Source organism: Cohnella thailandensis (assembly GCF_014212135.1).
Taxonomy (GTDB): domain Bacteria; phylum Bacillota; class Bacilli; order Paenibacillales; family Paenibacillaceae; genus Cohnella; species Cohnella thailandensis.
The window spans coordinates 1-57,415 of record NZ_JACJVQ010000027.1; the positions used below are offsets into that span (position 1 = coordinate 1).

The 57,415-nt window shown below is 58.8% G+C and carries 51 protein-coding genes; 38 read left to right on the top strand and 13 right to left on the bottom strand.

Translation table 11 applies throughout. From position 1 onward, the window contains the following. Positions 1 to 110: 110 nt before the first annotated feature. The 5 genes from H7B67_RS27810 to H7B67_RS27830 all read left to right on the top strand — a co-directional run bounded on the left by H7B67_RS27810 (position 111) and on the right by H7B67_RS27830 (position 6,831). Positions 111 to 1,133, top strand: a complete 1,023-nt coding sequence (locus tag H7B67_RS27810; RefSeq protein ID WP_185123161.1) for a LacI family DNA-binding transcriptional regulator — start codon at positions 111 to 113, stop codon at positions 1,131 to 1,133. Between the two features lie 139 nt (positions 1,134 to 1,272). Then, positions 1,273 to 3,399 (top strand): amylo-alpha-1,6-glucosidase, encoded by a 2,127-nt coding sequence (locus tag H7B67_RS27815; protein ID WP_185123162.1) that lies wholly within the window; start codon positions 1,273 to 1,275, stop codon positions 3,397 to 3,399. A gap of 129 nt (positions 3,400 to 3,528) precedes the next feature. After that, entirely contained in the window at positions 3,529 to 4,857 is a 1,329-nt protein-coding gene (locus H7B67_RS27820) for an ABC transporter substrate-binding protein (RefSeq protein WP_185123163.1), read from the top strand. A gap of 208 nt (positions 4,858 to 5,065) precedes the next feature. After that, positions 5,066 to 5,962 carry a carbohydrate ABC transporter permease gene (locus tag H7B67_RS27825; RefSeq protein WP_185123164.1) on the top strand — a complete coding sequence of 299 codons (897 nt, stop codon included), beginning with the start codon at positions 5,066 to 5,068 and terminating at the stop codon, positions 5,960 to 5,962. 41 nt (positions 5,963 to 6,003) lie between these two features. After that, positions 6,004 to 6,831, top strand: a complete 828-nt coding sequence (locus H7B67_RS27830) for a carbohydrate ABC transporter permease (protein WP_185123165.1) — start codon at positions 6,004 to 6,006, stop codon at positions 6,829 to 6,831. An 11-nt stretch (positions 6,832 to 6,842) separates the two neighbouring features. Here the strand turns inward: H7B67_RS27830 and H7B67_RS27835 are convergent, their stop codons facing one another. Then, entirely contained in the window at positions 6,843 to 8,108 is a 1,266-nt protein-coding gene (locus tag H7B67_RS27835; protein ID WP_185123166.1) for a BaiN/RdsA family NAD(P)/FAD-dependent oxidoreductase, read from the bottom strand. A 226-nt stretch (positions 8,109 to 8,334) separates the two neighbouring features. Here H7B67_RS27835 and H7B67_RS27840 point away from each other — a divergent pair, with 226 nt between their 5' ends. From H7B67_RS27840 to acpS, 6 genes are all read left to right on the top strand, one after another. Further along, positions 8,335 to 9,999: an ATP-binding protein gene (locus H7B67_RS27840; protein WP_185123167.1), complete on the top strand. Its 1,665-nt coding sequence runs from the start codon at positions 8,335 to 8,337 to the stop codon at positions 9,997 to 9,999. Between the two features lie 57 nt (positions 10,000 to 10,056). Further along, positions 10,057 to 10,182: a spore protein gene (locus tag H7B67_RS27845; RefSeq protein ID WP_185123168.1), complete on the top strand. Its 126-nt coding sequence runs from the start codon at positions 10,057 to 10,059 to the stop codon at positions 10,180 to 10,182. An 18-nt stretch (positions 10,183 to 10,200) separates the two neighbouring features. After that, positions 10,201 to 10,644: a DUF3905 domain-containing protein gene (locus H7B67_RS27850; RefSeq protein ID WP_185123169.1), complete on the top strand. Its 444-nt coding sequence runs from the start codon at positions 10,201 to 10,203 to the stop codon at positions 10,642 to 10,644. Between the two features lie 107 nt (positions 10,645 to 10,751). Next, complete coding sequence (locus H7B67_RS27855; protein ID WP_185123170.1) at positions 10,752 to 11,186, top strand: BrxA/BrxB family bacilliredoxin; 435 nt, start codon at positions 10,752 to 10,754, stop codon at positions 11,184 to 11,186. A 101-nt stretch (positions 11,187 to 11,287) separates the two neighbouring features. After that, a complete protein-coding gene (gene nadE / locus H7B67_RS27860; RefSeq protein ID WP_185123171.1) occupies positions 11,288 to 12,097 on the top strand; it encodes an ammonia-dependent NAD(+) synthetase in 810 nt (269 codons plus the stop codon). A gap of 6 nt (positions 12,098 to 12,103) precedes the next feature. Then, the gene (gene acpS, locus H7B67_RS27865; protein WP_185123172.1) at positions 12,104 to 12,496 is read left to right on the top strand and encodes a holo-ACP synthase; all 393 of its coding nucleotides are present in this window, start codon (positions 12,104 to 12,106) and stop codon (positions 12,494 to 12,496) included. Between the two features lie 114 nt (positions 12,497 to 12,610). Here acpS and H7B67_RS27870 read toward each other — a convergent pair whose 3' ends face one another. Continuing rightward, positions 12,611 to 12,997: a c-type cytochrome gene (locus tag H7B67_RS27870; protein WP_185123173.1), complete on the bottom strand. Its 387-nt coding sequence runs from the start codon at positions 12,995 to 12,997 to the stop codon at positions 12,611 to 12,613. Positions 12,998 to 13,083: 86 nt separating this feature from the next. Here H7B67_RS27870 and H7B67_RS27875 point away from each other — a divergent pair, with 86 nt between their 5' ends. The 3 genes from H7B67_RS27875 (at position 13,084) to H7B67_RS27885 (ending at position 15,500) form a co-directional block, all read left to right on the top strand. Then, a complete protein-coding gene (locus H7B67_RS27875; protein ID WP_185123174.1) occupies positions 13,084 to 13,959 on the top strand; it encodes an AraC family transcriptional regulator in 876 nt (291 codons plus the stop codon). Between the two features lie 79 nt (positions 13,960 to 14,038). Beyond that, complete coding sequence (gene mutY, locus H7B67_RS27880; RefSeq protein WP_185123175.1) at positions 14,039 to 15,259, top strand: A/G-specific adenine glycosylase; 1,221 nt, start codon at positions 14,039 to 14,041, stop codon at positions 15,257 to 15,259. After that, positions 15,243 to 15,500 (top strand): DUF2164 domain-containing protein, encoded by a 258-nt coding sequence (locus H7B67_RS27885; RefSeq protein ID WP_221468927.1) that lies wholly within the window; start codon positions 15,243 to 15,245, stop codon positions 15,498 to 15,500. Before mutY ends, H7B67_RS27885 begins: the two co-directional genes overlap by 17 nt. Before the next feature lie 219 nt (positions 15,501 to 15,719). On the opposite strand, the gene H7B67_RS27890 is transcribed toward H7B67_RS27885, so the two are convergent. Further along, positions 15,720 to 16,331 carry a superoxide dismutase gene (locus H7B67_RS27890; RefSeq protein WP_209649222.1) on the bottom strand — a complete coding sequence of 204 codons (612 nt, stop codon included), beginning with the start codon at positions 16,329 to 16,331 and terminating at the stop codon, positions 15,720 to 15,722. A 405-nt stretch (positions 16,332 to 16,736) separates the two neighbouring features. Between H7B67_RS27890 and H7B67_RS27895 the strand changes: the two genes are divergently transcribed. From H7B67_RS27895 to folE, 7 genes are all read left to right on the top strand, one after another. After that, on the top strand, positions 16,737 to 17,159 hold the full coding sequence (locus tag H7B67_RS27895) for a GNAT family N-acetyltransferase (RefSeq protein WP_185123176.1): 423 nt from the start codon (positions 16,737 to 16,739) through the stop codon (positions 17,157 to 17,159). Positions 17,160 to 17,352: 193 nt separating this feature from the next. Then, a complete protein-coding gene (locus H7B67_RS27900) occupies positions 17,353 to 17,943 on the top strand; it encodes a DUF402 domain-containing protein (RefSeq protein WP_185123177.1) in 591 nt (196 codons plus the stop codon). Then, complete coding sequence (gene lepB / locus H7B67_RS27905) at positions 17,940 to 18,527, top strand: signal peptidase I (protein ID WP_185123178.1); 588 nt, start codon at positions 17,940 to 17,942, stop codon at positions 18,525 to 18,527. The genes H7B67_RS27900 and lepB overlap by 4 nt, the downstream gene beginning before the upstream one ends. Positions 18,528 to 18,588: 61 nt before the next feature. Beyond that, positions 18,589 to 19,812: a tRNA epoxyqueuosine(34) reductase QueG gene (gene queG, locus H7B67_RS27910; RefSeq protein ID WP_342592623.1), complete on the top strand. Its 1,224-nt coding sequence runs from the start codon at positions 18,589 to 18,591 to the stop codon at positions 19,810 to 19,812. Between the two features lie 212 nt (positions 19,813 to 20,024). Next, complete coding sequence (locus tag H7B67_RS27915; RefSeq protein WP_185123180.1) at positions 20,025 to 21,047, top strand: HD-GYP domain-containing protein; 1,023 nt, start codon at positions 20,025 to 20,027, stop codon at positions 21,045 to 21,047. Positions 21,048 to 21,177: 130 nt separating this feature from the next. Continuing rightward, complete coding sequence (locus H7B67_RS27920) at positions 21,178 to 21,402, top strand: YneF family protein (RefSeq protein ID WP_185123181.1); 225 nt, start codon at positions 21,178 to 21,180, stop codon at positions 21,400 to 21,402. A gap of 42 nt (positions 21,403 to 21,444) precedes the next feature. Continuing rightward, positions 21,445 to 22,038, top strand: a complete 594-nt coding sequence (gene folE, locus H7B67_RS27925; RefSeq protein ID WP_185123182.1) for a GTP cyclohydrolase I FolE — start codon at positions 21,445 to 21,447, stop codon at positions 22,036 to 22,038. A 47-nt stretch (positions 22,039 to 22,085) separates the two neighbouring features. Here folE and H7B67_RS27930 read toward each other — a convergent pair whose 3' ends face one another. Next, positions 22,086 to 22,850, bottom strand: a complete 765-nt coding sequence (locus H7B67_RS27930) for a Crp/Fnr family transcriptional regulator (protein ID WP_185123183.1) — start codon at positions 22,848 to 22,850, stop codon at positions 22,086 to 22,088. A gap of 259 nt (positions 22,851 to 23,109) precedes the next feature. Here H7B67_RS27930 and mobA point away from each other — a divergent pair, with 259 nt between their 5' ends. The 5 genes from mobA to H7B67_RS27955 all read left to right on the top strand — a co-directional run bounded on the left by mobA (position 23,110) and on the right by H7B67_RS27955 (position 31,418). Continuing rightward, the gene (gene mobA / locus H7B67_RS27935) at positions 23,110 to 23,763 is read left to right on the top strand and encodes a molybdenum cofactor guanylyltransferase (protein ID WP_185123184.1); all 654 of its coding nucleotides are present in this window, start codon (positions 23,110 to 23,112) and stop codon (positions 23,761 to 23,763) included. A gap of 202 nt (positions 23,764 to 23,965) precedes the next feature. Beyond that, positions 23,966 to 26,572 (top strand): bifunctional acetaldehyde-CoA/alcohol dehydrogenase, encoded by a 2,607-nt coding sequence (adhE, locus tag H7B67_RS27940; protein ID WP_185123185.1) that lies wholly within the window; start codon positions 23,966 to 23,968, stop codon positions 26,570 to 26,572. A gap of 387 nt (positions 26,573 to 26,959) precedes the next feature. Further along, positions 26,960 to 29,230 (top strand): formate C-acetyltransferase, encoded by a 2,271-nt coding sequence (pflB, locus tag H7B67_RS27945; RefSeq protein ID WP_185123186.1) that lies wholly within the window; start codon positions 26,960 to 26,962, stop codon positions 29,228 to 29,230. A gap of 58 nt (positions 29,231 to 29,288) precedes the next feature. After that, entirely contained in the window at positions 29,289 to 30,047 is a 759-nt protein-coding gene (pflA, locus tag H7B67_RS27950) for a pyruvate formate-lyase-activating protein (protein ID WP_185123187.1), read from the top strand. Between the two features lie 288 nt (positions 30,048 to 30,335). Beyond that, the gene (locus H7B67_RS27955) at positions 30,336 to 31,418 is read left to right on the top strand and encodes a Gfo/Idh/MocA family protein (RefSeq protein WP_185123188.1); all 1,083 of its coding nucleotides are present in this window, start codon (positions 30,336 to 30,338) and stop codon (positions 31,416 to 31,418) included. Positions 31,419 to 31,508: 90 nt separating this feature from the next. Here H7B67_RS27955 and H7B67_RS27960 read toward each other — a convergent pair whose 3' ends face one another. From H7B67_RS27960 to H7B67_RS27975, 4 genes are all read right to left on the bottom strand, one after another. Next, a complete protein-coding gene (locus H7B67_RS27960) occupies positions 31,509 to 32,087 on the bottom strand; it encodes a hypothetical protein (protein ID WP_185123189.1) in 579 nt (192 codons plus the stop codon). 62 nt (positions 32,088 to 32,149) lie between these two features. Beyond that, positions 32,150 to 33,961, bottom strand: coding sequence for an ATP-binding cassette domain-containing protein (locus H7B67_RS27965; protein WP_185123190.1), 1,812 nt, complete (start codon positions 33,959 to 33,961; stop codon positions 32,150 to 32,152). Next, positions 33,958 to 35,703, bottom strand: coding sequence for an ABC transporter ATP-binding protein (locus H7B67_RS27970; RefSeq protein WP_185123191.1), 1,746 nt, complete (start codon positions 35,701 to 35,703; stop codon positions 33,958 to 33,960). The genes H7B67_RS27965 and H7B67_RS27970 overlap by 4 nt, the downstream gene beginning before the upstream one ends. A gap of 305 nt (positions 35,704 to 36,008) precedes the next feature. Next, entirely contained in the window at positions 36,009 to 36,785 is a 777-nt protein-coding gene (locus H7B67_RS27975) for a GNAT family N-acetyltransferase (protein ID WP_185123192.1), read from the bottom strand. A gap of 214 nt (positions 36,786 to 36,999) precedes the next feature. On the opposite strand from H7B67_RS27975, the gene H7B67_RS27980 reads away from it, so the two are divergent. Continuing rightward, complete coding sequence (locus tag H7B67_RS27980) at positions 37,000 to 38,604, top strand: sensor domain-containing diguanylate cyclase (RefSeq protein ID WP_185123193.1); 1,605 nt, start codon at positions 37,000 to 37,002, stop codon at positions 38,602 to 38,604. 56 nt (positions 38,605 to 38,660) lie between these two features. On the opposite strand, the gene H7B67_RS27985 is transcribed toward H7B67_RS27980, so the two are convergent. Further along, the gene (locus H7B67_RS27985) at positions 38,661 to 39,662 is read right to left on the bottom strand and encodes an alpha/beta hydrolase (protein ID WP_185123194.1); all 1,002 of its coding nucleotides are present in this window, start codon (positions 39,660 to 39,662) and stop codon (positions 38,661 to 38,663) included. A gap of 267 nt (positions 39,663 to 39,929) precedes the next feature. Here H7B67_RS27985 and H7B67_RS27990 point away from each other — a divergent pair, with 267 nt between their 5' ends. Continuing rightward, positions 39,930 to 40,673 (top strand): IclR family transcriptional regulator, encoded by a 744-nt coding sequence (locus tag H7B67_RS27990; RefSeq protein WP_185123195.1) that lies wholly within the window; start codon positions 39,930 to 39,932, stop codon positions 40,671 to 40,673. A 310-nt stretch (positions 40,674 to 40,983) separates the two neighbouring features. Here H7B67_RS27990 and H7B67_RS27995 read toward each other — a convergent pair whose 3' ends face one another. Both H7B67_RS27995 and acnA read right to left on the bottom strand, forming a co-directional pair. Next, positions 40,984 to 42,027 carry a YlbL family protein gene (locus tag H7B67_RS27995; protein ID WP_185123196.1) on the bottom strand — a complete coding sequence of 348 codons (1,044 nt, stop codon included), beginning with the start codon at positions 42,025 to 42,027 and terminating at the stop codon, positions 40,984 to 40,986. Between the two features lie 141 nt (positions 42,028 to 42,168). After that, on the bottom strand, positions 42,169 to 44,883 hold the full coding sequence (acnA, locus tag H7B67_RS28000) for an aconitate hydratase AcnA (protein WP_185123226.1): 2,715 nt from the start codon (positions 44,881 to 44,883) through the stop codon (positions 42,169 to 42,171). Positions 44,884 to 45,179: 296 nt separating this feature from the next. Between acnA and H7B67_RS28005 the strand changes: the two genes are divergently transcribed. From H7B67_RS28005 to H7B67_RS28035, 7 genes are all read left to right on the top strand, one after another. Then, positions 45,180 to 46,268: an amidase domain-containing protein gene (locus H7B67_RS28005; RefSeq protein WP_185123197.1), complete on the top strand. Its 1,089-nt coding sequence runs from the start codon at positions 45,180 to 45,182 to the stop codon at positions 46,266 to 46,268. A gap of 63 nt (positions 46,269 to 46,331) precedes the next feature. Further along, a complete protein-coding gene (locus H7B67_RS28010; RefSeq protein WP_185123198.1) occupies positions 46,332 to 47,486 on the top strand; it encodes a D-alanine--D-alanine ligase in 1,155 nt (384 codons plus the stop codon). Between the two features lie 68 nt (positions 47,487 to 47,554). Further along, the gene (locus H7B67_RS28015; protein WP_185123199.1) at positions 47,555 to 47,878 is read left to right on the top strand and encodes a hypothetical protein; all 324 of its coding nucleotides are present in this window, start codon (positions 47,555 to 47,557) and stop codon (positions 47,876 to 47,878) included. A 58-nt stretch (positions 47,879 to 47,936) separates the two neighbouring features. Then, on the top strand, positions 47,937 to 48,941 hold the full coding sequence (gene uvsE / locus H7B67_RS28020; protein ID WP_185123200.1) for a UV DNA damage repair endonuclease UvsE: 1,005 nt from the start codon (positions 47,937 to 47,939) through the stop codon (positions 48,939 to 48,941). Between the two features lie 128 nt (positions 48,942 to 49,069). Beyond that, positions 49,070 to 49,897, top strand: a complete 828-nt coding sequence (locus H7B67_RS28025; RefSeq protein WP_185123201.1) for a TSUP family transporter — start codon at positions 49,070 to 49,072, stop codon at positions 49,895 to 49,897. A gap of 88 nt (positions 49,898 to 49,985) precedes the next feature. Then, positions 49,986 to 50,822, top strand: coding sequence for an inositol monophosphatase family protein (locus H7B67_RS28030; RefSeq protein ID WP_185123202.1), 837 nt, complete (start codon positions 49,986 to 49,988; stop codon positions 50,820 to 50,822). 84 nt (positions 50,823 to 50,906) lie between these two features. Beyond that, on the top strand, positions 50,907 to 51,158 hold the full coding sequence (locus H7B67_RS28035; protein ID WP_185123233.1) for a hypothetical protein: 252 nt from the start codon (positions 50,907 to 50,909) through the stop codon (positions 51,156 to 51,158). 824 nt (positions 51,159 to 51,982) lie between these two features. On the opposite strand, the gene H7B67_RS28040 is transcribed toward H7B67_RS28035, so the two are convergent. Together H7B67_RS28040 and H7B67_RS28045 are read right to left on the bottom strand one after the other, a co-directional pair. Next, positions 51,983 to 53,656, bottom strand: a complete 1,674-nt coding sequence (locus tag H7B67_RS28040; protein ID WP_185123203.1) for a sensor histidine kinase — start codon at positions 53,654 to 53,656, stop codon at positions 51,983 to 51,985. Further along, entirely contained in the window at positions 53,653 to 54,345 is a 693-nt protein-coding gene (locus H7B67_RS28045) for a response regulator transcription factor (RefSeq protein ID WP_185123204.1), read from the bottom strand. Before H7B67_RS28045 ends, H7B67_RS28040 begins: the two co-directional genes overlap by 4 nt. Before the next feature lie 163 nt (positions 54,346 to 54,508). On the opposite strand from H7B67_RS28045, the gene H7B67_RS28050 reads away from it, so the two are divergent. From H7B67_RS28050 to H7B67_RS28060, 3 genes are all read left to right on the top strand, one after another. Beyond that, complete coding sequence (locus H7B67_RS28050) at positions 54,509 to 55,387, top strand: carbohydrate ABC transporter permease (RefSeq protein ID WP_245364048.1); 879 nt, start codon at positions 54,509 to 54,511, stop codon at positions 55,385 to 55,387. Next, on the top strand, positions 55,384 to 56,274 hold the full coding sequence (locus H7B67_RS28055; protein ID WP_185123205.1) for a carbohydrate ABC transporter permease: 891 nt from the start codon (positions 55,384 to 55,386) through the stop codon (positions 56,272 to 56,274). The genes H7B67_RS28050 and H7B67_RS28055 overlap by 4 nt, the downstream gene beginning before the upstream one ends. A gap of 79 nt (positions 56,275 to 56,353) precedes the next feature. Next, positions 56,354 to 57,403 (top strand): efflux RND transporter periplasmic adaptor subunit, encoded by a 1,050-nt coding sequence (locus tag H7B67_RS28060; RefSeq protein ID WP_185123206.1) that lies wholly within the window; start codon positions 56,354 to 56,356, stop codon positions 57,401 to 57,403. The last annotated feature ends 12 nt before the right edge of the window (positions 57,404 to 57,415 follow it).

The following is a 57,415-nucleotide window of genomic DNA, read 5'->3' on the forward strand; positions in this document are numbered from 1 at the left end:
TAAGCCGGTGGTTATGACTGCTTTAGCGAAAAAATATCATAAAGCGCTTGCAAAGTAAGAAGTTCTCGCTTTATAATGAATCCGAAACGTTTTGGAAAGGTGAAGCATCGATGGCGACCATTAAAGACATAGCTCGCAAGGCCGGCGTCTCCGTGACGACCGTCTCCCGAGCGCTAAACGGTTACGACGACGTGAGCGAGACGACGCGCAAGAAGATCAAACAAGTCGCCGAGGAACTGTCCTATAGCCCGAACGCGGTCGCCCGAAGCCTCGTATCCAAGAAGACTAGGACGATAGGTCTCATCATCTCCGATATCAACCGGGCGGGAGCGAAGGACGCGTTCGCCTATGAGGTTCTTTGCGGCATCAACGACCGGGCGGGAGATTTGAATTACGATTTGCTGCTCTTCAGCACCAACCCTTCCAAGCAGATGGAGAAGTCCTATACCGCGCTCTGCAAGGAGAGAAACGTGGAAGGCGCGATCATCTCCGGCTTGCGTCTGGACGATCCTTACTTGCAGGAGGTCATCGACCAGAATTCGTTCCCTTGCGTGTTGATCGATATTCCGCGAACCGGGGACAACGTGGCGTATATCGCCTCCGACAGCAGAGCCGGAGCCGCGATGGCGGTCCAGCATCTCCTCGACGGCGGCCACCGCGAGATCGCGATGATCAATGGCCACAACCAAGCGTTCGTCAGCAAGGAGAGATTGGACGGCTACAAGGACGCCCTTGCCAAGGCGGGAGTTCCGTTCCGGCAGGAGCTGGTTTACGACGGAGCCTTCACCGAAGACGGAGGCGCCGAGGCGATGTACCAGATTCTGCTCCGCCATCCGGAGACGACGGCCGTCTTCTGCGCGAGCGACCTGATGGCGCTCGGGGCGATGAGGACGCTGGAGCGCATGGGGCGGCGGGTTCCGGAGGATATGTCCGTCGTCGGGTTCGACGACATCAGCATCGCCGCGTATTGCTCGCCGAAGCTGACGACGATCCGGCAGGACAAATACGAGATGGGCTACCGCGGAGCCCAATTGCTGATCGACATGCTGGACGACCGCACCGACAGCCGCAAAGTCATCCTGGGCAATCAGCTGATCGTCCGGGAGAGCACGGCCCCAAAGGGAAATAGATGATCTTCCCTTTTTTTACGCGAAATCCGAAACGTTTCGGATTCTTTTTTCGGCAAGTACCCAAAACGTTTCGGAAAACCCAGGGAATGGTTAATGTAAGCCAAGTCTTAGAAAAATATAAGCAAAAACGGGGGAGAGCGCCATGGACTACAGAGTGATTAAAAACAACGATTTGTTCCTGATGACGGATCGACACGGGGACGTATCCGGCGAAGAAACGCCTAACGGTCTGTACAAGAGGGACACGCGATTCCTGAGCCGCTTCGAGCTCGCGATCAACGGCAAGCGCCCGGTGCTTCTGTCATCGGCGGCGAACGAGAATTACATCGCGACGTTCCGCCTGACCAATGAGCACATGACCGAGAACGGGGAGCTTCTCTTATGGAGAGAATCGGTCGAGGTCAACCGCGAAAGGTTCATCTATGGAGACGTGTTATATGAGAACGTTTCCTTGACGAATTACTCGACCAAGCCGGTTTCGTTCCGGTTGTCGCTGCGAATCGGAGCCGACTTCGCCGACATGTTCCTCGTCCGCGGCTTCCAGCCGGCGGATAAGCTGGGAAGCGTCTTGGGACGCGAGGCGAGCCTCTTCGGCTGGAGCTCCGAATACCGCGGCGCGGACGGCATCTCCAAGGCGGTCTCCGTCCGGTGGGACGTCCAAGCGGAATCGGCGAACGAGGAGGGCGAGATCGAATTCCGGGTCGAGCTGATGCCGGCCGAGTCCAAGCGGCTCCGGCTGACGGTGTCTCCTTCCATTGAAGGGGAGAAGCCGGTTGTCCTGGAGCCCGGGCAAGCTCTCGCGGAGCTGAGGCAGGCGGAGGAGCGTTGGCGGGCGAAGGTAACGGACGCGACGAGCGACAACGAGGTCTTTAACCGATTGTACGAACGAGGCGTGCAGGACTTGCAGGTGCTGCTGTCCGACTTCGGCTTCGGACCGTTCCCGGTGGCGGGCTTGCCTTGGTACGCCGTACCGTTCGGAAGAGACAGTCTGATCGCCGCGCTGCAGATGCTGCCTCTCGATCCTTCGATCGCGCTCGGCACGCTGAGAATGATGGCCGCGCATCAGGGAACGCAAACGGACGGCTGGAAGGACGAGCAGCCGGGCAAGATCATGCACGAGCTGCGCAGCGGGGAGCTCTCCAAATCCGGCCAGGTGCCGTTCTCCCCGTATTACGGAAGCATCGACTCCACTCCCCTGTTCCTGCTTCTGGCGGCGGAATACGTTCACTGGACGGGCGACTCTTCTTCCATTGAAGCGTTGATGCCTGCGATCGAGAGAGCTCTGGATTGGATCGGCGACCACGGCGACCGCGACGGAGACGGCTTCGTCGAGTACTTCCAGGAATCGTCGAAGGGTATCGCCAATCAGGGCTGGAAGGATTCCGAGGATTCCGTCGTGCATAAGGACGGTCGCTTCGCCAAGGCTCCTATCGCGCTAATCGAAGTGCAAGGCTACGTCTATCAAGCGAAGAGCAGACTGGCACCCGTGCTGGAGAAGCTTGGACGCAAGGAGAAGGCCGACAAGCTTCGCGCCGAAGCGGCCAAGCTGAAGCAGGCGCTGGATTCCGCCTTCTGGATGGAAGACGAAGCTTACTATGCGATCGCGCTGGACGGAGAGAATGAGCAAGTCCGCTCCGTCACATCGAACCCGGGCCATCTTCTGATGAGCGGCATTCTGTCGCCTGAAAAAGCTCGGCTTGTCGCCGAGAGGCTGATCGCCCCGGATATGTTCAGCGGCTACGGCATTCGCACGATGTCCGCCGAAGCGACGGGGTACAATCCGATGAGCTACCATGACGGAAGCGTCTGGCCTCACGACAACTCGCTCATCCTGCTGGGGCTGAGCCGAACGGGCCAGCTCGAGGCGGCTCGGACCGTTGTCGGCGGATTGTTGAAGTCGGCCGCGCAGTTCGAGTACGCCCGCCTGCCGGAGCTGTTCTGCGGCTACGGGGACGAAATCGGCTATCCGGTCTCTTACCCCGTCGCCTGCTCGCCGCAAGCATGGGCTGCCGGAACGTCGATCGTCATCCTGCAGGCGATGCTCGGCCTGGAGCCGAACGCGCTTGAAGGCACGTTCAAGCTCAGCCCGTTCCTGCCGGAAGGCATCGATCGCCTTGTCGTGCGCCACCTGCCGGTAGGGGAGGGGCTGCTGTCGGCGGAGATTCTCCGCGGCGGGAACGGCGGCCCGGTTACGGCGCGGGTTCTCGAGAATACGAGCGGGCTTCGTCTCGAAGCAGCCGAAGCCGCGCCGAGCCGCTCATGGAATTAGGCGGAAGAGGCCGGGCTGGGGAAGAAGGCCGAGGCCGGAAGGTACCTCCGGTGCCAAGGCCGCTTCTCCTCCGCGGAATCTGCAAACGCTTAATTTATAAATAGCATACAAAAGGGAGGAGTTAGGAATATGTCACGGAAATGGATTGCAGGTACGGCACTTCTATTATCTTCCGCTATGGCGCTCTCCGCTTGCGGCAGCAACTCGAACTCGAACGAGGGGGCTTCGTCCCCCGCGGCCTCGCCTTCGGCTTCCTCGTCGGCGGCCTCCTCGGCTTCGGCACCGGCCGAAACGACGGAGATTACCTTCGCCGGATGGTCTTCTTCCCCTGAGGAGCAAGCGCTGCTTCAGCAGGTGCTGGACGAATTCCAGGCGAAGAACCCGACGATCAAGGTGAAGTACGAGGTCATAGCCGATCAGTACATGGACGTCATCAAGACGCGCCTCATCGGCGGAGAAGCGCCGGACGTCTTCTATCTCGACGCGTTCGAAGCGCCGGGCCTGATGGAGAAGAACGTGCTGGAGCCGCTCGACGGCTATGTGACGGATGACTTCGACCTGGGAGACTTCGAGACTCCGATGCTGGACGCGTTCAAGTCGACCGACGGCAAGACGTACGGGTTCCCGAAGGACACGTCCACTCTGGCTCTCTTCTATAACAAAAAGATGTTCGCCGACGCCGGAATCGCGAACCCTCCGACGACCTGGGACGAGCTGCAGGCGGTTGCCGAGAAGCTCACGCAGAAGAGCGGCAGCAAGGTGTCCGTCTACGGTCTCGGCCAAGCGCCGGAGCTGGCTCGCCAGATGTTCATGATTCAAGCCTTCGGCGGCAAGCTGGCGGACGACCAAGGACAAGCGGCCTTCGCGACGCCGGAAGGCTTGAAGGGTCTGCAGCTGGTCATCGACCAGCATCTGGTCGCCAAGACGGCCGGCCAGCCGTCCGACGTCGGCGCCGGCTGGGGCGGGGAGATGTTCGGCCAGGGCAAAGCGGCCATGGTCATCGAAGGCAACTGGGCGATCCCGTATCTGCAAACCAACTTCAAGGATCTCGACTTCGCGACGGCGGAAGTGCCGACCGTCAACGGCAAGAAGGGCACGATGGCGTTCACCGTCGGCTACGTCATGAACAAGGAGAGCAAGCATAAAGAAGCGGCATGGAAGCTGATCTCCTACCTGACCGGCAAGGAAGGCATGAAGACCTGGACGAGCAAGGGCTTCGCCTTGCCGACGCGCAAGTCCGTCTCCGCCGAGCTCGGCTACGACAAGGATCCGCTGCGCGGCGCTCTCGTCGCCGGGGGCTCCTACGCGACCACATGGCAAGCGGGCTCCACGCTGCCGACGATCATGAACAACTTCAACAACCAATTCATCGCGGCTTACACGGGGCAATCGAAGCTCGAGGATGCGATGAAGAGCGCTCAAGACACGGCCAACAACGAGATCAAGGCTGCCCAGTAACAGGCCGGACGAGACGCGTCGCAAGACCGATCAAAGCCCGGGCGGATCCCGAAAGCCGCCCGAGCTTCGATCTTGCGGGCCGCTTGGGCCCCAGACGGGTGAAGCCGGGCTCCCGGCGCCATAAAGACGCCAGAGGCGTATTGGCTTGGCTTCAGCCGTTTCGCGTCCAGGCGAGAAATCATTTCATTAAAGAAGGGAACGTGCCGGTATGTCCAAACGTGCGGGCAATAATCGCTTAAGGGAAGCGGCGGCGGGCTACGGCTTCATGTCGCCGGCGATCCTGATTCTGGGCTGTTTTCTGCTGCTCCCGATTCTATATGCGATCTTCTTGTCGGTTCACAAAGTCAATCTATTGGGAGAGGTAAGCTACAAGTTCACCGGAACGGCGAATTTCGAGCGGATGATCGACGACCAGAGGCTGTGGATCGCCTTGCGGAACACGGCGCGATACGCGCTGATCGTCGTGCCGTCTCAGACGATTCTCGCGCTCGTGCTCGCTTCCATTCTCAATATGAAGATCCGCTTCCGCAATTTTTTCCGCGTGGCCTACTACTTGCCGACGGTGACCTCCTCCGCGGTTCTCGTGCTGATCTTCATGTGGATCTACAACACGAACGGGCTGCTGAACTTCCTGCTGGAGAAGGTCGGGTTGCCGACATATAACTGGCTGGGAGACCCCAGCGTGGCGCTCGCCGGAATCATGATCATGAACATCTGGTCGACGGCGCCTCTCTTCATGGTGATCTACCTAGCGGCGCTCCAGGACATTCCCCAATCCCAATACGAGGCGGCGGAGATCGACGGAGCGGGCGTCTGGCAGAAGTTCTGGCGCATCACGGTTCCTCAATTGAAGCCGGTGACCTTCTATGTCGTCGTCATGGGGATCATCGGGACGTTCCAGCTGTTCGACCAATCGTACATCTTCTCGGCCGGCTCCGGCGGTCCGAACAACGCGACGCTGACGATGGTGCTGCTGATCTATCAATACGCGTTCAAGAATCTCGACATGGGCTACGCTTCCGCGCTGGCGTTCATGCTGGCCGTCGTGATCATGCTCATTACGGTGATCCAGCGCTTCTTCTTCCGGGAAGAGAAGCTGAACTAAGGGGCTTGCGGGGAAAATGGCAATCTAGGAGGGGAATCATCATGAGTCGAGCGGCGAAACGATTGAAGCCGTTGGTGTACGTCATTCTCGGCATTTACGCGGTCATTACATTCGTTCCGTTCTTGTGGGCGCTGTCCGCTTCGTTCAAGTCCATGCCGGAGATCGTGTCCGGCGGGATGCATATTATTCCGAAGCACTTCACTTTCGATAATTACAGGACGATCTTTCGTCAGGAGCCGCTGTTCACGCGTTGGTTCCTGAACAGCGCGATCATCGCGCTGTCCGTCACCGCGTTTAACCTGCTGTTCAACTCCATGGCGGGCTACGCGCTCGCGCGCATCAAGTTCCCGGGAAGCACGCTCATGTTCTATAGCATCCTGGGCATGATCATGATTCCGGGACAGCTGACGATCATCCCGAGCTACCTGATCATCAAAGAGCTCGGGTGGCTCAACAGCTACCAGGCGATCATCGTGCCGATGGCCGCCCAGGCCACCTACATCTTCATGATGCGGCAGTTCTTCATCAACTTCCCGAGGGAGCTGGAGGAGGCTTCCCAGCTTGACGGGCTCGGCCGGTTCGGCACGTTCTTCCGCGTCGTGCTCCCGCTCGCCAAGCCGGCGCTGGCCGCGCAGACGATCTTTATCTTCATGGGCGCGTGGAACGAATTCCTGAAGCCGCTCATGCTGATGTCCGACAAGGCGATGTTCACCTTGTCCATCGGCCTCAACACGTTCAAGGGCCAATACATCAGCTTCTGGAACTACATCATGGCCGCCTCTATCATCATGACGCTGCCTGCCTTGCTCATCTATATCTTCTTCAACCGATTCTTCGTGCAGGGCGTTACGTTCACGGGCAGCAAGTAAACGCCCGAGCGTTACCTAGCCGCCGCGCTCGCTTCAGCCGCCGCCGTTCCGGCCGCCCGGCCGGACGAGAAGGCGGCTGTTATGTTATAACCGCCGGTATAGCCGTGAATGTCCAGAATTTCTCCGCAGAAGTACAGTCCCGAGCACTTCTTCGACTCCATCGTTCGAGGGTCGACTTCCTTGACGCTTACCCCGCCTCCGGTGATGAACGCTTCCTCGATGGAGAGCGTTCCCGAGGCGTTGACCGGCAAGCCCTTGCACAGCTTGGCGAGGGCTTCCCACTTGGCGCGAGAGACGTTCGCGACGCCTTCGTCCGGATCGAGTCCGGCGAGACGGAGAACGAGAGGGACGAGCCGTTCGGTCAGCTTCTGGCGGATAAGCGTCTTGACCGCCTTCTTCGGCTCGGAGCGGGAAGCGACTCCCCAATCGGCGGCCAGCCTCTCGGCCGACTCTCCGGGAAGCAGATCGATAGCTACGGTTACCGGCCCTTGCCCGTCCCGCAGCGCCTTCACGACGAACTGGCTGCAACGCAGGGCGGCAGGGCCCGACAGTCCGAAGTGGGTGAAGATCATATCTCCTTCATGGGAGATCAGCTTCTTGCCCTTCCCGTTCAGAACGGTCAGCACGCTGCCCCGCAGCGAGAGGCCTTGCAGCTCGCGGCTCTCGATCCACGGCTCGTCGGAGGTGATCGGAACCTCCGTCGGATAGAGATCCGTGATCGTGTGCCCCGCCTCTTCCGCCCAGGCATAACCGTCCCCGGTCGACCCCGTGTGCGGAACGGACTTGCCCCCCGTCGCGAGAATGACGCAAGGCGCGGCGATCTCCGCTCCCGAAGTGACGCGTACTCCCTTCACCCGGCCCTCCTCGTACAGAACCTTTTCCACCGTTTGATGAACCTTAATGGTCACGTCCAGCTCCTTCACCCGGTTCACGAGCGTATCCACGACCGTCTTGGCCTTATCCGACGCCGGGAACATCCGGCCATGATCCTCTTCCTTGACCGCGATCCCCAGCTCCTCGAAGAAGGAGATGATCTCCGGGCTTCCGAACGCGGACAGCGCGCTGTGAAGAAACCTCCCGTTGCCGGGAATGAAGCGGATCAGCTCCTGCGTGTCCTTGTTATTCGTGACATTGCAGCGCCCGCCCCCGGATATCCCGAGCTTGCGGCCCAGCTTGTCTCCTTTATCCAATAGAAGCGTCCGGGCTCCGCCTTCCGCCGCCGCGATCGACGCCATTAAGCCGGCCGGACCTCCTCCTATGACGATTACATCCCACATAAAACCATCCCGTCGCTTTCTGTATGACATCTTTGTTCCCATTTTAGCCGTCGCGGAGAACAAATGAAAGTTTAACGACTATCAAATGACTGCTTAACGCAAATAAAATCTGCTTCAATATTCGACAACCTATGGTTATTATTGTAAACATACGTCAGTTGTGTTTTAATCAGATTGCATACAGTCAATAAGGACTACTAATCGCGTTCATAGGAGCTGAGTGTACTTGGTCTGGCAATACATTCTGCTGCAAACTCTTATTGCATTGTTGCCGATCGGGGCCATGCTCCTATGGCTGACGAAGCCGGAGCGACTTCGACATATCCCCGTCGCGATCGTCGCGGCGAGCGGAGTTTCGCTGCTTCTGGGGATGCTCAGCAGATACCCCTTGCACTCGGAGAGCATCATTAACTTCAGGCTTATCCCCTACATAATCGGTTCGCTGTACGGAGGAATACCCGGGGCTTCGCTGCTTACCGTCCTCTACATGGTTTCGCGCTTGCTCCAAGTATCGACAACCTTCTCGATCGCGCTTCTCGGATTGTTTTTCTTGTTGATCGTTCCTTATCTATTCACGCGAATTCAGCGGTTTCAGGCCGCCGATCGGGCCGGAAGGCTGCGAATCGGGTTTTGCGGCTTCCTGGCGACCTCCATCCCGTTTGTAGTGGCTGCGATTCATGACGCCAATACGGGAGATTCGGGCTTCTGGTATTGGATGTACATCGTCATCTTCGGGCTGGGTTCGGCCGCCATCATCTTGTTCTCGATCCAAACTCTCGAACTGTCTATCGACCGGATCAAGCTCCAAGTCGAATTGCAAGAGGTGAGCTCGAATTACCGCAAGGAAGTGAAGCGGCTCCAGGAGTTTATCGATATCTCTCCGCTCGTGGCGATCTTTATCGACGGCCAGGGCAGAATCACGCAGCTGAACGAGATGGCGCTTAAGCTTCTATCCCCCTATGACAGGTCGGGCGTGCTTCACCGGCCTTATTGGTCGGTACTGAACATGTTCGGCAGCGAGACGCTGTTCGATTCCATTACCAAGGTAATGAAGGGAGCCGAACGGGAGTCGGAGGTGGTCCGGTTCCGCAATCGGCTTTTTTATACGGCGGTATGCGCCTGGAGGGACGAAGCCAAGCAAGAGACCGGAGCCGTGCTGATCGCCCACGACATGACGGAGCTTCAGCAGCTCAAGGACGAAGTGGACAAAATGGAGCGGTTAAGCCTCGTAGGCCAGATGGCGGCAAGCATCACCCACGAGATCCGCAATCCGATGGCCGTCATCCGGGGCTTTATCCAGCTTCTGAACGAGCGAAGCCCGAACGAGCACCATTCTTATTTTCACATTATTCTTCAAGAGCTGGATAGAGCCAACAACATCATCAACGACTTCTTGTCGCTGGCGCAGAACCGGATCGTGGAGAAGAACACGAGAAAGCTGAACGAAGTGCTCGAGGATTTGATGCCGCTGATCTCGGCCGACGCGAACATGCGCGGCCAGATGATCGAGCTGCGGATCGAAGAGGATATCCAGCCGCTGGAGTTGAACGTCAAGGAGATCAAGCAGCTTATCCTGAACCTCGCCCGCAACGGGATGGAGGCTATGACGGACAAGGGCATTCTCCGGATCGAACTGAAGAATATCGAGGACGGCGTCCAGCTCAAGGTACGGGATACCGGCATCGGGATTCCGCCGGAGAAGCTGGAGCGGCTGTTCGAGCCGTTCTTCACGACCAAGACCAACGGAACCGGGCTCGGTCTTGCCCTGTGCCTAAGCATCGTCGAACGCCACCACGGGAAAATCCAGGTGGAATCGAAGACCGGGGAAGGAACGACTTTTATCGTATCGTTCAATAAATACAAAGCCGGCCAATTGACGGCGGGCGCATAAACGAAGACGTTCCTGTTCACAATAGGAGGGAACCATCCAGACAAGGAGGATGCTCCCATGCCTAATCCACAAGGTCCGGCTCCGCTCGGTCGCAAGAGCGCGGGCGACGGCGGCAAGAACAAGCAACCCGAGGCCCCGGGATTCGACAAGAAGCTGGACGGTCCGAATCGGCCGTCGACTTGAGCGGAAGGCCAGATCGACATGACGAACAGGAAGCCCGGGACGGGGGCTTCGTCTCTCCCCGGCTCGGGTCGCGACGAAGCTGCGCCGGATCCGTTCGAGATTGAGTTCAGACCGGAATTCCGCGAAAACAGGGGCCCGCGGGAGCCGTTCATCAATTCGCACGGAGTCGTTATCGGAGATCACGATTACGAGTCCGATAACTCGCCGCTCGAGCAGTGGAGCGAAGAGACGGATCCCGCCGTCATGGCGGGGGACGAATGGGTGCATCCCTATAAGGATATCGGATTTCGTACGCGGGAGAATCGCGATATATTCGAGGAGGGCATTCCTCCGCGCACGGGGAATTTTATGCATCCGACCCACCAAACAGCCGACTTAAGCCGGATAGCCGACAACCCGCTCGACCTGGAAGACGAATACGAAAGTTACTATCCGGTGCCCGAGGTATTGGACGAACCCTGACGCTCTCGTCGGGGTTCGTTCTTTTGACGGTTTTCCAGTCAAAGCTTATAATAAAAAGTAAGCGGATAGGTCCGCCAAATCGGATGCAGGAAGAGAGGTTGACACTAATGTCAATGTCATTTGAGAGATACATGTTCGACATGATCCAACCGATGCGCGACGATCTGACCCGGGTTGGAATCAAGGAGCTTCGGACTCCCGAGGAAGTCGAAGAAGCGCTCCCTAACGCGAAGGGAACGACGCTCGTCGTCGTCAATTCCGTCTGCGGCTGCGCGGCCGGCCAAGCCCGTCCGGGCGTTGCGGAAGCGTTGCAGCACGACGTCGTGCCGGATCACCTATTCACGGTGTTCGCGGGCCAAGACAAGGAAGCGACGGCTAAGGCTCGCGAATATTTCGCGCCATACCCGCCTTCTTCTCCATCCATCGCCCTGATGAAGGACGGAGAGCTCGTGCACTTTATCGAGCGCCATCAGATCGAGAACCGCAGCGCGGACGACATCGCCGCCGATCTGACCGCCGCGTTCGATCGCTTCTGCCGTTGATAGAACGATAAGCCATCCCGCCGGTTCGCAAGTGAGCTTGCGGGAGTTTTTTTGATTATTTCCGATGGATAAAGTTAACAAGCGGGATAGGAGCGAGATGCATGAGCCTTCAACAGGAGATTATCGGCAAGCTCGGAGTGAAGCCGACGATTGACGTCGACGGGGAGATCAGAAGAAGGGTCGATTTCCTTAAGGAATACGTATTAAACTCGAAGACGACGGGGCTGCTGATCGCGATCAGCGGAGGCGTGGACAGCGCGGTCGCGACCGGCCTGTGCAAGCGCGCGACGGATGAGCTCTCCCAAGAGACCGGCAAGGAATACATTACTCTTGGAGTCTTCCAGCCTTACGGCGAGCAAGAGGACATCGACCACAGCTACGCGGTGGCCGAAGCGTTCAACCTGACTCATAAAGTAGAGACGAATATCGCCGAAGCGGTGGACGAAGTCGTGCTGGAGACGGAGTACGCCTTCAAGGCCCTCGGAACTCCGCGCCATATCAGCCGCGGAGGCAAGGGCAACGTCAAAGCCCGCACGCGGATGGTGATCCAGTATGCGCTCGCGTTCGACATGAACCTGCTCGTCGTCGGCACGGACCATGCTTCCGAGGCTCTCACCGGCTTCTATACGAAGTGGGGAGACGGAGCGGTCGACATTACGCCGCTCAGCTCGCTTAACAAGCGTCAGGTCCGCGAGATCGCCGCTCGCCTTGGAGTTCCGCAAGAGGTCATTACCAAAGCTCCGACGGCCGGGCTGTGGGAAGGGCAGACGGACGAAGCCGAGCTCGGCGTCTCGTATGAGGCGAACAGCGACTACCTGGAAGGCAAGGAGATCGACGCCGCCGCCCGGGAAGTGCTGGAGCGCCATTACCTGCGCACGGAACACAAGCGTTCGCCGATTCCGGGCATCTGACGGCCGATGATCGTCGGCGTCGGATTGGATATGGTGGAGCTGGAGAGAGTGGACAAGCTTCTCGCCGGCTCCGCGGGCTCCCGGTTCGCGGCAAGAGTGCTGACGGAAGGCGAGCGGGAACGCAGCCGCGTCATGTCCGGCCGCCGTCTGGCGGAGTTCGTCTCGGGACGATTCGCCGCCAAGGAAGCGGTCGTGAAGGCGCTAGGCTGCGGCATCGGCAGCGCCGTCGGGTTTCAGGATATCGAAGTGCTGCCGGACTCTTCCGGCAGGCCCTGCTGCCGATTGTCGCCCGAAGCGTGGGAGCGGCTCGGCCTCAAGGAAGAGCTCCATCGCCTTCACGTGGCGATTACGCACGAGAGAAGCATGGCCTCCGCGACGGCTATCGCGGAACGAATATAGCGAAGGAGAGCCCTAGCGCCGGAGAAGGCGTTCGGGCTCTCTTTGTTATTCGGGGGCCCCCCCCAAAAGTAATCGGAATCGACGACAGAGCTTTGCGTCACTTTTGGGGATTAACTATTTATGCTCCGACAGCCACTCCGCCATCGCATCGATCTGTTCCGCGCTTAATTTTCCCTTGAAGCCCTGCATGATTTTCCCGCCGTTCTCGATCTGGGCCTGGATCTGCTCCTTCGTAAGGCGCGCTCCGACCTGTTGAAGATTGCTCTCCTCTCCCATCATGCCTTGAAGCTCGGTGCCATGGCAGGAGATGCAGTTGCTGCGATAAAGCTTTACCGTCTCTTGGGGCCCGGACAATGGCTTGGCGCTCGCGGTGGACGGAGCCTTGGCTTCGCCGCCGTCCTTGCCGCATGCGGCCAAAAACAAGGAGGCGATCGCGAGAATGGCCAGCAGCTGCGAGACCGTTCGGAAGGAGTTGGCTTTCGGGGATGGAACTCTTACCATTTCAATCTTCACCTTCGCTCGCTTATAATAAGATGTTGTTACGATTACATACGCATAAGAGATTTAACGCAACTTGGGGAGCGCACATGACTACTAGCTATTTTACCATACTGATGAACAACCTCGAACATATGCAGGTCGAGACGGTGGCCGCGGCGGATTCCGGCAAGGAACAAGGGGTGCCAAGCGTCGGCAACTGGAAAGCGATGGATTGCAATCGCTTCCTGTTGGTGACGGAGGGGAGAGGCAGGCTGCTGACGGACCAGCATGAAGAGGAGCTTGCGCCGGGAACGCTGGGGCTTGTCCTGACAGGCACGCCGCACACCATTGAAGCCAAAGAGGGAGAAGTTCTTAAGCTGAAGTGGGTGCACTACAAAAGCAGCTTCGGGGAGAGGGATTGGTACAATAGCCTCGGCTTGCCGATCGTCATTCATTCGGTACATGACGAAGGCGCCAGCCTGATGGATAAGATCATCCATAACGTGACGCGCGACGGACTCACTTCGCGATTAAGAAGCAAGGCAGCCATTCTGGATTTGATCAGCCTTTATCTGGAATGCATACCGCCCATCCACACGATCGCCGAAGGTATTCCTTCGCAGGACATGGAGAAGATCAACGTCGTCATCAAGTACATAGACGAACATATTGCCGAGAACATCACGGTGGACGAGCTGTCGCGGCTTATCTATCTCCATCCGAACTACTTTATCGTGTTCTTCAAGAGCATGATGGGCTGCGCGCCGATCCAGTACGTGAACCTGAGACGAATGGAGATCGCCCGAAGCATGCTGCTCCAGCCGGATTGCAACGTGTCCGACGTCGCGAGCCGAATCGGCATGAAAATCTATTATTTCTCCAGGATGTTCAAGAAGCACACGGGGATGACGCCGAGCCATTACCGGAAGATGGGGGCCCGAATGCCGGGGTCGGGCGCGTCGGAAGCGGAAACGAACGAATAACGGATCTGATGAAAAAAAAGCTAATCGAGCATTAACGAAACTAGCGGCGGAACGGATGTCGCGGAAGGTTGGGGAACGGATGTACGAATCGGTGGCCGCCGAGGCTTTCAGCCGAGAGCTGCTGGCGTGGTATCGGAGAGGGAATCGCGATCTGCCATGGCGCAGAAGCAAGAACCCCTATTATATATGGATATCGGAGATCATGCTGCAGCAGACGAGGGTAGACACGGTCATTCCTTATTTTAATCGCTTCATCGAACGATTCCCTACGGTGCGGGATCTTGCGGAGGCTCCGGAGGAGGACGTTCTGAAGCTGTGGGAGGGGCTCGGCTATTATTCGCGCGCCAGGAATCTTCAGGCTGCCGCCAAGGAGATCGCGGAGAAGCACGGGGGAGAGATCCCGGCGGACAAAGCGGCGGTCAGCGGCTTGAAGGGGGTCGGACCGTATACGTCGGGGGCAATTCTCAGCATCGCGTTCAACCTTCCGGAGCCTGCCGTCGACGGCAACGTCATGAGGGTGCTGTCGCGGTATTTCTGCCTGGAGGAGGACATCGCCAAGCCGGCGGCTCGGGTCGGGATCGAAGGTCTGGCGCGCGAGCTTATTCCGGAGGGCGCGGCGGGCGACTTCAATCAGGCGCTGATGGAGCTGGGGGCGCTCGTCTGCACGCCGCGTTCGCCGCATTGCCTGACCTGTCCCGTGATGGAGCATTGCGCGGCGAGGCTGTCGGGCCGGCAGGAGGAGCTTCCGATCAAGACGAAGGCGAAGAAGCCGAAGCCGCAGCATCGTCTGGCGGTCTTGATCGAAGATGCGAACGGACGCGTGCTCGCCAGACAGCGGCCCGAGCAGGGGCTGCTCGCCAGGCTGTGGGAGCTGCCGCATATCGAAGCTCCGTTAGAGGCATGGTCTAACGATGACGTGGCTCCCGGCTGGCTCGCAACGACGTTCGCGCTCGAAGGGATGAACGTCCGGACGACCGGTTTCCTCGGCGATGCCGAGCATGTCTTCTCGCACCTGCATTGGTTCGTGAGAATCTGGGGAGCGGATCGGGTGTCGTTCGATCGTGCGATCCGGGACGACATGGCCGGCGCTGCGGCGGGGTTGCTTGGCGAAGAGGCGGTGAGAGAGTCCGCAGCCTCTTATGAAAGGGACGAGCAATCGGCATCGGAAGCGGGCGAGCTTCCGGCCGGCTATCGGTGGATCGACCGCGAGGACTTCGAGAGACTGGCATGGCCGAATCTGTTCCGCAAGATTCTAAGCGAACATTTCTCACGGGAGGGCGACTATGATCAAACCTTTTAAGCTGCCCAAGGAACAAAGGGAAGAGTTGGTGCGCGGCGTCCAGACATATTTCGAGAACGAGCTGGATCAAACGATCGGCAACCTGGGGGCGGAGCAGTTCCTCGACTTCATGATTCGCGAGCTAAGCCCTTATCTGTACAACCAAGCGCTCGCGGACGCCCGCCACGTGCTGGCGCAGAAGATGGCTTCTCTCGAGGAGGAGCTGTATTCTCTGGAGGTTCCGGTTCGTCGGGGACGGTAGCCACGCACCTGACCACCGAGCGCTGGAGACCCTTAAAAAGAGTAAAGTTTGCCCAAGTGATGGACCGTGCGCCGCATGAGGCTCTTCAGATGAGTATAATTTACCCAAGTGATGGATCAAGCGCCGCATAAACTCCCTAGGCAAGTCCCAGCACCCAACTGACGTACCGCTTAAACAAAAAAAGCTGCCCTCGGGCAGCTTTTTTCGCTGGAGATCGAATTACTTGGCAGCGTCGTAAAGAGCGCCGACCTTGTCCCAGTTGACAACGTTCCAGAAAGCGCTGATGTAGTCAGGGCGCTTGTTCTGATACTTCAGGTAGTAAGCATGCTCCCAAACGTCCAGGCCGAGGATCGGAGTTTCGCCTTCCATGATCGGGCTGTCTTGGTTAGGCAGGCTGTATACCTTGAGCTTGCCGTCCTTGCCGACGACGAGGAACGCCCAGCCGGAGCCGAAACGAGTCGTAGCCGCTTGAGCGAACGTTTCCTTGAACTTGTCGAAGCCGCCCAGCTCGCTGTCGATAGCGGCAGCAAGAGCGCCCTTCGGTGCGCCGCCGGCGTTCGGTCCGATGATCTCCCAGAACAGGGAGTGGTTCGCATGGCCGCCGCCGTTGTTGCGAACGGCCGTACGGATGCTCTCCGGAACGGCGTTCAGGTCGGAGATCAGGTCGTTCAGGCTCTTCTCGGCCAGTTCAGGCGCGTTAGCCAGAGCGTTGTTCAGGTTCGTAACATAGGTGTTGTGGTGACGGTCGTGGTGGATCTCCATCGTAAGCGCATCGATATGCGGCTCCAGAGCGTTGTTGGGATATGGGAGCGGTGGTAATACGTGTGCCATAATTTGAAATCCTCCTTCAAAATTTAAATATGTAGCCTATTTCTTATTATCCCTGATTTCGGATATTAAATCAACATGGATGTTTAAAAAGTCGGCCGATTCCCAACGACCAGGATAGAGTTCCCTATTCTCCTTTATTTATGCAAAAAGAGAAATACTCCGTTTTAGGCGAAATGAGCTGAATTTTACGGTTTTTTGACGTCAATCCACAGAAAGCGCTTTAATAGAAGCGCTTTCATTGATTTGCGCGAGAATACGCCAAAAAAATTTTATGTTTTCTTAACAAAAGGGAAGAATTTTTCTGAAACTTGTCGTAAAATTATCCTTGTGTCACTTTAGTACTATTTTGTTCTATCTTCTGTGTTCTGTCTTCGCAATCATCTTTTAAGCCGGGGAGATAATAGAATGAACATTCGTACGTTCCAACTGTCGGACTATCGGGTCGTTGCGGACCTGATGGCGGTCGCGTTGTCGGAAGAGTGCTGCGAAGAGACGATGGGGGCGTTGGCCCGCCAATTGTCGTGGGACAGCGAACTGGTGCTGGTCGCGGAGAAGGGCGATTCCATTATCGGCCTTATGATCGGAACGATCGACCACAACAAAGGGTATGTCTATCGTCTGGCGGTTCATCCGGATTATCGTCGTCAAGGAGTCGGCAAAACGTTGGTCTCGGCGATGAACGTAAGGTTCCGTCAGCGCAATGTGCTCAAGGTATTGATTGCGGGAGACAAGCACAACGAGCAGCTGCTGCCCTTCTACGAGTCGCTTAAAGAAGTGACGCTCGGATTCGCGAAGCTGGCTAAGCCGCTTTCCATTATGGCTATATAATCGTTTATAACGGACGGACAAGCCATTATCTCGATAAAGCGTTATGAGGAAGGCATATCTTACGTGCCCGGAGGCGCCGGAATGACGGTTGCTTTTGGCCATAAGATATGCTTTTCTTATAGTAATCATCTTGACCCTATACATTTGAATTCGATATTTCGCGTAACGGACGGCCGGGCAGGAGGCGTAACCCATGAACAGCGATTCTAATCGGTTCGCTTCTTTCGAACGCTGTGTGATCAAAAGCTTCAAAAACAACGGTTCCTTGCATCGGGTATGGATGGAGAATTGGCAGCTTCCCGATTCGCTGCTTCATCCGGCGCACGCCGAAGAATCGATGATGGTCTTCGTCAACGATCATACGATCATCCGGGAAGCGGACGGCAAGGAATGGATCAGCCGGGTTCCGGCGGTGTCCTTCTTCATTCCGGGAGAATGGTTCAACATAGTGGCTCTCCTGGAGGAGAAGGGGATTCGATACTACTGCAACATCGCTTCGCCTCCCTACCGCTATGCGGACGTGCTGACGTACATCGATTACGATCTGGATGTCGTTCTCCTTCCGGAAGGGACGTACTACGATCTCGACAGGGACGAGTACGAGAGGCACAAAGAAGAATATCGGTACAACCCGACGGTTCAAGAGCATGCCGAGACGGCGCTGGGTCGTCTACATGCCCGCATCGAAGCCAAGGGACAGCCGTTCGCCAACGATGAGGTTCAGCGTTATTATTCCGAGTGGAAAGCCTATATCAACGGCAAAGGAGACAGCGAACCTTCATGAGCGAAGCTCCCGGCACTCCTTCATCCGGCAGGTCGAGGTCCGTGCGGCCCGATCGGCCCGCGTGGCGCAAAGAGCTATGGGACTGGATTCGAGCCCTCGCTATCGCAATCGTCATCGTCGTTCTTTTGCGGGCATTCGTTTTCCAGCTGTCCACGGTCAAGAGCATCTCCATGCAACCGACGTTGTACGAGAAGCAATGGCTGTTCGTGAACAAGATTTCCTATAAGATAGGGCATCCTTCCAGGGGAGACGTCGTCATCCTGAAGGAACCCGGCGAGGGATCGGACAAGAAGACGCTGCTCGTCAAACGGATTATCGGGCTGCCGGGAGACCGTCTCGAGGTTCGCGATCATCAGCTATACATCAACGGAGCGCTTCAAGTGGAACGCTATACCGACGCCGTCATCGAGGATGGAGACATCGGGCCTATTACCGTGAGCGCGGGTCATTATTTCGTGATGGGAGACAATCGGCACTTGGAGTCCAGCAAGGACAGCCGTTCCTTCGGCGAGGTTCCGGAGAGCCTGATCAAAGGCAGAGCCGATTGGATCATATGGCCGATCTCCAGATGGCAGTCTCTTTAAACTAGAATAAGCGAGGCCGCGTTCCCCCGTTCGTGCCCTCGCGCGGAAGGAGGTGAACGGGGTGGAAGTCGTTAGAACGAAGCCAAGGGACGAGAAATTCTGGCGCGAATTGAAGGGCGAGCTGATCGCGGCGACTCCTTCGCTTGGCATCGACAAGATCGGAATCGCGTCGCCCGACCCGTTCGCCGAGCTGAAGGAGCGCTTGCTGAAGCACCGAGAGCAGGGCTACGAATCGGGCTTTGAAGAGCCGGATCTGAACAAGAGGACAGATCCGGCCCTCCTGTTCGACGAGCCTCGCTCGATTATCGCGATCGCGGTCGCGTACCCGTCGAAGATGAAGAATCCTCCGGTATCGGAGCCTGGAGCGCGGAGAGGAATTCTCTCGCGCTCCGCATGGGGCGAGGACTACCACCGCGTTCTCAACAACCGGCTGGAGCGGCTGTCGGCTTGGCTGGCGGAGAGAGTTCCGGAAGCGCGCGGCTTGTCCATGGTGGACACGGGCGCGTTATCCGACCGCGCCGTGGCGGAGAGGGCGGGCATCGGCTGGACGGGCAAGAACAGCTTCATTCTGTCCCGCGAGCTCGGTACTTGGACTTATCTCGGGGAGATGATCACCAACCTGCCTCTGCCTCCCGATCAGCCGGTCGAAGACGGCTGCGGAGAGTGCACCCGCTGCATCGACGCCTGCCCGACGGGTGCGCTGGTCGGTCCCGGGCAGCTGAACGCTCAGCGCTGCGTGTCTTTTCTGACGCAGACCAAAGGCATCCTGGAAGAAGACGTCATGGAGAAGATCGGCAACCGGCTCTACGGCTGCGATACGTGCCAGATCGTCTGCCCGGTCAACCGGGGAATCGACATCGGACGCCACGCCGAGCTCCAGCCCGACCCGGAGATCGCGAAGCCTCTCTTGGTGCCGCTTCTCTCGATGGGCAACCGGGAGTTCAAGGAGAAGTTCGGCTCGAGCGCCGCTGCCTGGAGAGGACGCAAGCCGATCCAACGCAACGCGCTGATCGGATTAGGCAACTTCCGGGACGAGGCGGCCGTCCCCGATATCGCGAAGGTGCTGCGGGAGGATCCGCGCTTCGAGCTTCGGGCAACCGCCGCTTGGGCGCTTGGCCGAATCGGAGGAAGCGATGCCGAGGCCGCGCTTGCCGAAGCGGCCGGAACGGAGACGGACGAGCAGGCGCTGGAAGCGATCGGGCGCGCCTTGGAGACGCTCCGTTCCGGAGGACCGAAGCGAAGGGCGGGCAGGAAAAAATCGGCGGAGCCCCGAACGGCCGAGTGAGTAAACGGAATGGCGTTAAGAATTTATCAGCAGAACCAAGGAGTTCGGCCGCAAAAAAGGCCGGACTCCTTTTTTACGGAGGAATCATTTCCTGGGAAATTCGAGGTAAAAAAGTCTTAATTCCCGAAGTTTCGCGCAATATGGCTTGTGCTTATGTCGAATTTGCCCGATACTTGAGGGTAGCAGAAGGACAAGACAGGAGTGAGAGACGTTTGAGGCTGGTTGATATTGAGAGCGTGGAACCGGGACAGGTTCTCGGACGAACGATCTTCTCCGCGAACGGAACCGTGCTGTTGACGACCGGAGTGCAGCTGACGGTTTTTATGATAAGCACGCTTAAGAGAGTCGGGGTCACCATGATCTACATCGACGATCCGATGTTCCGGGATATATCGATCGAGGAAGTGCTCTCCGAATCGACGAAGGGAGCGGTCATTCAGCAGATGTCCGAATCGTTCGATGCTCTGCGCTCCGGCAAGAGCTTCAATACGAAGGCGATCAGCATGACCGTGGACGCGCTGCTGGAAGACGTGCTGAAGAACCAGAACGTGCTTGTCCAGCTGTCGGATATCCGAACCGAGGACAATGCCATCTATATTCATTCCATGAACGTCTGCATGATGGCGACTCTCGTCGGCGTGAACATGGGACTCAACATGATCCAGCTGAAGGAGCTGGCCATGGGAGCCTTGCTCCACGATATCGGGAAAGTCGGGGCGCCCGAGCTGCAGGAGGGAAGAAGCCACCATTCCTGGCGCGGCTTCGAGATGCTGAAGATGAAGCGGGAATACAGCCTGCTCATCTCGCACGTGGCCTTCCAGCACCACGAGGCGGTGGACGGCAGCGGCAAGCCGAGGGGGATCAGGGGAGACGAGATCCATCTCTACGCGAAGATCACGGCGATCGCGAATATCTACGATAATATGCTGACCGATCTATCCGAAGGCAAGCGGATTCTGCCGCACGAAGCGGTCGAGAGGCTGAACGCGATGTCCGGAACCGTCGTGGACCGGGATGTTCTGATCGAATTCCTGCGGATCGTCTCCGTCTATCCGAACGGAATTTCCGTAAGGCTGTCCAACCGCCAAACGGGGGTCGTCGTCGGCCAGCACAAGGGACTTCCCGGCAGGCCGATCGTCCGCGTCATCGACAAGGCGGGGGACGAGGCCGTCGGAGCCTCGGAGGTCGACCTTGCCCAGCGCACGACGATTTTTATCGAATCGGTGCTCTCTTAAGGCGAGATCGGATTCCCGCGGCAACTTGTTTGCCCAACCTCCAAGGCCATGCTATCATAGGGAAGCGGCCTGACTCCGAGACCCTTCGGATCGGCTAGCTATTGTGGATAGTACGGAGGGAATCAGTACGATGTGGGATGTCATTATTCCGATTGTAACGCTGATCGTCGGGCTTATCATCGGCTTTGTCGTAGGCGTATTTTATCTGCGTTCTCAGCTCACCAAGATGCAGAACGATCCAGAGATGATCCAGAAGATGGCGAAGCAAATGGGCTATAATATGAACAAACAGCAGCTGAATAAGGCGCAACAGATGATGAAAAATCAGAATTTGAACAAGCCTCGCCGCAAATAAGCGGCCGATGGAGCGCCATTCACCGCATAGGGAGGGAATCCATTGTCGGGGTTGAAGGATTATACGAATTCCCAGGTGGCTAGCAACCGGGAGAAGGTCGAGTATCACGTTCGGGAGATTTTGAAGCTGATCGGCGAAGACGTGGAACGGGAAGGCTTGCTGGAGACGCCGGCTCGCGTTACCCGAATGTACGAGGAGATCTTCGCGGGCTATGAAGCGGACCCGCGCGACGTGCTCGGCGTCACGTTCGACGAGAAGCACGAAGAGCTCGTCATCGTGAAGGATATCGTCTATTACAGCCAATGCGAGCATCATATGGCGCCGTTCTTCGGCAAGATCCATATCGGCTACATTCCGAGCGGCAAGATCGCGGGCTTAAGCAAGTTCGCCCGGCTGGTGGAAGCCGTGACGCGCAGGCTGCAAGTGCAAGAACGGATTACTTCGCAGATTGCCGACATCCTCGAAGAGGTCCTCTCTCCCAACGGGGTGATGGTCGTCGTGGAAGGCGAGCATCTGTGCATGTGCTCCCGAGGAGTGAAGAAGCCCGGCAGCAAGACGGTCACTTCGGCCGTTCGGGGGCATTTCCGCAACAGCGCGGCCCTTCGATCGGAGTTCCTGTCGCTCATCAAGGAATAAGCAACGCTCTCTAGGTTAGCCGGAAGGCTAAGTAGAGAGCGTTTTTTTTATAATCTGCAGATCTCCATCGGGCACTGGTCGCAACGGCAGACTCCGCGCAGGTAAGGGACGTCCTTGATGAGCAGATGACCCTCGCGAACGGTAAGCACGCCTTCCTTGCGCAGGTCCGAAAGCATGCGGTTGACGCACTCCCTCGTCGCTCCGATCATGTCGGCCATCTCCGCATGGCTTATTTTCAGCGTAATGTAGATGCCTTCCTTCTCCTGAACCCCGTTCGAATTGCACAATCGGATGAGAAGCGAGCAGAGCGCCCCGGATTTGCCGTACAGCATCAGATCGCGGAACTTCGATTGCGTCATCCGGTGCACGAGCCCCATCCACTTCATGAACTCGATCGCGAGATCCCCATGCTGCCACAGCAGCACCTCCAGGTCGGCCATCTGCATGACGCCGATCTCCCCGTCCTCCAGCACCTCCGCGCTAAAGGCGTGCACCGGATTCGCGAACGGTTCCGGCTGGCCGTAGAGATCTCCCTTCTGAAGCATGTATAACGTCATATTTCGTCCGGTATCGGAGGTCTTCGTGATCCGGATTCTCCCGCTGCGCACGAAAATCAGCTTGTCGGCGGGATCCCCTTCCCAGAAAAGAACGCTCCCTTTCTCGATCGGCTTGCGGTACATGATGCTCTGCATCTTGGCGAAGCTGTCGGCGGAGAAGCACCGGGCGGTGCCGGCCAACCCTTCGTTGGAGATCGGAAGACGGGCTGCTTTGTTGGGTGTATGGGAGGTCGCGTTCTGGGCGATCGCGGTCATTCGGATCACGCTCCTTAACTCTTTATGATTCTATTTTAATGGAATTCGCGGGGATCGGTTATGAGGGGATTGACTGAATGTAACGGGGGGAATTCCCTGATTTTTGCTCCGTCCGCCACAAGAATGACAATAATCACAGTTTCTCGCCGGGATTCCGTCGTTAAATAAAGGTGTTTCGTCCGCCAGAACATCGAGGATTGGAGGAGGCAGATTACCGAAATCGGGCAGAAAGGAAGGCGGTAAGGATGAGGAGTTCCGGTTGTCTCGAGCTCCGGCGAAGGAAGAGGGGGGCGGCGCCATGGTGAGCGGAATCATTCTGGCAGGCGGCGCGGCCCGGGGAATGCGGATGAGGAACATGGTTTTGCTGCCCTACGAGGGGGAGGCGCTGCTGGACAGACAGATTCGCCTGATGGACGATCTATGCCAGGAGATCATCCTCGTGACGGGTTCGCCCAAGTCGTATCTGCCGTTGGTGCCCTCTTCCGTCCGAATCGTGTCCGACTACATGCCGGGCAGAGGAGCTCTCGGAGGCTTGGCGGCGGGCTTGTCGCTGTCCCAGCAGCGCTATGCGTGGGTCGTCGGCTGCGACATGCCGAAACTCAGCCCGGCGGCGGCCCGATTGCTGCTGAAGAGGCTGATCGGCAATTACGAGGCGGTATGGCCGTCCGATAAGGATGGGCCGCATCCGCTGCATGGGGTATACGATTGCGAGTGCGCGGGGCGAATCGCGAAGCTGGTTGAGGAAGGAGGGGCGACCCTGGCCGATCTGCCCGGGTATCTGGCCTGGGGAGAGGTGGCCGAGGGCGAATTCGCCCAGCAAGGCATCGCCTTCGATTTCCTGGAGACGATTCGCGGAACGGGATTCCACGCAAGGCCGGCGATCGAGGAAAGCCGGTTCCGGGCGGGAATCTGACGGGTTTGGCGAAAATGCGGCGGATAGAAGCGTAAGATTGGCGGATGTGAACCATGTCATAGTTGCGGAAGATGGCGAGGAGTACGTTGGAGGCAGCGGCCCGGCAGCGATTGACAGCTTGGGTTGCGTAAGGTTCGCTTCTGCGCCGCCGGGGCGCCGAAGCCGCGTTGTCCATTTTGTTTTCTCTGGAGGGAGAGAGACCATGGCTGTAAAAGAGAGTATGCCGCCCGTTACGAGTACCTCGGCGGAGGAAGTCGAAGCTTTGGCAGCAAGGGCAATGGCAGCAAGAGAGGCATATTTGTCGCTGGATCAGGCTCAGGTCGATACCGTCGTGCAGGCGATGGCATTGGCCGGCCTGGAAAGACACATGGAGCTCGCGAAGCTGGCGATCCAGGAGACGGGAAGAGGCGTATACGAGGACAAAATCACGAAGAACCTGTTCGCGACGGAGTACATCTACCACAGCATCAAATACGCCAAGACCGTCGGCATCATCGAGGACAATCCCTACGAGAGCTATCAGGAGGTCGCCGAGCCGGTCGGCGTCATCGCCGGCGTCACGCCGGTAACGAATCCGACCTCCACGACGATGTTCAAGTCGCTGATCGCGGCGAAGACCCGCAATCCGATCGTGTTCGCGTTCCACCCCTCGGCGCAGCGGTCCAGCGCCGAAGCGGCGAGAACGCTTCGGGACGCGGCCGTTCGGGCGGGCGCGCCGGAGCATTGCATTCAGTGGATCGAGAACCCCTCGGTCGAGGCGACCGGTCTCCTCATGAACCACCCGGGCATCGCGCTCGTCTTGGCCACCGGGGGATCCGCGATGGTGAAGGCGGCATACAGCACCGGCAAGCCGGCGCTCGGCGTCGGTCCGGGCAACGTGCCGTGCTTCATCGAGAAGACGGCCGATCTGGAGCAGGCGGTCACCGACCTGATCCTGTCCAAGACGTTCGACAACGGCATGATCTGCGCGTCCGAGCAGGCCGTCATCGTCGAGGAGCCGGCGGAGGGCCGGGTGCGCAAGCTGATGAAGGACAACGGCTGCTACTTTCTGAACAAGGAGGAGACGGAGGCGGTATCGAAGCTCGTCATCAACCCGGAGAAGTGCGCGGTCAACGCCGTCATCGTCGGCCAATCCGCCGTCAAGATCGCGGAGCTTGCGGGGCTGAGGGTCCCCGCGGATACGAAAATCCTCGTGGCCGAGCTGGCCGGAGTCGGAGCCGCTTATCCGCTGTCGGCGGAGAAGCTCAGTCCGGTTCTCGCCTACTACAAGGTGAAGAACGCGGCCCAAGGCATCGAGAGGGCCGCCGAGGTTGTCGCTTACGGCGGAATGGGCCACTCGTCGGTCGTTCATAGCCGCGACGAAGAAGTGATCCAGGCGTTCGCCGCAAGGCTGCAGACCGGGCGCGTCATCGTCAACGCTCCGTCGACGCACGGGGCCATCGGCGACATCTACAACACGAACCTGCCTTCTCTTACGCTCGGCTGCGGATCGTACGGACACAACTCGACGACCTCAAACGTGTCGGCGGTCAACCTGATCAACGTGAAAAGAGTAGCGAGGAGAACCGTCAACATGCAATGGTTCAAGGTTCCGCCGAAGGTTTATTTCGAGAAGGGCGCCACTCAGTACCTGGAGAAAATGCCGGACATCTCTCGCATCATGGTCGTCACCGACGCGATGATGGTCAAGCTGGGCTACGTCGAGAAGCTGGAGTACTACCTCCGCAAGCGGAAAACGCCCGTTTACCTGGAGGTATTCTCCGACGTCGAACCGGATCCTTCGACGGATACGGTCGAGAAAGGGACGGCGCTGATGGCATCGTTCAAGCCGGATTGCATCATCGCGCTCGGCGGAGGCTCGCCGATGGACGCGGCCAAGGCGATGTGGCTGTTCTACGAATACCCGGATACGAGCTTCGATTCGCTTAAGCAGAAGTTCCTCGACATCCGGAAGAGAGTTTACAAATATCCGAGACTCGGACGCAAAGCGAAGTTCGTGGCGATTCCGACGACGTCGGGCACGGGCTCGGAGGTGACCTCGTTCGCGGTCATTACCGACAAGAACAAGGGCAACACCAAGTATCCGCTCGCCGACTACGAGCTGACGCCGGACGTGGCGATAGTCGATCCCGAGTTCGTCTATTCTCTTCCGAAGACGGCGGTGGCCGATACGGGAATGGACGTGCTGACGCACGCGATCGAGGCCTACGTGTCGGTCATGGCGAACGACTACACGGACGGGCTGGCGCTGCAGGCGATCCGCCTCGTGTTCGATCACCTCGAGAAGTCGTTCCATTCCGCCGATCCGCTCGCCCGTGAGAAAATGCACAACGCGTCGACGATCGCCGGAATGGCGTTCGCGAACGCTTTTCTCGGCATCAATCACTCGCTCGCGCACAAATGGGGAGGTCAATACCACACCGCGCACGGCCGGACGAACGCGATCCTGATGCCGCACGTCATTCGCTATAACGCGCAGAAGCCGACGAAGTTCGCTTCGTTCCCGAAGTACGGGCACTACGTCGCCGACCTTCGCTACGCGGAGATCGCCCGGATGCTGGCTCTCCCGGCGAAGACGACGGAGGAAGGCGTGAACAGCCTGATCGCGGCGATCCGCAAGCTGAACGCTTCGCTCGGCATTCCCGAGTCGTTCGCCGAACTCGGGTTCGACCCGGCCGACTTCGAGGCCCGGGTGGAGGAGCTGGCCGACCGGGCGTTCGAGGACCAGTGCACGACGGCGAACCCGCGATTGCCTCTCGTGACCGAGCTGGCGGACGTTTATCGCAACGCTTTTTACGGAAGGTTCTGAGGCGGCGGGGCCGAAGGGGAGCATGACTAGGGGGGCTGTAACCCGACATCATCGGGTTAGAGCCGCCCGGGGCTCCGGTTACGGAGCTGTAACCCGACATTATCGGGTTAGAGCTGCTCGGGGCTCCGGTTACGGAGCTGTAACCCGACATTATCGGGTTAGAGCCGCTCGGGGCTCCAGTTACGGAGCTGTAACCCGACATTATCGGGTTAGAGCTGCTCGGGGCTCCGGTTACGGAGCTGTAACCCGACATCATCGGGTTAGAGCCGCTCGGGGCTCCGGTTACGGAGCTGTAACCCGACATCATCGGGTTAGAGCCGCTCGGGGGCTTCGGTTACGGAGCTGCAACACCTTGCTACGCAAGAAGACTGAAGGAGGAGAGGCACCATGTCCAAGCTGGAGGATGAAGTGAGACAGATTCTAACCGAGAGAAATCCCTGGCGCGGCTTCGCGGAAGGGCCTTGGCAAGAGAAGACGGACGTCGCCGGATTCATCTCCCTGAACTTGACGCCTTACGAAGGAGACGAGGGCTTTCTCGCTCCGCCGACGGAGGCGACGGAGAAGCTGTGGGCGCAGGTTCTGGAGCTGATGAGGCGGGAGCGGGAGAACGGCGGGGTGCTGGATGTGGATGTGAACACCGTGTCGACGATCACCTCCCACGGGCCGGGCTACATCGACCGCGGCTTGGAGACGGTCGTCGGGCTTCAGACCGACGAGCCGCTTAAACGCTCGATCCAGCCGTTTGGCGGCATCCGGATGGTCGCCGATGCTTGCGAGGCCTACGGCTACAAGCTGCCCGCGGAAATCGAACGGCTGTTCGCCGACATCCGGAAGACCCACAACCAAGGCGTGTTCGACGCCTACACGACGGAGATGAGAAACGCCCGCAAGGCGGCGATCATCACCGGTCTCCCGGATGCTTACGGGAGGGGACGCATTATCGGGGATTACCGCCGCGTCGCCCTGTACGGCGTCGACAAGCTGATCGCGGACAAAAAGCGCGATCTGGTCGAGCTGGAGGCGGGTCCGATGCAAGAGGACGTCATCCGCCTGAGGGAAGAGCTCTCCGAGCAAGTTCGTTCCCTTCAAGAATTGAAGAGCATGGCGGCCGCTTACGGCTTCGACATCTCCCGTCCGGCCGTTAATGCCCGCGAGGCGGTCCAATGGGTCTACTTCGCTTACCTGGCGGCGATCAAGGAACAGAACGGGGCCGCGATGAGCCTCGGGCGCGTTTCCAGCTTCCTCGATATTTATATCGAGCGGGATTTGCGCGAAGGAACTCTAACGGAGCAGGAGGCGCAGGAGCTGGTCGACCACTTCGTCATGAAGCTGCGCTTGGCGAAGTTCTTGCGCACGCCGGACTACAACGAGCTGTTCAGCGGCGACCCGACCTGGGTAACCGAGTCGATCGGCGGGATGGGGCTGGACGGACGGACTCGCGTTACCCGCAACTCCTTCCGTTTCCTTCATACGCTGTACAATCTCGGCCCCGCGCCGGAGCCGAACCTGACGGTGCTCTGGTCCGAACTGCTGCCGGACGCGTTCAAGCGGTACTGCGCGAAGGTATCGATCGAGACGAGCTCCATCCAGTACGAGAACGACGAGCTCATGCGGCCCGAATTCGGGGACGATTACGGCATCGCCTGCTGCGTCTCCGCGATGCGGATCGGCAAGCAGATGCAGTTCTTCGGCGCGCGGGCCAATCTGGCTAAAGCTCTGTTGTACGCCATCAACGGGGGAGTCGACGAGAAGCTCGGAATCCAGGTCGGACCGAAGACGGCTCCGCTGACGACGGAGGTCCTCGACTACGACGAGGTCATGAGCCGTTACGAGGATGTGCTGGAGTGGCTGGCGGGGCTGTACGTCAACACGCTTAACGTTATCCACTACATGCACGACAAGTATTGCTACGAGCGCATCGAGATGGCGCTGCACGACCGGGAGATCGTGCGGACGATGGCGACGGGAATCGCGGGCTTGTCGGTCGTCGCGGACAGCCTGAGCGCCATCAAGTTCGCGAAGGTGAGGCCGATCCGCAACGAGCAAGGGATCGCGACGGGCTTCGAGATCGAAGGGGAGTACCCGCAATACGGCAACAACGACGACCGGGTGGACGACATCGCCGTATGGCTGGCCGAGAACTTTATGGCGAAGCTGCGGAAGCATAAGACGTACCGCGGCTCGATCCCGACGCTGTCGGTTCTGACGATTACGTCCAACGTCGTGTACGGCAAGAAGACGGGCAGCACGCCGGACGGCCGCCATGCCGGAGAGCCGTTCGCTCCGGGCGCGAACCCGATGCACGGACGCGACCGCAAAGGGGCGCTGGCTTCGCTCGGCTCGGTCGCCAAGATTCCTTACGAGAGCTGCCGGGACGGCATCTCGAACACGTTCTCCATCATTCCGAAGGCTCTCGGACGGGAAAACGACGCCCGCAAGGACAACCTGGTGTCGCTTCTGGACGGTTATTCGGTCTGCGGAGGCCACCATTTGAACGTGAACGTGTTCAATCGCGAGCAGCTGCTCGACGCGATGGAGCATCCGGAGCAATACCCGCAGCTTACGATCCGCGTCTCGGGCTACGCCGTCAACTTCATCAAGCTGACGAGGGAGCAGCAGCTCGACGTCATCAACCGGACTTTCCACGGCAGCATTTGACCGGCTGAGCTGGAGCCAAGCCTTTACCGCGGGGGAATTAGAAAGGAGCGCGAGTCGCATGCACTCGAAGGGACGCATTCATTCGATGGACACATTCGGCACCGTAGACGGCCCCGGCATCCGCTTCGTTCTGTTCATGCAGGGCTGCGCTTTGCAATGCGGATACTGTCATAATCCCGATACGTGGAAAACGGACGGCGGCCAATTGCTGACGGTGGACGAGGTGCTCGCGGAGATCGAGCCTTATGTTCCTTATTACGTCCGCTCAGGCGGGGGCATCACCGTAACCGGGGGAGAGCCGACGCTTCAAGCCCCGTTCGTCGCCCGTCTGTTCCGGGAATGCAAGAGGCGCTGGGGGCTTCATACCGCACTCGACTCCTCCGGCTTCTGCGATCCGCACCATGCCGAAGACTTGATCGAGGCCACCGATCTCGTGCTGCTCGATCTGAAGCTGATCGATCGCGAGGGGCACATCGCGCTGACCGGCCAGCCGAACGACCGGATCCTGAATTTCGCGAGATGGCTGGCGGATCGGAAACGGAAAGTATGGATTCGCCACGTGCTCGTGCCCGGGATAACCGACGGGTACGAGGACTTGAACCGGTTGGGCGCATTCATCGGCGGACTTGGCAACGTGTCCAAGGTCGAGCTGCTCCCCTATCACCGGATGGGAGTGTACAAATGGGCGCAGCTCGGCAAGGATTATCCGCTGGATGGAGTGCCGACGCCCGGCGAAGAGGAGGTTCGCCGGGCGCGAGGCATCGTGGATGCCGCCAGGAGTCGCTCTCTTGCGGCGGCTCCGGCCCAGTCGCGGTGACTCAACCGACCTCGCCGCCCGAGCCAAAGCTGCTCGAGTTGAGTCCTGGCGACTCAACTGGGCAAGCCGCCTGGGCTAACTGCTCTCCCGAAAGCTGATTTCGATGAGTCGCGGTTATTCTCCGTTGGCGTCTGCAGCCCGAAACGGGCAAGCATGCCCATGCGGGATATAAATAAGGCTAAATCGAACATCGAAATCGCCTCCGTACTTGCAGTATGATAGCGGTGTAGCAGCGCGGTGCGGCACCGGCCGTCATCGCTATCCTAAAGGCATCGGAGGCTTTTTATCATGTCAAGCGCAAGCGCTAACAAAATCCGCATCGGGCTGATCGGCGCGGGCAATATCGGCAATGTGCATCTTCAGGAATTCAGCAAGCTGGCTTCGGAGTGCGAGATCGCCGCGATTACGGACGTATTCTTGCCGTTGGCGGAGCAACGCGCGGCGGAATACGGCATCGCGACCGTATCGCCTTCTCCCGAAGCGCTTATCGCGCGCGAAGATTTGGACGCGGTCATCGTCGCCGTCCCGAACAAGGCCCATGCACCGCTGGCGATTCTGGCGCTGGAGAGCGGCAAGCACGTCCTTCTCGAGAAGCCGATGGGGCTCAACTCGGAAGCGGCCAAAGAAATCGTCCGCGCCCAGAAGCGCTCCGGCAAGACCGTCATGGTCGCTCACCAGATGAGATGGGACTGGCTCCCTCTGCAGGTGAAGTCGCAGGTCGACCGCGGAGAGCTCGGCCGCATCTATACGGCGAAGACCGGCTGGTATCGCCGCAAAGGCATTCCCGGCTGGGGAACCTGGTTCACCAAGTACGAGGAGTCCGGCGGCGGCCCGCTGATCGACATCGGCGTTCACATGCTCGATCTTGCCTTCCACCTGATGGGCGATCCGAAGCCGGTGTCGGTCTACGGCTCGACCTACGCGGAATTCGGACCTCGCAAGCGGGGGATCGGCAACTGGGGCAAGCCGGACTGGAACGGCTTCTACGACGTCGAGGATCTGGCGACCGCCATCATCAAGATGGAGGACGGCTCCTCGCTGACGCTTGAAGTGAGCTGGGCGGTTCATATGGACACGGACAGCACCCCGTTCCTGCACCTGATGGGCACGGAAGGCGGCGCGTTCCTGCGCGGCAACGAAGGCAAATACTTGACGGAGCGCTTCGATCAACCGGTCGACATCCCGATGTCCGCTCCGGAGAACGACGAAGGCGCGCGGATTCGCCTGAGCCGTCACTTCCTTGAATGCATTCGCGAAGGCAAGACGCCATGGACCTCGGCGGAGACGGGCTTGCGCAGCAACCTGATCATCGACGCGATCTACGAATCCTCCCGCACGGGCGGGGAAGTAAAGCTGGATTGGAGCCTGTAATCTTACAAACGAACAAAACGGAAAGCAGCCCATTCGATCTCATCGATCGGAAGGGCTGCTTTCCGTTTACGGGCGAGCGACCCGGAAGGGCTAGGATTCGTAATTGATGGTGATCAGGTTGGTGGACGCTTCTCTTTTATAAGCAATATGAATCTTCGAACCCGACGATAGCTCTGCCGTATACTCCATATATTTGCTTCCGTATGCATTCGCGCGTTCGGCATTTTCATAAGCTCGAATTTTGCCTTCGTCTTTAAGACGCTCCAACTCCCGCCGATAAAGAGATTCAAACTTATTAACTTCGGCATAGGTCAAATAAAACGGAGAACAGACATCTTCGCTTCCCAGAAGGACGGTTCTTTCGGAAAGCGGGACGGATAGGCCGTGCCATTCTTCTTCGTATTTGCAAGTGAAAGTTCTGCTGGGGAACGCGTAGCTTTTGACATAGTGATGAAATTCCGCGTTCCAGAAGTAAAATTGAAATAGGATAAGGATGGGGATCGAAGGAAGCAAGGCAACGGCCGCGGCTCTTTTCCCTTTTTTGTACGCGAGAACGGCAACGAGAAGAATCAGTCCTATTGCCATTAGGAACGTAAAAGGGATGTAAAGGATATTTCCGGCCAAACCATCACCCTCTTCCAAATTGGTGTACGACGCTATCGCATGCAATCAATGGAACGCCGAAGCTCGGCAAATTCGTCAGCGACCGAGTGCAGATATGCTAAGACCGCCTAGCCGCGGACGGACTCCTTTTCCCTGGCCGCATCCTCCCCATGTGTCTCTGCCGAGGAAGTCTCCTCGCCCTGCCACAGAAGCCGCATCTCGGCGCTCGTCTCCAATAGCTCCGCGAGAGTTCCTTCGGCCTCTACCTTTCCGTCCTTCATCACCAGGATATGATCCGCCCGCGACAGGGCGGCCCGACGATGGGACACCGCGATGCAGGTCACGTCCGGTTCTTGGAACAGCCTCTCCCATAGCGTTTTCTCCGTCTCGACGTCCAGCGCGCTGGACAGGTCGTCGAAGATAAACAGATCGGAACCCGTCATCAGCATTCGGGCCGTGGCGGCGCGTTGGATCTGGCCGCCGGACAGCATGACGCCCCTCGGCCCGACGAGAGTGTCCAGGCCGTTCTCCAGCGTCTTGATGTCCCGTTCCATAACGGATAGGCGCAAGACCCGATCGAGCCGCTCCGGAGCGACGTCTTTGCCTTGGGTAATGTTCTCGCGCAGCGTGTCGCTGAAGAGGCGAGGCACCTGCGGCGTATAGGCCGATCTCGGCGGCTTCAGGAACTCCGCGGGATCTTCGATCGCTCGCCCGTTCCAATGGATGGTTCCCTCGTCCTTCGGAAGAAGGCCCAAGAGCGTGCGCACGAGCGTCGACTTGCCCGCCCCGACCCGGCCGGTCACGACGAGGAATTTGCCTCGCGTTAGCCGGAAGCCGACGTCTTGGATTCCGTTATCCGAATCCGGATACGAGTAGGAGAGACCCCTGACTTCGAGGCTCAGCAGGCGATCCTCTTCCCGTTCCTTCGGCTCCTCCGCTTCCGGAGCTTCTCCGTAGATATGGATCTCGCTATGCTCGGCGATCAAGTCCTTCTCGCCCGGCCGGAACAGGGTCCGCATCCGGTCGAGCCCGATCTTCAGCCGCTTGTGCTGGAACACCATATAGCCGAACAGCGAAACGCTGAACGAGAACGTCGTCAGATAGGAAGTGAACAGCGCGAAATCCCCGACCGTGAACCGCCCCGCCTTCATCTCCGCCGCGCACACCAGCAGAATGACGCCGGTGCAGATGCTAAGCACGTGCTGATTCAGCGACTGCATGAATTGCTTGAACAGGCTATCCCGAAGAGCGGCCTTACGGCGGTTCTCGTTCAGTTTCTCGAAGCGTCCCAGCACATGCTCTTCGGCTTGACCGAGCTTAACCGCCTGCGCGGCTCCGAACGTCTCCGCGATAAAGCCGGTAATGCGGCCTGTCGCTTCCCGGTTCGACGCGGAATATCGTCTCGCCCGGTCGCCGGACAGGTTGTTGAACAGGGAGACGGCAACGAGCGGAAGGATCGCGACGGCCGTGATTTTCCAATCGATCCGGGCCATGATCACGATGCACGCCGCGGCGTAAATCAGGCGTCCCCAGAAGTCGACCCACGATTCCACGTATTCGACGACCTCGTCCACGTCATCGCGGAAGCGGGTCATCGCTTCTCCGGGGGAGGCGGGCAGGTTGCGTCCCGGCCAACGCATGATGCCGGCCAGCATATTGCGGCGCAGCCAAGCTTGCACGTGGTAAATATATCTCACCCATTGGTAGAAAGCGATAAAGAACGTACCGGTACGGACGAATCGGACAAGGCCGACGACGATCAGGGGAAGCGCGAGCCAGAAGAAGTCGTTCGATCCGGCCGTGGCCCGATCGAAGAACCACTTCATTCCGAGCCCTATGCCGACGGGCAGAGAGTGGAAGAGTCCCCACAGCAATCCGTTGATGATGATCAAGGAGGGCGTATAGCTAAACAGTCGCCCCATAAACCGAGTTACCGTCACGCCAATTCCTCCTCTCGGTTCGTTATCAATAACCGTCCGTATTCGGACGTCGGATCGGAGGCCAGAGCTTCTCTCGACCCGAACTCCGCGATCCGGCCCTGCCGCAGCACCATGATCTTGTCGACGTTGTCCAGAGTGGACAGACGATGAGCGATGACGATGCCCGTGCATTGAGCCAGCAGCTGATCGACCGCGGTCTGCAGGGCGGCTTCCGTCGCGGCGTCGAGCCGGGAGGACGGTTCGTCCAGGATGATCAGGCTCGGCTTCGTCAGGAACACCCGGGTGAGCGCGAACAATTGGGCTTCTCCCGCGGAGAGCGAAGAGCCTCCGGAAGACAGCCGCGAATCCAATCCGGCCGGCATGGCGTCGATCCAGGAGCGCAGTCCGAGCTGCTCGGTCGTCCTTAGAATCTCTTCATCCGTCAGATTAGGATTGAACAGCGTCAGGTTGTCGCGCAGCGTGCCGTCGAATAGCTGCACGTCCTGCGTGACCATTCCGACCCGGCGATATAGCGCGGGGAGGCTCAGGTTGCGAATGTCCGTGCCGCCGATCCGAATGACGCCGCGGTCCGAATTGTAGAGCCGCAGCAACAGCCGGCTGATGCTGGACTTGCCGCTGCCGGTTCGCCCGACGAGCCCGAGCCTCTCGCCCGGCTTCAGCTCGAAGCTGACGTCATGCAGCACCCGATGGTCTTCGTTATAACCGAAGCTAACTCCCTCGAACGACACGGAGAGGGGGCCTTCGGGCAGCCATTCTTCCTGGCCTTCTTTAATCTCGCTGCGGAGAGAGAGGAGCTCTCTCGTTCGGCGCATGCCGGACTTCGCCTTCTGGAATTCCTGCATCTGGTCGCCGAGCTGTTCGATCGGTTCGTTCAGCATCTGCGTGTATTGGAAAAACAAGAAGAGCGTGCCGAGCGTAATATGACCGTTCAAATATTGGCGCACGCTCAGCAGGAGCACCGCGGTGACGGCGACGGTGAACAGGACGACGGTGACGTTCCACGGCATGACGCGGAGCATCCAAGCCCTTCGGCCGGTCAGGAATACTTTTCTCATGGCCCGATGGTACCGGTTCATCAGGCGAGGCACGCCGCCGTTGGCTTGCACGTCCTCGATGCCGGCGATCCTCTCCTCGATCAGCCCGAAGAGAGCCGCGCTTGCCTGGCGCTCCGCCTGGGAGGCGTTCACTCCCATGTCGCGGATCGCGTACATGACGCAGATTGACGCGACGGTGAACGCGGTCATGACGGCCGCGATCGGCCAATCATAGAAGAACATATAGACGAGAATGCCGGCCAACAGGACGAAGCTGCCGACGATCTTGGCGATGAACAGCGCGAAGAAGTTCGACATGTGGGTCACGTCGCCGTCGATTCTCTCGATCATCTCTCCGGGCGTTTTGACGTTGTGAAACTTCATGTCGAGCCGAAGCGCGTGCTTGAGCAGCCCGCCGCGGATCCGGTTGGTCGCGCGCCAAGAAACGTCGTTCCCGAGATAGACGACCGAGATGGTGAAAAGCTGGATGAGAACGGCGATGGCCAGATAGAGGCCGGCCAGTGTCAGCAGGCCGGATAACGCCCCCGATTCGTTCGCCCGGTCGATGAATCGCTGAACGATCAGCGGATTTACAAGCTGAAGCGCGGTAGTCGCCAGAAGCAGAAGAAGCAGCAGCGCCATTCGCCCTTTGACGGGACGAAGGTACTGAAGCATCCAAGACATGGATAAGGACGATTTGGGCGGCATTCGGAAGAGCCCCTTTCTGATTCGATGCGTTAGGAGGCATAACCTGAACGGCTCGGACGGGCATCGTGGAGGGGAAAATAAAAAAGCTCCAGGCGCAGCCGCCTGGAGCGAGGTATACGCGAATGAAGCTACTGCATACGCCGGACAGGGTTTGCCGATGGGAACGAGCCTATTCGATTAAATGCGGCGATCGTAAGCTGCTGTTGCTGGACCATCGGTAGAACCCTCCTTTGTTTAAAATTGGGAATAGGGTGACTATATCACGGGCTCAAGAGGAGCGTCAACGTAAATTTCCTTAAAGTCCCTTAATTGCCGTTGTTCAACGTCTGCACCCGGTACCAGTAAGGATACAGGTCCTCGTATCCGAGCTTGTCGTAGAGGCGGTTTGCGGCCGCGTTGGCGCGCACGACCTGAAGGTAGCTGGAATGGGCGCCGCGTTCCTTGGCCCAGCCCAGAATGTGCAGCAGCAATTGCTCGCCGATGCCCTCGTTACGGCGGAACGGATCCGTTACGATATCGTACAGCCCGGCATAGCCGCGCTCGATCGCTCCGATTCCAAGGGCGACGGGGATGCCGTCGTCCGACAGAGTAAAGAAGCCTTTCGGAGGATAGGGCGCTTCAAGAATTAGCCTGGCCGTCTTTAAGCGATCCGCATGAAGAGATTGCCAAACGGAGAACGAAGAGAGCCAAGCCTCGTTTATTCGAGGCTCGACGAGAACCCGGAATCGGCCGGACGGAATCGGCAGATTCGCAAGGTCGCGAACTTTCACGCAGGAGGGCTCTACGACGCGGTAACTCGCCTCCTCCAGCAGATAATCCAGATTCCGGGGCTCGGAGAAAGGCGAAAGCTTGAAAATAGCGGGCAACCCCGCATCGTTGTAAACTTGCTCGCACCATGCGATTTTTCCGGCCATGTCCGTTTCGCCATCGAACGGCCACAAGGGCTGAACGGAGTTCGCGCGTTTGGTATAGCCGTCGGCCAATCTCAGCAGCCACCCGTCCCGCACGAATTGCCGCAAGGCGGGCCAAGCATTAAGCGTAAGCGGCTCGATAAGTTCGAAAGAAGAGGGGATTGTCTTCATGGAGAATCCTCCGGCAAAAGTCGATTCAACTAACTGCATTAATATACGTTAGAATTCATAAATATTCAATACTTCGTTATTTTCGGAAGGATGTCCCGGCGAAGGCAGGACTTACTGAACGGTAACGGATGTGATAAAATGGGGTTTTGGAAGATCGTATTTTGTCGAATGCTTGCTTAGAATGATCGTTCGGATTGGAGGAGCCGTCGCGAACATGTCTGCGGATAAAGAGAGGAAATCAGGGATAAGGCTGTCTCTGATTATTATAATAGTCGTTTTTTTCTCCGTGGTCGTCAGCTACGCCCTTAGCATGACTATCGGCTATACGACCCAGAAAAAATCGTTGACCGAGAACACGCTAGAGCTAAACCAAATCACGGCAAACGAGCTGAGCCGCACGACGGAGACAATTATCCAGTCCATGCAGGATACTCTGAAGTCGGCATCCGATTACATATCGAGCGGGCAGTGGAAGCAGGAGGACCTGCAGCAGCAGATCGATTTTCTCCGGGGATCGGTTCCCTACTTCAACTCCGTCGTTATAGTGAATGCGGCCGGACTCGTCACGGTGACGTCGCCGGAAGCGTTGCAGCTCAAGGGCACGACCGTAAGCTCCGAGCAGTCCAAAGAGGCATTAAGATTGCGTAAGCCGCTCATTTCGGATCCATACCGGGCGTCTACGGGTCGGCTGATCATTATGGCGAGTTATCCGATCTACGACCGGGACGGCGGATATGCGGGCTTCATCGGGGGATCGGTGTACCTGCAGGAGCCGAACGTCTTCCAGAAGATCCTAGGCCAGCAGGGAGTCAACGAGAACGGCTCTTACTATTACGTAGTCGATTCGCGAGGCAACCTCATCTATCACCCGGATGCGAGCCGGATCGGCGAGAACGTCTCGGACAACGCGATCGTCAAGCAGCTGCTCCAGGGTAAGAGCGGCCAGTTGACGGTGGAGAATTCGAGGAGCATAAAATTCCTGGCCGGGGCCGCGATCATTCCGGCGGCAGGGTGGGGGATCATCTCCCAGACACCGGCGTCGGTCGTAACGGAAAGCGTGGAGGAAGTGATCGCGAAGGTCGTCCTGATCAGCGCGCCGATCATGCTCCTCGTGCTGCTGATCGTTATTTTCGTCTCCCATCGCCTGTCTTCCCCGCTGAACCGTCTGGCGCATCTGGCTTCCAGCTTGAATTCGGGAGCGGCGCAAACCGTGCGGCTTCCGGACAGGAAGCATTGGAACTATGAGACGAACGAGCTTTATTCCGCGGTGAGCGAGGCGTTCCGGCTGTTGGACAAGAGGGCGGAAGAGTTCTCCAACCAGGCGCATACCGACCCGCTCACCGGTCTCACGAACCGACGCTTAATGGATGCGATCGTCTCTCGATGGGCGGAGGAAGGAGTTCCTTTTGCCGTCGTCATGATGGACCTGGACCGCTTCAAAGCCGTTAACGATACCTATGGCCACCAGATGGGAGACGAGGTTCTGCGGTTCTTGGCCAGGCACATGCTGGAGGAGAAGGGGACGAACGATTATTGCTGCCGTTACGGCGGAGAGGAATTCGTTTTCCTGCTTCCTTTTCGCACGGAGGCGCAAGCTTACGAGATCGCAGAGAAGCTTAGAAGCCGCATCGAGTCCGAGACGAGCCCGACGGGCAAGCCGGTGACTCTGTCCTTGGGCATCTCGAGCTATCCGCTGCAAGCCTCGACGGTAGAGGACCTGTTCCGGCAAGCGGACGACGCCTTGTACCAAGCCAAGCAGCAAGGACGCAACCGCACGATCCTGTACGACGCGGCGGCGGCAACCGTCGAACCGGAATGAATACGCAAGAAGGCTGAGCTTGAGGAGGCGTCCCCAGGTTCAGCCTTCTTCTTTAATTATCCGTGACGCTGCCGGTCGACCGCTTGAAGGAATGCCGTCGTGCGAGCGACATATTCCTCCGGATGCGCGCGGAAAATCATCTCGTGAAGGGCTCCCGGAACGACCCACAGCTCGGATAACGGATTCGTCTGGGAGGCGGCTACGTTCTCGGAGATGCCGATCGGCGCTTTGTCGTCGTTCGTGCCATGGATCAGCAGGATGGGAACCGAATAGTCGGTCGTCTGGGCTTGGGCAGACGGAATCCGGTTCAACTGCGTTCCCGTAAAAAGAGGCAGAAAGCGGCTTAGCAGAGGAACCGTCAAGGACTTGGGCACGTTCGCGTAATTGCGGATGTTGGAATAGATCGTGTCCGAGTCCGGGAGGAAGGTGCTGTCCAGAATCATCCCGTCGATGAGGTCGCTCTGGAGAGCGGCTTGCAGAGCCGTTCCCGCCCCCATGGAGAAGCCCCAGACGATGACCTCCCCGCTGCCCTTGTCGCGCGCGAGCTGCAGAGCTCCGATCAGCTGCTGGGACTCGGCGATACCGCCGGTCGCCGGCTGCCGGTCGGAGGAATCCGCATAGCCGTAATCGAACATCAGGACGTTGTAGCTCTGCTCGTGGAGCAAGGAAGCGATGTCGTACATGGGGACCCAGGACTCCTCGCGGTTCGTTCCATAGCCATGGCTCAGGATGACGGTTCGGTCTCCGGCGGAGGGAATCCACCAGCCGTTCACCTCAGAGGCATGATCGGCGCTCTCGAAGCGAACGTCCTCGTACATCAGATTGCGGGCGGCCATCGGATTCGACTGCAGGGCGGGGACGGACGGATAAGCGAACAGGTAAGAAACGACGGTAAAAAGGGCGACGAGGAAAAAAGCGGCGATACCGAGCAAGATTGAGGCGACGAGCAGAAGGCGATGTAGGCGGCGAGGGACTTTGCTTTCCAACGGGAGGAGAGATTGGCCGGGCGAGTAAGGCGGACTCTCCCAAGCCTGGGGAGTCATCGTGGTTGATGTCATGGGGTTCGCCTCGCTTATGTTGAATGAATGATGAGAACAGAATGATAAGAACAGAATTATGAGAACAGAATTATGAGAACAGAATGAGAAATCTCTTATTCTCTTATCGTAGGCACGGGAGAAAAATGCGTCAACAAGCGCTTTCATTTTGTTAGATCGCTGTAATCGAACTGTAATGGGGGGCTGGCAACGTTTACGGTTTTCTCCAGTTGAGTTATACTAGGTGTACCAATGTTTCGTAGCGTGAAACGGAAAGAAGGCGTCGACATGGAAGAGGAGAAGCAAACCATACGAGCGGTGGAGCGGGCTTTGGATGTGCTCCTGTGCTTCACGGCGGGGAACGATCTGGGGCTGACGGAGATCTCTCAGCGGGTAGGCCTTCACAAGAGCACCGTTTTCCGTCTGCTGGCTACTCTGGAGCATCGGGGGTTCGTCATTCGGGACGAGGCTACCGAGAAGTATCGCCTGGGCCTTCGGGTGCTGGAGCTGTCCGCGAGCCTAAGAAGGGAAGACGATCCCGCGCTGTTGCTGATCGGGGAGATGGAGCGGCTTCGCGACCAACTGGGCGAGACGATCAGCCTGTACGTGCGCGACCGGAAGGACCGGGTCCGCATTCAAGCCGTGCAGAGCCAGCAGGCGATTCGAAGGGTGGCGCCGGTCGGAGCGCGCTTGCCGCTGTCGGTCGGGGCCTCCAGCAAGATCCTTCTCGCCTTCGCGGAGCCGGAGGTGCAGGATCTGCTTCTGTCCGATCCTTCCTGGCCGGCATCCTTGAGTCCCGAGGCGTATAAAGAGCAGCTTAGGGAGATCGTTCAAGCGGGCTACGCGACGAGCTTCGAAGAGCGCGAGCCGGGAGCGGCGGCGATCTCCGCGCCGATCTTCGGCCGCAACGGCAAGCTGTTCGCCGCGCTGTCCGTGTCGGGCCCGTCGAACCGGCTGACCCCCGACGCGATGCTGGAGTGCGCGCCGGCCATCGTCGGGGCGGCCAAACGAATGGGCGCTTTGATCGGGTGATCGTTGGGGGCAGAACGTCGGTGTTGTCCAACGCTTCTTGGGTCAGGTCGTGAATTGGGCGTCGTTATCCGTGATCCCAAATCCATTTCTCCTTTAAAAAAGTCGTAATGACAATTAAGCATGAAATTTCATGTTTAATTTACGATAAGTGGAGATTTAATCGATTTATGCATGAAAAATCATGTATAATCGCCTATTTTATCGATTTCATTAAAAATAAGCATGAAATTTCATGTCCATTTACCCTTAACATCGGAATGAATAAGAACAATGACGGCGCCGAGGAACTTCCCGGCGCCGTCATTGTTTGTTATTTCGCATCCAGTCCCTTCAAGAAATCGATCGCGTCCTGAAGCGACGATACCTTGACCAGCTTCGGCTTCAGATCGAGCTTCTTGACGGTCTCCTCGGCTTCCTTCCAGTTGCTGTAGTCCCCCGATTCGACGTACGGGACGAGGAAGTAGTCGGCTTTCTCGCGGTCGGCCGCCATCAGCTTGTATTGGATGCCGCCGATCTGGCCGACGGTTCCGTCCGCGGCGATCGTGCCCGTGCCGGCGATCTGATAGCCCTTGGAGAGATCTTCCCCCGTAAGCTGGGCGACGATCTCGAGCGTCATCATCAATCCCGCCGAAGGGCCGCCCGTATCGTTGAAGTCGAACTTGACCGGGTCGGGAACGGTTACCTTCAGGACGGAGTCGCGGTAGAACCCGACCCCCGCCTTCCCCGTCGATTCCATCTCGATGAGCGGAACCTCGACCTCGAACTTCTTGTCCCCTCGCGTTCCGGCCAGCTTGACGACGTCCCCGGCCTTCTTGTCCGCGAGGATCTTCGTGAACGCTTCCGCGGTCTTCGCGTCCTGCCCGTCGATCGAGGTGATGATATCGCCCTCTTGCAGGCCGTGATTGCGGGCTTCCGTATTCTCGAGGAAGGCGCGAACGATGACGCCTTGCTCCTCGATTTTAATCTCTTCCTTCATTGCCCCGTAAGCGGCCATGAGCGCCGCGGACTCCGAGTTGTCCCGCATCCAGTACAGCAGATTGCGGTAGGCTTCCAGGTTGACCGTGCCGCCGGTCGCCGACTCCTGGGTCTTGATATCCATACGGGGGTTGAGCCTTGCATAAATAAGATCGAATACGTTCGGCTTGGAACGGGTGGATACGGTCGTGAACAGCAGGGCGCCTTTCTCTTCCAGCTCATGTCCCGTCTGAACGCGGGGATGGACGGGCTCCGCCGAGCCGGGGCCGTAGATAACGTACGGCCAAGTCCAATAGTACGCGACAACGAAGACGATGGCGACGAAGCCTCCGGCAATGGCTGTCCAATTGCGTCTTATCCAATGCTTCCATGCAGCCATCCGGGCGTCACCTCCGTTACCCATTATAACGCTTCCTTTATGCCGAGACAAAATATTCCGGGGCGAAGCGCGCAAAAAGAACGGCGGCGCAGGGAGCGTTCCCCGCACCGCCATTCTCAAGGCTTCGGTACAGTGTAAGAATTATTGTTCAGCCAGCATTTGGCGCAGAACCGTCTGCAGAATGCCGCTGTTGCGGTAGTAGTCGACGTCGACCATCGAGTCCAGGCGGACGATAGCCGGGAATTCGAAGGTGGAGCCGTCTTCGCGAGTCGCCGTTACGGTAACCGTTTGGCCGGGAACGACGTCGTTGCTGAGGCCCGTGATGTCGAACTTCTCGCGGCCCGTGATGCCGAGCGTCTTCCAGCTCGAGCCCGGTTGGAATTGCAGCGGCAGAACGCCCATGCCGACCAGGTTGGAGCGGTGAATCCGTTCGAAGCTCTCGGCGATGACCGCCTTGACTCCGAGAAGGAACGTGCCCTTAGCCGCCCAGTCGCGGGAGGAGCCGGTGCCGTATTCCTTGCCGGCGATGACGACGAGGTTCGTGCCGGAAGCTTGGTACTTCATCGAAGCGTCGTAGATGGACATGACTTCGCCGGTAGGCAGGTAAGTCGTTACGCCGCCTTCGGTTCCCGGAGCCACTTGGTTGCGGATGCGGATGTTCGCGAACGTACCGCGCATCATGACTTCATGATGACCGCGACGGGAGCCGTAGGAGTTGAAGTCCTTCTTGTCGACGCCATTCTCGATCAGGTACTTGCCCGCAGGGCTGTCGGCCTTGATGTTGCCGGCCGGCGAGATGTGGTCGGTCGTAACCGAATCGCCCATCAGAGCCATGACGTTGGCGCCCTTGATGTCGGCGATGTCGCCCACTTCCGCGCCGAGACCCTTGAAGAACGGCGGGTTCGCGATGTAAGTGGACTTCTCGTCCCACTCGTACAGCTCGCCCTTCGGAACCGGAATTTGGTTCCATTGCTCGTTCTGCGTGAACACGTTCTCGTACTTCGCGCGGAACATGTCCGGCGAGAGCGAAGCGCGAACGGCTTCTTGGATTTCGGCGTTCGTCGGCCAGATATCCTTCAGGTAGACCGGCTCGCCGTTGCTGCCCGTGCCGATCGGCTCGTTAGCCAGGTCGATGTTGACCGTTCCGGCAAGAGCGTAAGCGACGACGAGAGGAGGCGATGCCAGGTAGTTCGCCTTGACTTGAGCGTGAACGCGGCCTTCGAAGTTCCGGTTGCCGGACAGAACGGCGGCGACGGTCAGGTCGTTGTCGGCGATCGCTTGGCTGACTTCGTCCGGAAGCGGACCGGAGTTGCCGATGCAAGTCGCGCAGCCGTAGCCAGCGACGTAGAAGCCGAGCTTCTCGAGGTAAGGCAGCAGGCCGGCCTTGGTCAGGTAGTCGGTAACGACGAGCGAACCCGGAGTCAGGGAGCTCTTGACGTATTCCGGCTTCGTCAGGCCCTTCTCGACGGCTTTCTTCGCGACGAGAGCGGCGCCCAGCATAACGCTAGGGTTGGACGTGTTCGTACAGCTGGTGATAGCCGCGATAACGACGGCGCCCGTCTTCAGCTGGCTGACTTTGCCGTTCTTGTGGTTAACGTCGGCCGTAGCCGCGATCTTCTCTTCGGACAGGCCGTAGCCGCCCTTGTCGATCGGCGTGCGGATGATGCTGTTGAACTCTTCCTTCATGGAAGTCAGCTCGACGCGGTCTTGCGGACGCTTAGGTCCTGCAAGGCTCGGCACGATCGTCGACAGGTCGAGCTCGAGGATGTCGGTGAACACCGGATCCGGAGTATCGTCCGTACGGAACATTCCTTGAGCCTTGTAGTAAGCTTCCACGAGCTCGATTTGGCTGTCTTCGCGGCCGGTGAGGCGCATGTAGTTCAGCGTCTCGGAGTCGACCGGGAAGAAGCCGATCGTAGCGCCGTATTCCGGAGCCATGTTCGCGACCGTCGCGCGGTCGGCAAGGCTGATGTTGGACAAGCCGGAGCCGAAGAACTCGACGAACTTGCCGACAACGCCTTTCTTGCGAAGCATTTGGGTAACCGTCAGCGCCAGGTCGGTTGCCGTAGCGCCTTCCGCCAGGCTGCCCGTCAGGCGGAAGCCGATAACTTCCGGCATAACGAAGTACAGCGGTTGGCCGAGCATGCCGGCTTCGGCTTCGATGCCGCCGACGCCCCAGCCCACGACGCCCAGACCGTTGATCATCGTCGTGTGGGAGTCCGTGCCGACGAGGGAGTCCGGATAAACTTCGGTAACGCCGTTCTTCGTCTTCGTAGCCGCAACGGATGCCAGGTACTCCAGGTTAACCTGGTGAACGATACCCGTTGCCGGCGGAACCGCGCGGAAGTTGTCGAAGGCGGTTTGAGCCCAACGCAGGAAGCGATAGCGTTCCTCGTTGCGTTCGAACTCGATATCCATGTTGTATTTAAGCGCGTCCGGAGTACCGAATGCGTCTACCATTACGGAGTGGTCGATAACCAGGTCGACCGGAACGAGAGGGTTGATCCGCTTCGGATCGCCGCCGGCTTGCTTCACGGTCTCGCGCATAGCCGCCAGGTCGACGACTACCGGAACGCCGGTAAAGTCTTGCAGGACGATACGAGCCGGGATGAACGGAATTTCCTTGTCTTCGCGTCCATTCGCCCAGTTGCCGAGTTGTTTGACGTGCTCAAGAGTAATCGCGCGTCCGTCGAATTGACGAAGAGCGGCCTCGAGCAGAACTTTGATCGAGAACGGCAGCTTGGACACGGGGCCAAGACCTTGCTGTTCCAACCCTTGCAGGTCGTAGTACCGGTACGACTTACCGGCGGCCTGCAGCGTTGCCTGAACCTGATACGGCAGGTTTGACAATTCAATCAGCCTCCTGATTGAGTTTCATTCTACGAAACTCGATTTCAAAATCATTTTCTCCATTAGTAAGTATAACGTGTTGCCCGTTGTCCGTAAAGACGAAATTCGCCTTCCGGCGCGGAAAGTTCATGGAAAGTTCGATATTTCCCGGACGTATCCGCACTAGGATTCCACAATCGAACCCTCCTTCATCCGTACGTTCCGCCGCGGGTTCGTTTCGCCCAGATTCGAGGCATGAGCGCGCGCCGTACGGCATAGGATGGAACCGATACCATCTGCGATGAGCGGAGGGAGGAAGAACGGTGGGGGACAAGGATAACGGGTGGAAAAAAGCCCTGGTGGAGTACGTGAATACGCTGAACGGAGACGGGCTGTCGGGAAACGCGGAACCGTATCGAACCGTGCCCGACGCCGAGCACCGGCTGCGCTTCTTGAAGCGGTCGCAGGCGATCGCGCGGCGAGAGGGCGCTTCAAGGCTGAAGCCGATCCGCAGCGAGATGAGGGCTCGCCTGATCAGCAAGGAGGAGAATGCGACGGAAGCGACGTGCGTCGTTCGGTTCCACCTGATTCGTTCCTACGAGCAGGAACATCTTCCTTGGCTGGAGGAGCGGGCGGAGCAGGAGCGCATCCGGTTCGTGAGAACCGGGAGCCGGTGGCGAATCGACCGGATCGAACCGATCAACTCCGAGCATAACGCGGTGGAGTTGCCTAGCGCGGGGGAAGGAGCGGAATCCGATTACGGTTGGGGAAGGAGAACGGTTATCCCCTCGGTTCCGTATCTGAATCCATCCGCCGCGGGTCCCTTCAAGTCCAAGGTGCTAGCCGGTCCCGGAGTCGGCCGCGGCGGATGGGGAGAAGGCTGGTTCGATCCTTCGAGAAGAGGGGCAGCCTACCGCCGGGAGGAAGCGGTCGCTTACGCGGAGCAATGGTGGGACGAGGGCAACCCTTCCTACGAGAATTTCGAGGTGAATTGCACGAATTACGTTTCCCAGTGCATCTTTGCAGGGGGAGCGCCAATGAACTATACTGGGAGAAGAGAATCGGGCTGGTGGTATAAGGGCAAAGCGAACGGGCAGGAGCTATGGAGCTACAGCTGGGCCGTAGCGAACGCTCTTCAGGCGTACCTGTCGCAGCCTCGAACTTACGGGCTTCGGGCGGAGGTCGTGGATTCGCCCCGGCAGCTCATGCCGGGCGACGTCATCTGTTACGATTGGGACGGAAGCGGACGCTATCAGCACAATACGATCGTCGTCGCTTTCACCCCGGACGGAATGCCGCTCGTGAATGCCAACACGGTGAGCAGCCGCCATCGCTATTGGGATTATCGGGATTCGTACGCTTGGACGGAACGGACGCGTTATAAGTTTTTCCACATCGCCGACGAGTTCTGAAGGGAGGTCCGCCCCAGTGCCGCATTACAATAGGAAGATAGCCGATAAGGCCGGAGGACAATCATGGGACAAAAAGTACGCGTCGGGCTCGTCTACGGCGGACGCTCGGGAGAGCATGAAGTATCTCTGCAAACCGCGCTTGCGGTTCTGAAGTCGTTCGATTACGACAAATACGAACTCATTCCTTTCTATATCACGAAGACCGGGCAATGGAGATCGGGTCCGCTTCTTGAAGCGCCTCCTTCGGCGGTCGCGGAGCTTCAATTCCAAGGCGCGACGGCCGACGCGGGCGGTTCGGCGGAAGGCAAGCTCGTATTGACCGGCGCGGGGCTCGCTCCGCTGCTGCAAGGGATGTCGGAGCAGGTGCTTAGCGCGGAAGGAGCGGCCGCGGATCATCGCGCCATCGACGTGATGTTCCCGCTGCTTCACGGCACCTTCGGGGAAGACGGCACGATTCAAGGCCTGTTCGAGATGGCCGGCCTGCCTTACGTAGGCGCGGGCGTCCTCGCCTCCGCCGTCGGCATGGACAAAGCCGCGATGAAGACGATGTTCGCCCAAGCGGGACTGCCTCAGGTCGGCTACCGATACTTCACGAGGTACCAGTGGAACAAGGATCAAGAAGGCGAGCTTGCGGGAATCGAGGAGTCGCTCGGCTACCCTTGCTTCGTTAAACCGGCGAATCTAGGCTCCAGCGTCGGAGTCTCCAAGGCTCGCGACCGCGCGGAGCTGACCGCGGCTATCCGGGAAGCCCTTCGTTACGACCGCAAGGTCATCGTCGAGGAGTTCGTCGATGCCCGGGAGATCGAAGTGAGCGTGCTCGGCAACGACGATCCAAGGGCATCCGTGCCCGGGGAGATCGTGAGCTCGAACGAGTTCTACGACTACAAGGCGAAGTATATCGACGGCAAGTCCATCATGGAGATTCCCGCCGAGATTCCGCCGGAGACGGCCCAAACGATTCGAGAGATGGCGGTCCGCGCCTTCCTGGCGATCGACGGCAGCGGCTTGTGCCGCGCCGACTTCTTCCTGAGAAGAAGCGACGGGGCGATTTTTATCAACGAGGTCAACACCATGCCGGGCTTCACTCCCTTCAGCATGTATCCGCTGATGTGGAAGGAGACGGGCGTCTCGTACGCGGAATTGCTGGACGCTTTGATTCGCCTGGCTATCGAACGCCACGAGGAGAAGCAGGCCATCGATTACGGAAGCGGGAATTAACGAACGGGAAGCGGCGGAGGGAGAAGATCCCTGTCGCCGCTATTAAACGACGAACGGAGGGACAAGCCATGGGTTTCCAGACCGAGTTCAATTCGGTATGCAAGTTCAAGTCCGAGCAGGAGCTTTACGAGCTCTTGGAATACGGCCGCGGCAAAATGGTCAAGAAGAGCTTTCGGGTCTTTCCGACGGGGCAGAAGGTAATCGCGTACGCGCCCGACAATCAAGCCGTCGCGATCGTAAAGATCGTGGCCTCGATCGCCGAGATCAACTTCCAGGGAGAAGAAGTGACCGAAGTGGAGATGGAGCTTGTCCGCCGGCTTACCGAGGAGGAAGCCCGCGTTCAGACCGCGCTTGCCCACGAGATGTTCTTCGGGGAGCATGCGAACGGCTGAGGGCCGCTCTTTAGGGACACACTCTAGGTAGCAGTCTTCAGCTACCCGGGAGGATGTCATGATCGTACGTTTCGGATTTGTCGCTATGTCTACCCAGCTTGAGAATGCATCCCCGTCCCGGACGATGACGATGGCGAGCTTCGCCAAACTCGACGATCGCGAGGCGGGGCTTCGTCGTTTGGAGCGCCTGGCCGAGGAGAACCTGCATAATACGCTCAGGCTGCTGAAGCATTGCAGGTACATGGATGTGAAGGTATACCGGCTCACCTCCAAGCTTATTCCTCTGGCGACCCATGAGGCTCTCACCGATTGGTCGCCTTACGAGAAGCTGGCACCCGCTTTCGCGGAGGTTGGGAATTTCGCGAAGGAGCACGGGATGAGGCTATCGTTCCACCCCGACCACTTCACCGTGCTCAGCACTCCCCGCGAAGAGGTGCTGGCCAACTCGATCAAGGACCTGGCGCACCATGTGCGCCAGTTGGAGCTGATGGGGCTGGACGAGCGAGCCTTGTGCAATATTCATGTCGGGGGCAGCTACGGAGACAAGGCGACGGCCGGCCGGAGGTTTCTGGCCAACTTCGGCGCGTTGCCGGAGCGAATTCGCGAAAGAATCACGCTCGAGAACGACGACAAGACGTTCAACTCGGCCGAGACCCTCGCGATTAGCGAAGAAGCCGGAGCTCCGATGGTGCTCGATATCCATCACCATGAGGTGAACAACTCGGGGGAGACGCCCGAGTCCCTGTGGCCTCGAATCCGGCAGACCTGGCGCCGTTTCGGCCCGGAACTGGCGGGAGAGGCGTCGCTTCCGCCCAAGATCCACGTGTCCAGCCCGAAGAGCGCGAGCGACCCGCGCGGGCATGCCGACTACGTCGAGCTCGGTCCGCTGTTGTCGTTCCTGACGGCTATCGCGGGGGAAACCCCTGCGCTCGACGTCATGATCGAAGCGAAGAAGAAGGACGGCGCGCTCGTGAAGCTGATGGACGACCTGCGCGAGGCGGAGAAGGCGGGCGGTCCGGTGAAGGTGCTGAACGGCGGCAGCGCGGAGATTGTCGGGGGCTAACTTAGCTCGCCGAATTGATAGAAGATATTCACAATTCATGAGGCGCATCGGCCTTCTCGATCTGTTACAATTGAAAGAGAATCGTGTAAGCGTTGCAGAACGCCGCATAGAAGGAATGTGATCGGAAAGTGGCTTGGCTGGTCTTGGTGCTCATCGGAGCCGCCTCGGCGATCTTCGGCAGCATAGTCGGTTTCGGCGGCGGCATCGTCATCGTTCCTTGTCTTCTGCTTCTTGGACCTCAATTGTTCGGGGAAGAGATTTCCTCGCAAGTGGCGGTCGGAACCTCGCTCGCGGTGCTCATCTTCACCGCGCTGACGTCTACCTGGACCTATAAGAAGCAGAAGAAGGTGGACTGGGGAACCGGATGGATTTTCTTCGCGACGAGCGGGATCGCGTCGATGGCGGGAGCGCAGGTGACGAATCGGATTCCGGAAGCTCCCTTCCAGTTGGCCTTCGGGCTGTTCATGCTCGCGATGTTCGGCCTCATGCTGGCCAAGGAGAAACTGAAGCCCATCCGCAAGGAATGGCCGATTCGCCGAACGTTCACGGACGGGACCGGCGTTACATATGAATACGGCTACAATCTGCCGGCCGCGCTCGTTATCGGCGCGGGCGTCGGACTGGCTTCCGGGCTGTTCGGAATCGGCGGGGGCTCGCTCTTCGTACCGCTCATGGTGCTGCTGTTCCGTTTTCCACCCCATGTCGCCACGGCGACGTCCATGTTCGTCATCCTGCTCTCCTCCATCCTGGGAAGCGGGGTTCACCTGTGGAACGGCAACGTGGACGGCTGGCTGTTCCTGGCTCTCGTGCCCGGAGCGTTGATCGGAGGAAGGCTGGGAGCGGCTATCGCCTCGAGAATGACCGGCAAGCAGCTCATGTGGCTGCTGAGAGCGACTTTGCTCGTCATGGCGGCATACCTAATCATCGACGGCCTCCGCAATCTATCGGAACATTAGAAGCTTAGAAACGTAGAATAGGTAATGCAGCACGACCGGAACTTATCCGATAACGAACACATCTAATCTGATAGAAAGAGGGTTTATTATGGAAGAAAGGGAATCGATCATCGGCAGTAAAAGCTTCACCGCCGTCGCGGTCAACTGCGCTTCGAAGGCGGGCGAATGGATCAAAAGCCGCATCGGACGGTTCGCGGAGCCGGATTTGAAGTATTCGATGCACGATCTGGTCACCGAAGTGGACAAGGGCTCGGAACGGCTCATTCGCAATCTGATCGGAACTCATTTTCCCACGCATTCCTTCCTTGGCGAAGAAGGAGTCGAGCCGGGGCCGGATGCGTCCGCTCTCGCGCTGGAGCGGGTTAGCGACGCGGAATACCTGTGGATCGTCGATCCGATCGACGGGACGACCAACTACGTGCACGGCTTCCCGTTCTTCTCGGTGTCCATCGCACTGGCCTATCGGGGACAAGTCATCGTCGGAGTCGTCTACGATCCTTCGCGGGACGAGCTATTCGTCGCGGAGAAGGGCAAGGGCGCGTACGTGCACGGCAAGCCCATGAGCGTATCCCGGGAGGCGACGCTGCGCCAGAGCCTCGTCGCTACGGGATTGCCTGCGGATCATGAATTCGCGCTTCCCAAGAATTTGAAGCAGATTGAAGCGTTGGCCCCGCGGGTAAGGAACTTGCGGGTCGCGGGATCGGCGGCGCTGCATATGGCTTATGTCGCGGCCGGCCGCTTAAGCGGTTTCTGGGAGATCGGACTCAACTCTTGGGATCTGGCTGCCGGAGCTTTGCTTATCCAGGAAGCGGGCGGAGTCGTAAGCGACCAGTCGGGAGAGCCGTATCAACTGGGCGTGCGCCACGTGCTGGCGAGCAACGGCCGCATCCACGAGGAGCTGAAGGAAGCGCTGGCGCAAGTCTGACAAGCCGGGGCAACGGAACGGCCAGGCGGAGGTACATGTTCGCGGCGGCTTTCGACCATCCTAGCTTGGAAGGAGGCGGAACGATTGGACAAGGAACGCGAAGAGGCAAAAGAGGCGACGAAAGCGGAGCTGGAGCTCGCCCGCCGGCTGACGGAAGGCGACATGGAGAGCGGGGACCCGGAGGAGGAAGCGGTAACGAAGCTTTCTCCGAAGTGGGAGGTCCGCATCCAATCGGAGAGGGATCCGGTCGCCGAAGAGACGGCTCTCTATCGCCGAATGGCCAAAGAAGCGGACGGGCGTTACGGGAGCTACGGGAAAGAAGACGAAGGCAAGTAAAGAAGCGCAGCAAAGGCGGCCGAGTACGGCCGCCTTACTCTTTTTTGACGAAAACGAAAACCCCCAGTCCGACTACGGGCCATCGATGAAAAACGGGGAACGGGTTCGCCAACCGCACGAGTTATGGAGATCCACAGCCAGCTAGCCGCATAAATTATGTAGATTATCTGCATAATTTCATTCCGCAGATCGCCAGCTGCACAAATAATAACTCCTCTACACAGCTCGAACCGCCAGACATATATAGATTTTCTGCACAATTCAAACTTTCGGCTTCCAACCGCTAGATCTAAGCAGATTGACTATACAATCTCTCCGCCTAGAGTGCCACCTTCGGAACCGATCGACCGGTTACGGGCGATTCGGTTAATGGAGAGAGCTACCTCTTTTCCTTTTGGACGTGGCCTCTTGATTGCTCCTCACCGCCGCTAACGGAAATGACAGCCGTTAAATCGTCCTCAAAACGGCTCTTTTAAATCTAACGGAAATCAGAGCCCTTATTTGGGCCGAGTTGTCTTTAGATGCCCCCTTTTTCACGAAATAAAGGCGCTCACTTCCGTTAGAATTCCAAGAAGGGCTTTTGGAGCGAAATAAGGGCTCTCACTTCCGTTACAAGCGGGAAGCGGGGAGGGGGAGAATAGGGATGCAGAGGTGGAATAGGGATGCAGTAGCGGAATAAGGAAGCAGAGGTGAAAAAGCGCACAGGTGTGTAATAGGGGAACTTAGACGGAAGAGGGGAGAAGGATGCGCGATATGGTGCCGAGACGAGGCATCATATCGCGCATTTCCTTGCGACACGACAAGATCCCCAAAGGAAGCCACAGCTACAATGCCGGCTTCATTCCTCGCGACGACCGGAGCGTAAAGCCGAAGGTGACGCCGCCCGTCTCGTTGCGGACGCCGTAACGGCTGCCGTGGAGAGTCAGGATCTGGCGGACGATCGCGAGGCCGATGCCCGTTCCCCCGCTTTCCCGGCTGCGGGCTTTATCGACCCGGTAGAAATCCCCCCAGATTCGGGGGAGCTCTTCCTGCGGAATCGGCTCGCCGTCGTTATATACTTCGATAAGCCAGTGATCTCCGTCTTGGGCGGCCGAGATAGCGATCCGGCCGCCGTCCGTCGCATGCCGGACCGCGTTCGTGACCAGGTTCGTCAGAACCTGGCCGATCCGCAGCCGGTCCCCGATCGCCTCGGCCGCCTCGGCCGTTCCGTCGGAATCGCCTTGCGGAAAGATGACGGATATCGTCAGCGACTTCTCCGATCCGAGCGCTTCCGCCCGTTCCGCGGCTTCCCTTAGAAGCTCCGTAAGGTCGAACGCCTCCAGCGTCAAGGAATATTGGCCCGACTCGAGATGGGACAGCTCGAGCATGTCGCTGACGATGGCGGACATTCGGCGCGTCTCGTCCAGAATGACCTCGGCGTATTTCTCCCGTTTGGCTCCGCTGCCGATGTTGTCCTTCAGCCCTTCCGCGTATCCCCCGATCAGGCTAAGCGGGGTTTTCAGCTCATGGGAGACTCCCGCAATGAATTGCCGCCGCATTCTCTCGAGCCGTTTTTCCTTCTCGATATCTTCCCTTAGCTTCTCGTTAGCCGCCTGCAATTCCCCTAACGTCATCTGCAGATTGTCCGCCAGAAAATCCAACGAGCCGGCCAGCGCTCCGATCTCGTCCTTGCGCTTCCAGCGGGCGCGGGCTCCGAAGTCGAGTCCGGCCAACCGTTCGGCGAGCGCGTTTAATCGGATCAACGGCTTGGTGACGATCGTCGCGTATCCGACGGCAAGAAGCAGCACGAAGACGAGCGCGGCGCCCAAGACGTAGACGGAGAGGTCCTTGAACACGCTGGCCGCGTGGGTGACGGGCTGCAGGGAGGCGACGGCGAGCATAACTTCCCCGCTGCGGTTGCCGTCGCTGGAGATCGGAGTGACGGCAATCAGTTGGGGAGACTGGGCGCCGAGCGTTTCGGTCGAGTCCCCCCGCGACGAATAGACGATCGTTCGGCCCTCGCCGATCACCGCCCGGAAAGATCCCTCGTTCTGGACCCATACCTTCACGGCGACCATCATGTCTTCCAGCTCGGAAGGGACGGAAAGGTCCGGTACGAGGATCATCTCGGAATCGATCGGAACTTTGACAGGCCCCTCTTCGTCGATATTGTCCCCTTTTAAGAAAACCTGCTTTTTCTGCTGGGCGCCGCTCATGAGGACGGTGGTGACGGCTCCGTCCTCGATCGTGAGAAGAGCGATCTTCGAGTAATATTCGCTCTCGAACCGGGTGATGAACGGAGGCATTCCCGTCAGGGCGCCGCCCGTGCTCTCGTACGCGCGGTAATGCGCCGCGGTTCGGCCGATTTCCTCCAGAATATCGCTCTTCTGGCGACGCTCGTAGAAGGAAGAGAACCCGCCGGCCAGCGCCGCGAGCAACAGACCGACGAATAGCATAATGACAACGAACGTGACGACGAACAACCGGAAGGCAATCGACCGTTGCCAAGGTATCCTCATGGCGTCACCTTGAACCGGTAGCCGTTGCCGCGCAGCGTCGCGACCCACTCCGCGCGATCGCCCAGCTTCTGCCGCAGCCGGCGGACATGGGTATCGACCGTCCGCGCGTCGCCGTCGTAATCGTATCCCCATACATGCTCGAGCAGCCGATCCCGGCTCAGCACGATGTTGCGGTGGCTGACGAAATAGAGCAGCAGGTCGAATTCCTTCGGCGAGAGAGAGACCTCTCGCCCATCAAGCAAGACTTCCCGGCTCGATTCCTCGATGGACAAGGGTCCCCATTCGACTCGCCGGCTCTCGGCGGCCTTCCGTTCCAGCTTCGCGGACTCGTATCTCCGAAGCAGAGCCTTCGCCTTAGCCGCAAGCACCTTGGGGCTGAACGGCTTGGTCATGTAATCGTCGGCGCCCAGGTCATAGCCGAGCAGCTTGTCCTCTTCTTCGCTCTTGGCCGTCAGGAACAGGATCGGAACGTCCGAGAGCTTGCGAATCTCCTCGCAGACGTCGTAGCCGTCCAGTCCCGGCATCAGAATGTCGAGGATGACCAGGTCGGGAGCGGCTTCCCGGAACAGGGCCACCGCATCGTCGCCGTTCGCCGCCTCGATCCAGGCCAGTCCTTCGGCCTCCAAATAATCGGCTATCAACTCTCTCAGCTTCCGTTCGTCCTCTACGATCAGCACCGTTTGTCTCAATTCGGCTACCTTCTTCCCGCACGTTTTCCGATCCCGACGATTCCTTTGTTAGCCCCATTGTAGCGGGAAGCCCCGCCGTCTGTCACTCCCGGGGCTGTCACAGGGCTGTCACATTGGCGGGCTATGATGATTGGCATCCACAACCTGGAAAGGAGGAATCCGCTTGCGGAAGCTGAGATCGCCGTCCGTTCGGGAATCCGCTGCCGCGCTGACGTTCCTGGGTCCAAGCCTGGCAGGTTTCCTGCTGTTCTATCTGATCCCGTTCGGGGCGGTCGTCTATTATTCGTTCGTGGATACGCCGATTCAGGGTCGGTTCGTCGGAATGGACAACTACCGTCAGCTATGGGACAGCGCTTCGTTCCGCAAGGCGTTCGGCAACTCTCTCGCCTTCGCCGGAGTCGGCGTGCCGGTGTTGTTCGCTGCCTCCCTCGGCCTCGCCTTGCTTCTGAACAAAGCGATGCCGCTGAGGCGTACGTTCCGAACGCTGTTCCTGCTGCCGCTTGTCGTCCCGGTTGCTTCGATCGCGCTCGTCTGGCAGGCGCTGTTCCATTGGGAAGGAGCGATCAACGGCTTCGCGGCAAGCGCGGGGGCGGACCCGGTCGACTGGATGAACGGGCGCTGGTCGTTCGCCGTGATGACCGCGGTCTATGTCTGGAGGAACGTCGGCTACAACCTGGTTCTATTCCTGGCAGGGCTGGCGAATATTCCGGCGGAGCAGCTCGAGGCCGCGTCCATCGACGGGGCCGGGCCATGGCGGCGGTTCCGCTCGATCGTCTGGCCGGGACTTGCGCCCGTCTCGTTCTTTGCCGTCGTCATGTCGATCGTCAGCTCCTTCAAGGTGTTCCGGGAGACCTACATGGTTGCCGGAGCGTACCCTCATGACGCCATTTATACGCTGCAGCACTTCATGAACAACCAGTTTCAGAGCTTGGACTACCCGAAGCTGACGTCCGCTGCGGTCCTGCTCGCTCTCGTCATCGGAGCGGCCGTGTCCATTCTGTTCCGAGCGGAGCGCCGCGCAAGGGAGGCGTCGGAAGGATGAAATCGGCCGCGAACCGGATCGCGGCAGCCGTCAAGCTGCCCTTGCTTTGCCTGCTCGCCGTTATCGCGATTTTCCCGATCGTTCTGACCGTCACGAACGCCTTCATGTCCGAGCGGGAGATCGCTCATCACTACGGGGCGCTGGACGGCGCGGACGCCGACGGGGGAGACGCCGCCGCGATGCCGACGGACCGGGTGTCCATCCGGCTCGTTCCGGAGCGGGCCACGCTGAAGCCGTTCGGCGACGTGCTCATTTTCATGCCGAAGTTCCTGCTTCTCTTCTGGAACTCGGTTCGCCTGACGCTGCCGATCGTCGCCTTGCAGACCGCGGTCGGAACCTTGGCGGCCTATGCGTTCGCGAAGCTGAGATTTCCGGGCCGGGACAAGCTGTTTTTCCTCTACCTGCTGACGATGCTGATGCCGTTCCAGGTGACTCTTGTCCCCAACTACATCGTGGCGGAGAAGCTCGGACTGCTGAATTCCTACGGCGCCATCGTCTGGCCCGGCGTATTCGCGGCGTTCGGCGTGTTCCTGATGCGCCAATTCGTCTCGGGCGTGCCCGACGCGTATCTGGAAGCCGTGAGAATCGACGGCGCAGGCCCGTTTCGCGCTTTTCGCTATATCGTGCTGCCGCTTGTCCGGCCGGGTATGGCTGCCCTGATGCTGCTTGCCTTCGTGGACAACTGGAACATGGTCGAGCAGCCGCTGCTGTTTCTGACGGAGCCTTTCCGGCAGCCGCTGTCCGTCTACCTGGCGCGGATCACGGAAGGGGAGCGCGGAGTCGCCTTCGCTTCCTCGACCCTATACATGGCGCCGATCGTGTTGTTGTTCCTGTACGGGGAAGATCATCTGGTGGAAGGCATTCAGCGATCCGGGGTCAAGGGATGACCCGGCAGGAAGGGAGGGAAGAACGATCATTCGGAGAAAAAAAACGCTGCGCTTTGTTATCGGCCTTTTTGTCGGCGTCTTGCTGCTGTTCACGTTCCTGTCGAGCACGATCCAAAGCATGTCGCTGCCGAAGGTGGCGGTCGAGAAGCCGGAGATGGGCAGCCTCGATCTGAGCATCTCGGAGGAAGGGTATTTGCAGCCGGCTTACTCGGCGCCGCTGACGCCGTCCGGCAATTGGACGGTCGCTGAGGTGCACGTCCAGAAAGGAGACCGCGTCCGCAAAGGCGATCCTTTGATTACCTTCGATCCTTCCGATACGGAACGGACGCTGGAGGACGAGAAAACCCGCTACAAGCAAGCTCAGCTTCAGCTCGAACAGCTACAGGAGGCCATGAAGCCGCTGCTGCGCGCAGGAGAACAAGATGCCATCGACAAGCAAACGCGCGAGATCGAAGTCAAGAAGCTGGACATGGTTATCGCAGGGAGGACGATTGACGAATTGGAAAAGCAGATCGGCGAAGGCCGAGTGCTCGAAGCGCCGTTCGACGGCGTCGTCGAATCGATAACCGCCGAAGAAGGGATCCGGGTGTCCGCGGCGCAGACGGTATGCGAGTTGGCCAGCGACGCGTCCGGCTATCAATTGGTCATCGCGGCCGAGGGGGATGCCGCTTCCGCCCTGCAGATCGGCAGAAGCGTCCAGGTGGAGGTCGGGCAGCCCGAGCTCCGGCTTTTGGAAGGAACCATCGACAGCGTCGAAGACGCGGAGAGTCAAGGGATCGGCGGAAGCGGAGGAGGCTCGGACGTCAAGACGGTGACGATAGACGTGAACGGAACGGATCTATCCCCCGGCATGAAAGCGACCGTCTATATCGACCAGGAAAGCGCAAGTCCCGGCTTCAAAATCTCATCGGACGCTCTGCATTCCGACGGCAGCGGATCGTACGTGTTCACCGTAACGACCGAAGAAGGTCCGCTCGGCTCCTCTTACTTCGCAAGAAAAACGTATGTCGACGCAGGAGAAGAGAACGACGGCACGGTCATCATTCTTAGCGGGCTCATGCCCGACGAGCGAATCGTCACGGACTCGGGCGCGCCGCTCAGCGACGGCGACCGCGTTCGTCTGGAATAACCCACTTATAGG

What these genes read in the sequence shown, in the direction of transcription:
- H7B67_RS27970 (WP_185123191.1), bottom strand. Translation starts at nt 35,703, where the DNA reads ATGCCGCCCAAATCGTCCTTATCCATGTCTTGGATGCTTCAGTACCTT.
- H7B67_RS27815 (WP_185123162.1), top strand. Translation starts at nt 1,273, where the DNA reads ATGGACTACAGAGTGATTAAAAACAACGATTTGTTCCTGATGACGGAT.
- H7B67_RS28015 (WP_185123199.1), top strand. Translation starts at nt 47,555, where the DNA reads ATGGGTTTCCAGACCGAGTTCAATTCGGTATGCAAGTTCAAGTCCGAG.
- H7B67_RS27900 (WP_185123177.1), top strand. Translation starts at nt 17,353, where the DNA reads ATGAACAGCGATTCTAATCGGTTCGCTTCTTTCGAACGCTGTGTGATC.
- H7B67_RS27820 (WP_185123163.1), top strand. Translation starts at nt 3,529, where the DNA reads ATGTCACGGAAATGGATTGCAGGTACGGCACTTCTATTATCTTCCGCT.
- H7B67_RS27875 (WP_185123174.1), top strand. Translation starts at nt 13,084, where the DNA reads ATGACTACTAGCTATTTTACCATACTGATGAACAACCTCGAACATATG.
- H7B67_RS28055 (WP_185123205.1), top strand. Translation starts at nt 55,384, where the DNA reads ATGAAATCGGCCGCGAACCGGATCGCGGCAGCCGTCAAGCTGCCCTTG.
- H7B67_RS27975 (WP_185123192.1), bottom strand. Translation starts at nt 36,785, where the DNA reads ATGAAGACAATCCCCTCTTCTTTCGAACTTATCGAGCCGCTTACGCTT.
- H7B67_RS27990 (WP_185123195.1), top strand. Translation starts at nt 39,930, where the DNA reads ATGGAAGAGGAGAAGCAAACCATACGAGCGGTGGAGCGGGCTTTGGAT.
- H7B67_RS28030 (WP_185123202.1), top strand. Translation starts at nt 49,986, where the DNA reads ATGGAAGAAAGGGAATCGATCATCGGCAGTAAAAGCTTCACCGCCGTC.
- H7B67_RS27920 (WP_185123181.1), top strand. Translation starts at nt 21,178, where the DNA reads ATGTGGGATGTCATTATTCCGATTGTAACGCTGATCGTCGGGCTTATC.
- H7B67_RS27855 (WP_185123170.1), top strand. Translation starts at nt 10,752, where the DNA reads ATGTCAATGTCATTTGAGAGATACATGTTCGACATGATCCAACCGATG.
- H7B67_RS27825 (WP_185123164.1), top strand. Translation starts at nt 5,066, where the DNA reads ATGTCCAAACGTGCGGGCAATAATCGCTTAAGGGAAGCGGCGGCGGGC.
- H7B67_RS27885 (WP_221468927.1), top strand. Translation starts at nt 15,243, where the DNA reads ATGATCAAACCTTTTAAGCTGCCCAAGGAACAAAGGGAAGAGTTGGTG.
- H7B67_RS27955 (WP_185123188.1), top strand. Translation starts at nt 30,336, where the DNA reads ATGTCAAGCGCAAGCGCTAACAAAATCCGCATCGGGCTGATCGGCGCG.
- H7B67_RS27830 (WP_185123165.1), top strand. Translation starts at nt 6,004, where the DNA reads ATGAGTCGAGCGGCGAAACGATTGAAGCCGTTGGTGTACGTCATTCTC.
- H7B67_RS27835 (WP_185123166.1), bottom strand. Translation starts at nt 8,108, where the DNA reads ATGTGGGATGTAATCGTCATAGGAGGAGGTCCGGCCGGCTTAATGGCG.
- pflA (WP_185123187.1), top strand. Translation starts at nt 29,289, where the DNA reads ATGCACTCGAAGGGACGCATTCATTCGATGGACACATTCGGCACCGTA.
- H7B67_RS27850 (WP_185123169.1), top strand. Translation starts at nt 10,201, where the DNA reads ATGACGAACAGGAAGCCCGGGACGGGGGCTTCGTCTCTCCCCGGCTCG.
- acpS (WP_185123172.1), top strand. Translation starts at nt 12,104, where the DNA reads ATGATCGTCGGCGTCGGATTGGATATGGTGGAGCTGGAGAGAGTGGAC.
- H7B67_RS27985 (WP_185123194.1), bottom strand. Translation starts at nt 39,662, where the DNA reads ATGACATCAACCACGATGACTCCCCAGGCTTGGGAGAGTCCGCCTTAC.
- nadE (WP_185123171.1), top strand. Translation starts at nt 11,288, where the DNA reads ATGAGCCTTCAACAGGAGATTATCGGCAAGCTCGGAGTGAAGCCGACG.
- H7B67_RS27995 (WP_185123196.1), bottom strand. Translation starts at nt 42,027, where the DNA reads ATGGCTGCATGGAAGCATTGGATAAGACGCAATTGGACAGCCATTGCC.
- H7B67_RS28010 (WP_185123198.1), top strand. Translation starts at nt 46,332, where the DNA reads ATGGGACAAAAAGTACGCGTCGGGCTCGTCTACGGCGGACGCTCGGGA.
- adhE (WP_185123185.1), top strand. Translation starts at nt 23,966, where the DNA reads ATGGCTGTAAAAGAGAGTATGCCGCCCGTTACGAGTACCTCGGCGGAG.
- H7B67_RS27930 (WP_185123183.1), bottom strand. Translation starts at nt 22,850, where the DNA reads ATGACCGCGATCGCCCAGAACGCGACCTCCCATACACCCAACAAAGCA.
- H7B67_RS28040 (WP_185123203.1), bottom strand. Translation starts at nt 53,656, where the DNA reads ATGAGGATACCTTGGCAACGGTCGATTGCCTTCCGGTTGTTCGTCGTC.
- H7B67_RS27895 (WP_185123176.1), top strand. Translation starts at nt 16,737, where the DNA reads ATGAACATTCGTACGTTCCAACTGTCGGACTATCGGGTCGTTGCGGAC.
- H7B67_RS27845 (WP_185123168.1), top strand. Translation starts at nt 10,057, where the DNA reads ATGCCTAATCCACAAGGTCCGGCTCCGCTCGGTCGCAAGAGCGCGGGC.
- H7B67_RS27890 (WP_209649222.1), bottom strand. Translation starts at nt 16,331, where the DNA reads ATGGCACACGTATTACCACCGCTCCCATATCCCAACAACGCTCTGGAG.
- lepB (WP_185123178.1), top strand. Translation starts at nt 17,940, where the DNA reads ATGAGCGAAGCTCCCGGCACTCCTTCATCCGGCAGGTCGAGGTCCGTG.
- pflB (WP_185123186.1), top strand. Translation starts at nt 26,960, where the DNA reads ATGTCCAAGCTGGAGGATGAAGTGAGACAGATTCTAACCGAGAGAAAT.
- H7B67_RS27870 (WP_185123173.1), bottom strand. Translation starts at nt 12,997, where the DNA reads ATGGTAAGAGTTCCATCCCCGAAAGCCAACTCCTTCCGAACGGTCTCG.
- H7B67_RS27810 (WP_185123161.1), top strand. Translation starts at nt 111, where the DNA reads ATGGCGACCATTAAAGACATAGCTCGCAAGGCCGGCGTCTCCGTGACG.
- H7B67_RS27980 (WP_185123193.1), top strand. Translation starts at nt 37,000, where the DNA reads ATGTCTGCGGATAAAGAGAGGAAATCAGGGATAAGGCTGTCTCTGATT.
- uvsE (WP_185123200.1), top strand. Translation starts at nt 47,937, where the DNA reads ATGATCGTACGTTTCGGATTTGTCGCTATGTCTACCCAGCTTGAGAAT.
- mutY (WP_185123175.1), top strand. Translation starts at nt 14,039, where the DNA reads ATGTACGAATCGGTGGCCGCCGAGGCTTTCAGCCGAGAGCTGCTGGCG.